This is a genomic window from Vibrio harveyi NBRC 15634 = ATCC 14126 = KCTC 12724 (genome assembly GCF_001591145.1).
Lineage (GTDB): Bacteria > Pseudomonadota > Gammaproteobacteria > Enterobacterales > Vibrionaceae > Vibrio > Vibrio harveyi.
Map to the genome: position 1 here is coordinate 1 of NZ_BCUF01000025.1, position 57671 is coordinate 57671.

The window sequence follows — 57671 nt, forward strand, 5'->3', positions numbered from 1 at the left end:
TCTGTTCTAACGACCTTCGCCGTGAGAACGAGGCGTACTTTAACGGATTAAGATTTTAGGTCAACAAAAATTTATTCTTTTTGATTCAGATGGTTAAAAACACGACTGAACGTATGGGAGTTGAGCGATTCGATTAAAATTCAAACCACTTCTACCACCATTTATTACTAAAAAGAGCCACTGTTTAAGCGACTCTCCACATCATATCGGTTTAGTGCTTAAGCACAACAGTTACAGTTGCGCTTGTAGCGGTCCATTTTACCTATGCCTGGGTTAAAGGTGTTGGTCGGGTCAAGTTGATGATAGAACTTTTGTAGCGAGTTTTCTGCTTCATATAAGTGACCTACGTTGTGTTCTGCTGGGTATTTCGCGCCACGACTATTTAGGTGCTCCAGCATCCGTTTCTTCATCAGCTTGGTGTCTGTACCCTTCTTAAAGATGTAGTCTTGGTGGAACACATAACACATGAAATGCCCATAATAGAGAGACTTAACGAGGTTCTTACTTACTTCCTCAGGTAATGTTTCTAACCATTCTTCATCGTTACGACGTAACGCAATGTCGAGAGCAACAATGTCTTCCACTTCCTTGCGGTGAATGGTTTCGTAACGAATTGCTGCACCTGCCGCTGCAAAACGGTGTAGATACGCTTTCTTACCCTCTTCTGGTGTACATTCGAAGAAGTCACTATCGTGCTCAGCTGCCCAAACCTCTTTGAGGTATTTCTGCGCTTCGGCAATACCGCCGTCACTCATTTTAAGTACAAGATGGTGCTCGTACTTATCACGGTATTCCAACATGCGCTTAGGAAGGTGCTGTGGGAATAGCTTGCTTGCGTAGTAGAGAATAGTATCTGGCAGGTATTTACTGACTAACGGTACACGCTCTAAGAAGTTTTCAACCTTAGCTTTTAGCGAGAACATCTTAGGCAGATTGTCCGTGCCTAATAAATCGATAGAAAGGAACACATCTTTACCGTATTTTTCCGCCATGTTGAAGATATCACGGTGAAGGTACTCACCCATTTCTGGTAAGTTTTCGAATTGAGTAAGGAAGTCTTTTCTCAGCTTGGTCAATTTCTCTGGATCGTTAGTGCCTAAATAGAACACCTGCTCTTTCTCTGGGATTGGATAGCTGTCGACTCGAACCGCAAACACGCCCAGTTTACCCGCACAACCGCTCGCCTCGTACAGACGGCGTTCGTCGGCATTAAAGCGTGATGGAATATCAGACGCCACATCACGGACACGTTCATCGTATTCTTTATCCGACGCCATACGTTCATCATGAATCACTTTATCTGGGTCGAAATTACCATCTTGGATGTTCTGTAAGATCTCTTCAGGCGTCGAGCCTAATCCTTCAATACCAAGGTGGTTAACAAGATTGAGCTTACCGTCTTTGTCCACCTGAGCGAATATGGCTAATTCTGTGTAAGCAGGACCACGTTTAACCAAAGCGCCACCAGAGTTGTTCGCAATACCACCTACAACTGTTGCTCCAAGAGAAGAAGAACCAATCACCGAATGCGGCGCGCGATTAACTGCTCGCAACTCTTTTTCTAACGAATGCAGACTCGCCCCCGGAAGACAAACGGCTTGCTTACCCCCGTCTAACAGATAGATTTGCTTCATCTTGGTGATATTGATCACCACCACATCGCGGTCGTAATCACTACCACTTGGCGCTGAGCCTTCGGTCAGACCCGTCTTAGCCGCCTGCATGATGATGATGCAATTATTGTCGACACATTGTTGGATGACCTTCCACTGCTCTAGCAGAGTCTTAGGAAAAACCACCGCCAACGCCGTGCCGCTTCCTGAGCGAAAACCGCTGCGATAATACTTGGTTTTGATTTGATCGGTAAGGACATTTTCTTCCCCGACAATGGTGACAAACGCGTCGATGAGCTGCTTCTGTTTCATATCCGTATCTCTAGTTATTATGCCCAGCCAATATAAGTAGTCCGAATCTGAACGTCCATGCCACCAAAGTCCGATAACGACGCCCAGATCAAGTTAACTACATTAATTACCCATACATTCAATCACTTAAAATTCTTAGAACTGTAAAATCAACAAAGAAACTTATCGTTTCCAAAAAGAAACAATAGCAAAGTACATTGTTAACAAATGTGCACGATATCGAAGAACAAGAAAGTTAAAAGGGATGACAAGGCTTTGTATTCCTGACCTTGTCAGAATATTGAGTCAGAACAAAACCACAACATGTGAATACCATGACGTTATAGCAGCGTTATATGGCTGTGACATTGCCGATCAGTGAAGAAAATAGTTAGAGTGGAGAGTTTAAAATTTAGAGCAAATCCCTTCAATCAAAGGAGAATCACTCCTTTGAGAAAAGTTGAGCCACTAGAATTGATGGCTACGACGTTGAAAACACTGATACAGGTGCTCGATAAAGATCTTAATCTTTTCTGGTTGCTGACGAGTGTATGGGTACACGGCATAAATACCCAAGCACTTAGCCGTTTCGTCTTTAAACAACTGAATCAGTTTGCCTTGCTGTAAGTCTTCATAAACCAGCACCCGAGGCACATAAATAATACCTTGCCCTAGCAAAGCGACGTTACGTAACGCAGATGAGTTATTGGTACATAGATTCCCATCTACCTTAACCTGATACACCTCATCATCACGCTTGAAAACCCACTCACGTGCACCTGTCTCTTGATAGGCGTAAACCAAACAGTTGTGCTTAGTGAGATCGTCCGGCGTTTTTGGTCTGCCATGTTTGGCGACGTACTTAGGCGATGCACACACAATCCAGTTTGCATCAACAAGCTTGCGTGCGATTAGGCTTGAGTCTGGTAAAACCCCAGTGCGAATAGCAAGGTCAAAACCTTCGTTGACGATGTCAGCAAACCGGTTGTCCAGTTCCATATCAATGTTGATATCAGGGTAAGCTTGGTTGAATTCAGAAATAACCGTAGGAAGGATAAGTTCACCAGAGATGGTAGGTACCGTAATCTTGATATTGCCGGATAGGTTCTTGCCTAAGCCAACAATGGATTCTTCTGCAGTTGCGACGGCTTGGTAAACGCTACGCGCATGTTCGAAGAAGGATTGCCCTGCTTCTGTCAGTTTTAGCGTGCGAGTGGTTCGATAAAGCAGTTGAACGCCTATCTCCTGCTCTAATTTGGCAATACGCTTACTGACGACCGACTTAGTAAGTTCCATTTGTCTTGCTGCGGCGCTGAATGAACCTTGCTCAACCAAATGATAGAAAATAATGTAGTCGTCGGTATTTCTCATGTGTCTTCACTGCTTCCTTGTTGAAGAACATATTGTAAAGGGCTTTAAAGCTAAATGCTGGCTGAGAAGTCACACTTGAGAAGCGCATCTTTCTGTATGCAAACACTCAACGAGTGCTTGTTCAGCTTGCCAAGCATCAGATACAAAAAAACCAGCTTTCGCTGGTCTATTGTTGATGCTTTCGCATCTGGATATCGCCATTGCCATACCCAAAAATATGGAGGCGCCTCCCGGAGTCGAACCGAGGTCCACGGATTTGCAATCCGCTGCATAGCCACTCTGCCAAGGCGCCAAATTTTTTACGCTTAAAGGCTCTGCCCCGCTGCGTTGGTTGCTACTTTACGGATTCAGGAAATATAGTCAAACAAAAATCCAAAATTTCTGTTTGTTTGCTTTGTTTTAAACCAATCCGATGTTAATTCGACCTAAACCGTCCAGATTTACTCGCTTTGGTTAAAGCAAATCAAAATAGATAGGCAAAAGAAAAGCGGCAATCAGTGCCGCTTTTGTATCTCTCTATTATCGCGATTAACCGTTGGCAACGCGTTTAAACAAGCGTCCCACTACGTTTGGATGGTAAGACCATGTGTGGTCAAACATCGACATTAACGCTGGGTTTCCGTACTTCGACAAGCTAATAGCATGGAAGCGGTTCTTCTTCGCTTTTAACGCATCGACTTTTGCAAGCAATTCATCTTGCTGTTTTGGCGCAATGAAGTCTGAAATCACAACCATGTCGGCGTTTTTGTATTTGTCGCTGTTCATCAAATCGATGGATTTAATCAACGTTGGCTCCAAATCTGTACCACCATGGAAGCTGTAAGTTAAAAAGTCGGCAGCTTCACGTAAGCCATCCTGACGTGTTAACTCGTAAGTAATGTGCTCAGTGGAGAAGATAATCACATAACAGTCACGTTGCTCAGCCAGAGCGATTTGCATCAGTGCATAAGCCATAGCCTTGGCACATTGCTCTGGGAAGCCACTCATCGAGCCTGAAGCATCAACACAAACGATAAACGGTCCTTTTTCAACGTCGACCGCTTTATGATCGGGTTTGTGCGCTTTGACTTTACGTAGTGTGCGAGACTTACCTTGCGTGCGGTAGTTCATCAAGCGTTTATCAACCAAATGCTTGTAGAACACCACTTCCAGCTCTGGGTACGCCAAAAACATGGTTTCGTTAGGTAGCAATTTGTTAAGGTCGTCACTTTCATGAATACCGACGATATCGTCTGTCGCTTCGTCACTCTTTTCCTCAACCATTTGCAGCTCTTCTGCTGGTGCGCGGTTGAGGTCAGGATCATTCACTTGTCCCGCCATGCGACCAAGCTGTTCTGCGATTTCTTGTAAGCCTTTGTGCTTTTTAAGGAACTCTGCGTGGCGCTTCATCACGGTTAGGTCAGTTTTACTCAACTTAGCTGACGCCATATCCCATAAGCGCCCTACGCTTTCTTCGTCCCCAGACTCCGTCACTTTATCCATGTTACGCATGGTTTCCATACGTTGATAAAGGTCGTTGAGGACTTTTTCTTTGTTCTCTTCAAGCTCAGAGACTTGCGCTTGTTTGATTGCTTCGGCAAGGCTTTGATACCACTGGTCACAGAAGTAATGAGGGAACATTGGGTTATTCACGCCCTTGTTCTTCTCCATCATGCGACGCGCTTGCATGTAAAACGCCGAGTGCCATTCAAGCTTCTTGATCACGTCATCAATGCGCTCAAAGAACTCGTTCTCATCCCAATAAATCACTTCTTGGTAGAGCGCGAGTTCTTGTTGAAAGCGTTCTGTCTCACAGACTTTTGTCATGCGCTTTTTCACGTTGCCACGCCATTTAAGCAGATGGTTTTTCACTGAGGATTTCATGCCTCGGTTTTCTGCCATCATCATGACTTGTGAACGCGCCATTAAATCGTTAACCGCACTATCAATGATGCCTGAATCCGCCACCATGAGCGCTAAGTTGAGTCCGTCTGCACCTAACATGTCGTCTCCTTAAGAGAAAAACTGATGTAAGTTTTTGAAGCGTTGAATGATCTTCTCGCTTTCACCTTGAATAGACTCAAGTCTCTGGCTCACCTGTTGCAGACTCGACTCCATTAGACGTGGTAACTCTGGATCCACGAAACTGTGCGGCAATGCGCCATGGAAGTTGGCTTTAACCTTACGCATATGATGTTCAGCTTCACTCAATTGGCTGACTGCTTTTTCGCTTTCTGCCAACCATTTTTGGTAAAGCTCAACGTCTAAACCTTGTTGGGTAACCAAACTCACCAACACGCCGCGGTTGGCAATGTCACGGATCACTAGGTTGTTGGCAGCATCGACATCAAAACGCAGACGACACATATTGGTGTTTTGGTTCACGTAACCATACACATCGCCATGACCTTCTTTGATCACTCGGTCAAGCTCATCTTTTGGCACGTATACCCAGCGGCTGTCGCCCTTCTCTGATTCAGAGACCGACATGTTGCTTTGCAGAATAACCAGCTTAACCAGATTCACCGCCGCGCCTACTTTGTAAGTTTTCGCTTTGGATGTATCGAAGCTCATGGTTTCTTTGCGAAGCAGACCCGTTGCGGCTTCTGCGTTTAGCGTCATGCGATATTTGTCTTCGAGCTCATGCTGAACATCAACCAAAGATTCACGACAGTATTCGATTTCTTGTTCAGCTTCTTGCTGGTCAAAGGCATGTTTAAGTGCGAACTCTTGAATCACGCTGCGAACGACATCGCGTGACTCAGGGCTGTTCCATAAACAATCTTGAAGTAGCAGAAGATCAAGTGGGTTGATCTCGTCACGCCCATTGAAGAACGCGCTCGCTTTAAGCAGTTTCACCGCTTTCTTCCAACGGCGGTCAGACACGTACATGTCTGTTAATGATGCGTCGCCAAATTCAGACTCGACTTTGGTTTCCAACATCGTTTTTAGTTGGAACAGCTTTTCGAATGCGTTGTCGGTCAGAGTGAGTTTGTCGAGTTGCTGCTGCCAGCGGTGGTATTCTTCGTCTGTGATCGCCAAGCCCTCTGGAACTTGCGCTTCTTGAGACGTACCCACTGTCAGCATGGATTTGAAGTTTTGTTTGTCCTGAATGCGGTTTACAAACACGCGCACCAACATACGGTCGTATAGTGCGTCCAAGCCGCTGTCTTCATCTGGCAGCTCGTTTGATGCAGAAACCAAAAGACGCATCGGTACACGTTCAATATCGCTGCCGTTTTTAAATGTCTTTTCGTTCACAACGGTCAAAAGCGTGTTCAGAATCGCAGGACCCGCTTTCCAAATCTCATCAAGGAAAACCACCTGCGCCGTTGGTAAGTAGCCTTGAGTAAGACGGACATAACGACCGTTGTCTTTTAGCTCTTGAATGCTCAATGGACCGAACACTTCTTCAGGTGTTGAAAAGCGTGTCATGAGGTATTCAAAATAACTGCTATTATCAAAAGCTTGGATAAGTCGTTTTGCGATTAGGCTTTTTGCGATCCCTGGAGGACCAAGAAGGAAGACGCTTTCGCCGGCAAGAGCGGCAAGAAGACAAAGTTTGATGGTGTGTTCGCGTTCGTAAACGCCATCAGTTAACGCTTTCGCTAGCTTGTTGATACGCTCTGAAAGAAGCGCCTTTTCTGCATTAGATGCGAAAGATGGTTGAATCATAGAAGCTCCGGCTGTTGAACTGAGGCTGTATATATAATTTTATACATTTGTTATCACTTTGTTACAAGTGTATTTTTTAGTGAACCTCGTTTATACCAGATGCTCTTCGCGCGCGTGCGCGAGCAACCATAGTTTTCATTTATGAGACATAACTCACTGAATGTGCTGGTTTCGCAAGAGTATGAAACCATTTTCTTCTTTTGTTTCCGGTGGTTTGTGGTTAATGTGCAAAACACGTCAATGAGCGGTTACAGCTAGGATCCACAACTGCATGAGCAATACAATTCATAAATGGAAGCAGATTTCTCTAGTCGAAGAGGAAGTTAAACTGCCAACTGGTCGGATGATCACACATACCACTATCCAACACCCCGGTGCTGCCGTTATCTTACCCATTACTTCAGATGGCAACATCGTTCTTGTTAATCAATTCCGTCCCTCTCTTAACAAATGGCTGCTCGAATTGCCTGCTGGCACACGTGAAGGCGATGAAGACCCATTGCACTGTGCTCAAAGAGAGTTGGAAGAAGAAACAGGATACAGCGCCGAAAAGTTCACATCGCTTGGTCAAGTTACCCCTCTTGCTGGTTTCTGTGATGAAATCCAGTACTTGTTTGTTGCCGAACAACTGAACAAAACCAATCGATACGAGTGTGACGACGACGAAGTTATTGAAGTAGTGACATTGTCACGAGAAGAACTCGAACAACAAATTATTCAAGGCATTATTACGGATGCCAAAACTATCGCTTGCCTAAGCAAAGCTCGTCTTTGCGGTTATATTTAGGTCTTTTCGACCGAGGAGAGAATTATGGACTTTCGATCAGATACCGTTACGCAACCTACCCAAGCAATGCGTGAAGCAATGTTTACCGCTCCTGTCGGCGATGATGTGTACGGTGATGACCCAACCGTTAACGAGTTAGAGCAATTTGCTGCTGAGCTTGCGGGCTTTGAAGCCGCAATGTTCACCACCTCTGGTACACAAGCAAACTTACTTGGCTTAATGGCTCATTGTGAGCGCGGTGATGAATACCTATGTGGTCAGCAAGCGCATAACTACAAGTACGAAGCTGGCGGCGCGGCGGTACTGGGGTCTATTCAACCTCAACCGATTGAAAACAACCCAGACGGTACTTTGCCATTCGACAAGCTAGAAGCTGCTATCAAGCCAGATGACGCGCACTTTGCACGTACTCGCCTACTTAGTTTAGAGAACACCATCAACGGTAAAGTGATTCCTCTTTCTTACCTTGCAGAGGCTCGTGAGTTCGTAAACAAACATAACTTGCAGATGCACCTAGATGGCGCTCGCGTATTTAACGCAGCTGTCGCGCTTGATGTTCCAGTGAAAGAGATTGGTCAGTACTTTGATTCAATGACTATCTGTCTGTCGAAAGGATTGGCTGCCCCTGTTGGTTCGCTACTGCTTGGTAGCAAAGAGTACATCGCAAAAGCACGCCGCCTAAGAAAAATGGTCGGCGGTGGTATGCGCCAAGCGGGTATTCTTGCTGCAGCCGGTAAACTAGCCCTTACAGAGCAAGTAGAACAGCTAAAACAAGACCACAACAATGCAAAGACCTTAGCGGAAGGTTTAGCGGAATTGCCTGGTTTCTCTGTTAATCCAGAATTTGTTCAAACCAACATCGTCTTTGCCAAGCTAGATCCACAAGTGGATATCGCTGGTATCGCAGAAAAGATGAAGGAGCAAGGCATAACAATTACGCCAGGAAACCCAATCCGCTTCGTGACGCACAAAGATATTTCGGCACAAGACATCGATACCTTCCTATCTAGCCTTAAATCTCTGCTTTAACTTGATTTTGATCATTGAGCTTCCCCTAAGGGGAAGCTTTATTCTATGCGCTTTCAAGAACTACAATGAGTGCATTTCATGCTTAGATACGTGCTTCTAACGTCTCTTCTTCTCTCTTCCTCTGTTGTGGCGAAACCTTTTGGTGACGTTGATAAAGGCAAACTTAAATCGCCTAGCTGTGTTTACTGTCATGGTTCGAACGGCATGACAACAAACGACGCTTACCCCAACCTAGCCGGTCAGAATGCTCAGTACCTGTATGATTCTATGAAAGCGTATCAAGATGGGCTTCGCTTAGGTCCTTTGGCTGAGATGATGGCAGCCCAATTACGCATGCTGAATGATGAAGATTTGCGCGATGTTGCCGCGTTTTATTCAGAACAAACACCTCATGCAGAAAAATGAATAATTATGGGACTTGTGAATCACCACAAGTCCTAACTCCGTTTTCATTCGCACAACAACTAACCAAAACAATTAACCATTAAATCATTGATAAGCAACTCAACCCTCTTCAGATCAAATTATTGATGAATTTATAGTTCATCAACTCAGTTAATATTGACTTTTTATTCTATTTTATCGATATTTCATGCTTTCTATAATTCGACGTGAAATAGGTTATGTCTCACACACACGCTCAGCCATCGGAATCGGCGGCAACCCCAAAATCATGGCAGATGCCTGATACCCTCATTTTGATCTTCATTGTTGGTATTCTTGCTGCGATTCTTACCTACTTAATCCCTGCTGGTCATTTCGATAGCCAACAGGTGACCTACATGGTCGACGGTGCAGAAAAAACTCGTACTGTTATCGATCCATCTTCTTTCTCTTATGCAACCGACGAAAACGGTGAATTGGTTTACAACAAGGTTGGACTGTTCGCTTCAGGCGGTGGCATTGGTCTAATGAACTTCCCATTCGAAGGTCTGGTTTCAGGCTCTAAATGGGGCAGCGCGATTGGCGTTATTATGTTCATGCTTGTTATCGGTGGTGCATTTGGTGTGGTAATGCGCACAGGCACAATCGACAACGGTATCCTTCGCCTTATCGATAAGACCAAAGGTAACGAAGCGCTATTCATTCCAGTTCTGTTTTTGCTGTTCTCTTTGGGCGGCGCAGTATTTGGTATGGGTGAAGAAGCCGTTGCATTTGCGATTATTATCGCGCCATTAATGGTTCGCCTTGGCTACGATGGTATTACTACAGTAATGGTGACCTACGTTGCGACTCAGATTGGTTTTGCAACGTCTTGGATGAACCCATTCTCGGTAGCGATCGCGCAAGGTATTGCTGGTATTCCGGTTCTGTCTGGTATGACCGTACGTATGGGTCTGTGGGCTGGCTTTACACTTATTGGTATTGCTTTCACTATGATCTACGCAGCGCGTATCAAAGCAAACCCTGAGCTTTCTTACAGCCGTCGCACTGACAAATACTTCCGTCAGCAAGAGCTAGGTGACCACGATTCTCGTTGGAACCTAGGTGACACCCTAGTTATCCTTACGGTTATCGCAACTACCGTATGGGTTGTTTGGGGCGTAGTGGCTAACGCATGGTACATCCCAGAAATCGCGTCTCAATTCTTCACAATGGGTTTTGTCGTTGCGATTATCGGTACGATCTTCCGTCTGAACGGCATGACGCTAAACTGTGCGGCTGACGCATTTAAAGAAGGTGCAGCAATCATGCTTGCCCCTGCTCTATTGGTTGGTTGTGCGAAAGGTGTATTGCTTATCCTAGGTGGCGGTACTACTGATGAAGCGAGCGTACTGAACTCGATCCTGAACAGCGCTGGTGGCGTAATCAGCGGTCTTCCTGACGTTGCTGCGGCTTGGTTGATGTATGTTTTCCAATCTATCTTCAACTTCTTCGTGACTTCAGGTTCTGGTCAAGCAGCGCTGACAATGCCTCTATTGTCTCCTCTTGCAGACATCGCTGGCGTTACACGTCAGGTAGCCGTTCTAGCATTCCAACTTGGTGACGGTTTCACTAACGTTATCGTTCCAACTTCAGCGTCTCTAATGGCTACACTGGGTGTATGTCGTATCGACTGGGGTGACTGGGCGAAATTCTGCTGGCGCTTTATGCTATTACTCTTTACCCTATCGAGCATTGTCGTCGTCGCAGCTCACGTGATGGGTTTTGCGTAAACTGATTACCAATATCCCCAAGCAACTTAAACGCGAAAGCGGAGTTTGGGTATAAAGAATAAGGCGAGACAAGTTCTCGCCTTTTTTAATTCAAGCCGTATGGCAAACAAGCATCGAAGTAAGATGTTTTGGAGTGACAACTTTAATGGCAACACAATTTCTGGATGACGTAATTCAAGGTCATCAAGTCATTCAATCTCTTGACGTAAAAGACTTGCCTGCAGGCGAGCACAAGTTTTGGTTCCGTATCGCAACCAACGCCCTATCTCAATGGCAACATTTGCCTGTGTTGGTTTTCAAAGGCGAAAAACCGGGTAAGAAAATCATGATCACAGCAGGTGTTCATGGTGATGAATACAACGGTGTTTTAGCGGCGCAAAAGACCGCTCGTGAACTGATTGGTAAAGACATCGCAGGTACTGTAACTGTCGTTCCGACCATCAACCTAACGGGTATGCTGAACCACAGCCGTGACTTCTTCTCTGCGGATCCTGATGCATCTCCTGCAAACTTAAACCGTTTCTTCCCTGGCGATGCAAACGGCAACGAAGCAAACCGCTTTCTGTTTGCTTTATGGAATAACCTTCTTAAGCCGAACGCAGAGCTGGCTATTGATTTGCACACTCAAACCACTGGTGCTGCTTACCCACTGTACGTGTTTGCCGATTTCCGTATCGAGCAATCTCTGGAAATGGCTCGTCTTATTAACCCAGACGTAATTCTTAACGATCCGGGTGACGCTGGAGTACTTGAAACCGTCTGGAACAACAGCGGTATTCCAAGCATCACCATCGAGGTGGGCATGGGTCGTTACACAGAACAAGAGCTGATCGACCGTACTGTGACTGGCATCTTCAATATCCTTGCTCGCCATGACGTAGTGACCGGTGAAGTTGCAGAGATCACGCCTTGCCTAGAAGGCAAAGACATCATCAGCATTCGCGCTGAATTAGGTGGCTTTGTACTACCACAAGTGAAGATGATGGATAAGGTAGAGCAAGGTCAATTAGTTGCGATTCAATACGACAGCTTTGGTGATGAGATTCAGCGTTACACTGCCCCAACAGAAGGCACGGTACTGAGCCACAACATTGAATCGATCCGAGCACCTGGCTCTTTGGTTGTTCGACTGATCAAGTAATACCTTTAAATTTAATTGTTTGTAATTTCAGACTGTTAGAATCAAACCAATAACACAAAGCCCTGCATAACTTGCAGGGCTTTTCTTTGTTGCTCTCTTCAACATGCTTCAGCTAGGCTCTGCGTGACAATGTCACCAATAAAACTAAAGCTGCACACAACATAAGAACAAATCCAAGGTTTTGAATCATTCCAGCTAAGCCTAAACCTGAACCAATCATCAAGTAGTACATTAATCCTAGCAATGCCCCTGCACTGCCAGCTTGCTCCTTGTAATCAACCAAAGCGGTACTCAGTACATTTGGAATGGCGATACCAAATGCCATCACAATGAATAACATTGGCGCCAAGAACCAAATCGATGTTTGCAGCATAAACACACCGAAGCCTCCGATGATCAAAAATGCTGATGCAATCCAAAGCAAATGCGTTTGTGAGCGACCTTTTGCTAACAATGACTTGTTCATCAAACTGCCGATTAAGGTACCAACGCCCAATATCACACCGCTGTATCCGAACTGCTCAGAACTTAGTCCGAGCTGCTCAAAAGTGAATGCGCCCAATTGGTAGTATGCGAATAAAGCAATGTTGTAGAGCGCAACTAACCATGCAGATTGCCAAATTTGAGCGTCTTTCAACATTCGTCCAAGTAATGAACCTATGTTTAGCGGCTGCTTTTGAGTTTGTGTTTCAGGTAGATTACCCGCGTTGTAGCACAGCAAAACAAGCGCCAAAATAAACAACGTAAAGAACACAACCTGATAGCCACCGAGTGCTGTTAACTGACCACCGAGCAACATGCCAATCACTGGGCTAATGGAAATACCCATGCCCATAACGCTAAATACTTTGCTTAGCTCATCGCCTGAAAAGCTGTCTCTTAGCATGGTTTGTGTCACGACCGACCCAACCGCAATACCAAAAGCACTGAACGCGCGAGCCATCATCATCACATCAAAGCTTTCTGTTTGCATAGCGACCAAAGCAGATACGCCGTAAACAAGCAACCCTGCCAGCATGGTCGGGCGTCTGCCCCACTTATCTGCCAAGATTCCCCAAACCACCACGCCAATAGCAAATGCAGAAAAATAGATAGATAGGGTTTGCGCCGCTTGCGAATACGTTACAGCAAATGACTGAGCAATGTTGCCAAGTGCTGGGCTGTAAATGGTCTCCACAATTTGCGGAAACATCAGCATCACCACCATCAATCCAATAGAAGGTTTCGTTTTCATTTTTACCTCTCTGTCCCACTCCTACAGATGTTTAAGTGGGTAACGAACTTAACTTGGCGTGCAGTATAGAAGGCGTTATGCTTTACCCATTAACAACATTAAAACCAAAAACATCAAGATTCGGACAAATGGCAATTATTGAAGATAATACTCGATTTGATGCGGACGCAATTGCCGCGAGCGTGGTTGGCATCGCAGCGGATGTCGGCAAACATGATTCCGGTATGCACGAGCACAAGAAAGGACAATTGCTTTATGCGCCACAAGGCTGCATGACGTTCGCACTCGATAACTCTATTTGTACCTTACCTCCAACCAAAGCGGTGTGGATTCCGCCGCATACTTCTCACAGAGCTGTCATGACTAACGTTGTAGCTTACCGTTCACTCTATTTCGATTGCCGTAAATACACCTGCCCTGATGAGATAGTGATGATTGAGGTGAACGACCTTTTAAAAGCACTGATCGACAAAATGGCATTGTGGGAGTGGGATATTGAAGAAACGAAAACCCAAGCAACGAGCGCTTTGTTTTGGGAAGAGTTTTACCAAGCGAAGCAGTTTGAGTTCTCTTTACCCTTGCCTTCTAATCGACGTTTAACAGGGTTTCGTAAGGCAATGACCAAGGGTGATTTTATAGCTCCTGAGTTAAACCAACTGTCACAAACCGTTGGCGCGAGCAGCAAAACCATTACACGCCTATTTAAGGCTGAGACTGGCATGTCTTATCAAGATTGGCGTCAGCAATGGCGGCTACTTAAGGCTATTGAGCTCTTATGTGAAGAAAGACAAGTCAGTGATGTTGCCCATTGTTTGGAGTTCTCATCAGACAGCGCATTTATTGCGTTCTTTAAGAAACAAACCGGGCAGACACCACTGAGTTTTATGAAGCGCAGATCGTTGTTATAAGGCGATCATTTCGCTTGTTATTTGGTTTGGTCTACGAGAATTAACTCGTCCAACGCAAAGCCTTTCTCTTTTGCTACTTGTTTAAAACGCTCGATGGTTGCTTTATCGACAGTTGGTGTGCGTGACAGTAGCCATAGGTAGTCGTGATTGAAACCAGAGATAAACGCGTAGTCGTAGTTCTCACCTAGCTCAAATACGATGTAAGACGAATAAAACGGACCGAAGAAAGACACTTTTAGATGCCCTGTATTTTCACCATCAACGAAATACGCTTTGCCATCAGCTTGCGTCCATTCTTTATCTTCTTCTGAATAGCCTCGGTTGATAACCGTTACGCCACCATCCTCACGTAACTCGTATTCAGCCGTCACATTCGATAAACCGCGCTCAAAAGAGTGATCAAGACGCGCAATTTCATACCACTTGCCTAGATATGGTTGAAGTTCAAAGTTATTGACTGGCTCCACGCCGTCCGGTTTAGACGTACAGCCAAACAACGTTACAAGGGACAAAAGTAAAAGTGTTTTAAGAGATTTCATACAGCAACCTGAAATTAAACTAGGGTCTGTTGACCTTTTGAGCTGATTTTACTATAGAAGATAAAAATTCGATCAGAAATTAATGTATCGAAATTCTCCACAGGACAGTCCTACGTCTTGGAAACCTTGTAGTGCTTCAAACACATTAAAGTGGCTCACGACAACAACCTTTTGATATTGGCGGTAACGATCCAGCACCAACTCTGCCCGTGCTTTTAGCTCATCAACATGTTCGTAGCGACTGTCGGTCATTGGAATACCCGCTTTTAACAACTCTCGGTATTCCTGCCAGCGTCGGTCTCTCTCATTCAAGGTAATGTAGCCGCCTTCTTTGTCAGCACGCCACTCTCTCAAGTCATGCTCAACAAACAAAGGCAAACCGCGATGACGATTGAGAATTTCTGCAGTTTGAAGTGTTCTTGTGTAAGGAGAGCTGATGATGATTTCAGCATCATTGAAGACTGGATGATTGAGTTTTTCTTGCAGCACGGGCAAATGCTCTCGACAAAGCGGCGCATAATCCTTCTCAAGTTGAGTCATCTGCCGCTCATCCGATAACGTAAAATCTGGCACGCCATGCCTTACAAATACAATGTCCATATTGTGGTGATCGTCCTTGTTAAATTGCTATTGAGAAATTGGAGTCAGTTTTAGATAGGAGTGCACTTCTCCATTTTTGTATTCAATCGCAGAGTGGATGGAAGGTTCACGGTTTCCCACAACAGAAAGTTCGTAAGTATTTTCACCTTTGTAGATCGTGATATGAAGTACACCAGCCTCTAGCTCCCAATGCCCTTTGGTATGAAGGCGTCCAAACAAGGTGTATTCATCGAGTGAACCATCCGCATGCAAGTGCACCTCTGTGATGTAGCCACCCGTGCAGCTCTTGATCCAGCAACGATCACTGACTTCTTCGAGGCGTATTTCTCTTTTGCTTGCCTTCCATTTTGAGAAACGTTCGGACTCTGCAAACGATGCTTCGATATCGGAATGTTCTTTGATGGGCGCACCTTCAAGCTCGCGTAAGCAAAGCTGAATCCAACTAGTTATTTGCATGGAATGTCCTTAAGGTTTCAATTGCCCTTTTTACACCTAAACGTGGGCTGCTTAATACTGGAATGTCGACATCAACTAATGATGCAGCACCTGACATCGAAGCTTGTGCCAGTACGATTACGTCATAATCACGAGCCTTTTGCTCTATTACCGCTTTTATCTTGTCGTAATAGCCTTGGTTATCTTGGTCGAGAAAACGCTCCCAAGCCCCTTCAACCACAAACGTATCTAACTGACGGATACAATTGCCCTCACTTGTCTCAAGTAACGCCAAGCTAGGTTCAATGGTTGTCGATAATGCCGCGAGTAACAACACTCGCTCATGAGTGACAGCTTGGTCACCCATCGCGCGGTCAATACGCTGAACATTGGTTCCCTGCTCCGTAAGTGATTCAGCAAAGCGACCAATTGAGGAGCAGGTACAAACCACCAAGTTTGCTTGCTCAGAAAGCTCGCGTACTTTGCCTTGTACGGATTGTTCCACCTTAGATTCGTCCTCTCCAGCAACCAAACGCTCTAACAAACCAGCATCGGCAAAGTGTGCGACTTTTAAATCAGGTGCGAGCTCTGTCATCAGTTCGGAGAAAGGTGGAATGTGTACGGGTGAAGTATGAAGAAAATATAGGTCGTATGGCTTCATGCTAAGTTGTCGATTTTTAGTTCAATTTCGACAACTTAGCACAAGGCGATGGGAATTAATGCGATCAGAGTTACTGTTGTGCTTCCCAAAGACCAAGAAAGTACTTGCCGTAAACCACTTCGGTTTGTAGATGCATAATCAGTAAAAATGCAATTAAAGCTAATATAAAGCGATTGAAATAACGACTGACTTTGGTACGGATTTTTATATCGAATACACCGATATGGATACCAACATAGGCAAAGGGATAAACCAACAAAACAGCGAGTAACCAACCTAGGTAGCCGGATATCGCCATTTCTTCGTAGCCGATCATAATACCTCCACAATGAATACGACGGGAACGTTATTGGGGTCTGTTAATCTCTCGAGCTGATTTTTGCAGCGAAAGGTCAACAGACCCTAGTATTCATCATCTAACGGAGGCGGAATGTCAGGATTTACACCGCTGCGAGCCGTTGCCAAAAAGTCACTTAAATAAGTTACTTATCTATTTATAAAATCTTGAGAACCAAGAAAATCTTGTGCCATTTTTGGTGAAGTGATGTGGATGAACTCGATAGGCGAACCTTTTAAGTCATCTTTCAATTTTAAATAACGCTTCCGATTCTTTCGGTAATTCTTAACCGACCACCAAATAATCGAGTCTGTACTCAAAAACGCTTTTCTAAAGCTTTCTCTATTGCCAGTTCCTTCCCAAAACTCTTCTTGAGTCCATGCCCTTTTAATAGCACGAGTTATGGAACGATAAGTGGTGATAGAACGTGAATAATCGAGCCAGATGATGGTATCGACTCTTTGCCATTTGTATGGTTGTGTTCGGCTGTAATTCCCGTCGAGTACCCAAGCGTCTTGTTGAGTTACGTCCACGACTTTATCGAAGAACGTCTCATCATCGAGTTCTTTCCAATCGGGAAGCCAGAACAACCTGTCCATTTCTATGTACGTGACACCTAATTTCATTGCGAGCTGCTTTGAAAACGTCGATTTACCGCTTGCACTGCTGCCTACTACATTGATCCTTTTCATTAAATCCTCCTAGGTGACCGTACCAAATTGACAAAGAGCGACGCATTCCAACTATAGGTAAGTCTGGAAAATGCGGAGGCGGGATATTAATGATTACGCTTTAAAGTTCTAGTGTAGGTTCAATAAGATGTGAAGTTACGCGCATAAAAAAGCCTCCAGTGAAGGAGGCTTGCAAATGAACTAATTACAACTTATCCCATGCGTCTGACCAATAAACGGTTTCACCTGGCGCATAAGAAGGATTTGAACACCACCCCGTGTATGGCCATGGTTTACATTGATACAAGTTGCCATCTGAACCTGTGACAATGTCACCTGCTTCATACGCTTTTCCAGATTCATACGGAGGGTAACTGCTGCCATCAGAAACAATCACAGAGCGTTGAGCTGTCGTAGTTTGATTAGCACTGTCCGTTACGCGGTAAACCAAGTTGTAGACGCCTAGAACGTTCACATCTACACGGCCCTCTACACGAACTTGATCAGTCAAATCACCGTCTTCTGCATCCGTGGCTTTTACACCTGCCATTGGGTCAAATGCATCACCAAGCTGGATAGTTGTATCCGCGACACCTTCAAACTCAGGCACAAGACTGTAAACAACAACCGTTCTGCTTTGCTTGGTTTCATTGTTGTCGCTGTCTTTTACACTGTAAACCAAAACATAAGTGCCAACGGTGTTCACATCAACTGAACCTTCGACAGTAATGCTGTTAGTTAGGTCTCCATCTTCTTTATCAGATGCGGTAACACCTGCATACGGATCAAATGCACTACCGTGATGCACTCGAACATCGTTGATGCCGCTAAACACCGGTTCGCCTTCACTTGGCGGTGGTGGAGTCTGACCGTGGATAAACGGACCGTAATCCTTCACAAATTTTTCACCGTACGCCTGACCATTCTTGTTGGTGCCCATATCCCAGTTAACTGACCATGTCATTACGCCACGAAGTGCCTGCCCTTGCGCTTTAAGTTGGTCAAACGCGTCGTAAAGATCTTGAGGATCTTGTACAAAGCCCGTTGCTGCTGCATCAATGTTAGATGGAATACCAAACACCAATTTGTCATGCGGAATTTTATGGAAACCACGTGTACCGTTCGATAGAGAGTCTGAAATGTAGTAAATGAATTCTTGTTTTAGCGCATCATTGTTTTGTGCAATCCAACCCACACCTTCAACCCAAATACCATCACCACCTTGGTTGTAAAATTGAGGGTTGATCCAATCGTAGTACCCTTCTAATCCAGTAATATAAGGAACGTATTTGCCACCTTCTGTTAAGTATGGAAACTCAGGCGCCATCGTAATTAGGAAGTTTTTGCCCTGCTGTTGATAGTGTTCTTTTACAAGGCGAAGTGCAGCTGGGATTACTGTTTGGTTGTCTGACGCGGTTACTGCAGATTGCTCTAAATCGATATCCAGACCATCAAAGCCGAACTTATCAGTAAGGCGGATGATCTCTTGTGCGAATGCTTGCTCATCGCCAGTTTTCAGCTCGACGTGCGCATCTGCACCACCAAGCGCAATAAGAACGGCGCGTCCTTGTTGGTTTAGTGCGCTAATTTGATCAATAAATTGTTGTTCTGAAAGACCAATATTTGGATCGAGCTTAAAGGTTGGAATGCGGCCTTCGCTGGTATTGAACACCTTCATGAAGGAGACGTTAACCACATTGTACATTGGGTCAACTTCATCCAGCGTCACACACGGCGCATTACCGCCCTTGTAACCAGCCCCATCGCACCAGTTATGCCAATAACCGACTACAACACCGCCATCTGGATTCACCATTTCATTAGCGGATGCTACGTTTGAAAGACCACTCAAACCCAATGCTACTGCTAGATATAGCGCTTTTTGCTTCATCGTGTTACCTCTCATCCATTTTGCTTCATCACAACAATCATTCAGCACTTTATATTAGTGCCTAATGAATTTTTATTGGATTATATGGCTGTATTGCGCAAACAGATACACGTGCAAAGTTATGTTTTCCAAGTCTATTTTATAATTGTGATCTTAATTCACGACGCGAAATGAATAGGAAATTAGCGTTCGCTCTTAAGCGTGACTTACTAGCAAAATTAGGCAAAAAGTTAACCAAAATCTATTTTTTGGAGCTCGCTCGCAACGATTTAATCAGGATTTAACCCTGTTCATATAAAAAGTTTGCACAACGTAGACATTGGGCTGGAACGCCAACTTATATAATGCGGGCTTACATAAATAGAGGTTATTTTTATGAAATTAAAAACAGTGTCAGCTTGCGCAATCTTGGTTTTGCTTGTCGGATGTCAGCAAAAAACTCAAGATGAAGCGACACAGTCAACAACCTCGGCAGATGTATGTAATACACAAGGAAATATGCCAGGTGGGTGGAACGAATTCGATGCTACCCCAGACGCTCAAAAGGCAATGGCCTTTGTCCTAAACAAAATGGAAACTCTCGCTTCGTTTAAACAGATCTTGTCCGTTCATGCACAAATTGTGAGTGGTGTGAACTACGCGATAGAGTTTGAATTGAATGACGGATCAGTTTGGAACACGGTTGTTTATCGCAACCTTGATGGTGAATATGCGATTACGCAATCACCGAAAGAAGGTCGCTTCTGCGAACAATAAATGCTTCGAAACTGAGAACCAAAAAGCCCCGCTATTTTACACCGTAATTTAGTGGGGCTTTTTGTTTATTCATATTTTCCAGTACTGATTAAGAATCAAATGCCATCTGAGACTTCACAGAAACTGTAGAACCAAGTCGCGACGGTTCGACATCAATGCGTTGCGCCATTTGCTCTTTCAGCTCGGAAACGTGAGAAATCACGCCAATCATGCGACCCGTTTGTTGTAAGTCGACCAAGGTTTGAATCGCAAGATCCAAAGATTCCGGATCTAAGCTGCCAAAACCTTCATCAATAAACAGCGTATCCAAGCGAATACCGCCACTGTAAGACTGCACAACATCAGATAGACCGAGCGCTAATGCCAACGCTGCCATGAAAGATTCACCACCCGATAACGTCGCAACATCACGCGTTTTACCTGTGTAGCTGTCCTCTACTACCAAATCCAAGCCTCGTCCTGCCGCACCTTTAAAGCCTTCAGTTTTACGAGCCAAGATATAACGACCTTTACTCATCAGACTTAAACGCTGTGACGCTTGAATCAATACATCGTCTAATAACACACCAAGGACAAATCGGTGCAGACTGATGCGGCTACCCGTTTTACCGCTTGCAACGTCATACAAGGTGCCAAACACTTTATATTCGTCTTCTAACTTAGTGTTCTTGTCATGTAACGTCGCGATGTCATTACGGACTTTCTCTAGACGTTCAAACAAAGAGCGCGTGCTATCAAGCTGATTACGCGCTTCAACGTAACTTTGCTGATTGCTGTTTAGCTTAACGTTAAGCCCTTCTAAATCTGGCAACACCAAGTCTTTCAACGTTGAACTTAAATCTGCCAATGTTTGTTCTAACTTGATTTGAGTCAGTTTGAACGCATCAATTTCTTTCTGCCAAACCTGCATCTCGGCTTCATCAGCTTTACATGCTAGGAATTGCGCTTCGTCCTCGAATGCACTCGCCAGCAAAGCCTGGTTCCAATCAGCTTTGGCTGTGTTCAAACGATCGAGTGCCTCATTCAACCACTGTTGATTGGTTGTCAGTTGGCTTTCAATATTGGTCTTCGCCAGCACCGCTTGTTGCAAATGGTTTTGTGCAGACTCGAATGCGGTATTTAACTCCGCAATCTGTTTTTGAATCGCAATAATATCTTGTTCAAGAACTTCAAGAGATGAGCACTTAGCATCTAACGAAGCAGAGAGTTTAACCAGTTGCTCTTGGTTCACTTTTATCGTCGATTCATTCGCTGCCATCTGGTTTTGCAGATCATTGATCTTACCTTCCCCAGTGACACAACGTTGGTTTAACTCATTGACGCTTTGTTCCAACTGGACCAAGTTAATCGATGACAATTGCTGTAAACGTTCGTTGAACTGCTGCATAGACGCTTGCAACGCGCCTAAATCCATTGATGCGTTTTGACCAAGCTCAACGGATAGTTGCTCAATCTGCTGCTTGTATTGTCCGACTGCGATATTGTGCTGCTCCAATTGATTGCTTAATTGGTTAAGCGCAACTTGCCCTTCTCGCTCCGTATTTCGAGCACGCTGAACTTGCTCTTTTGTTACCTCTTCACCAACAAATTGAGCGGGCTGAGGGTGTTCTACACTACCGCACACCGGACACATTTCACCGGCTTGTAAGCGCTGAGCTAAAACCGCAGCTTGAGCATTGTGCCAGCTCAATTCAAGTGTATCTGCTGAGCGTTGAAGTTCTGCGTATCGCGCTTTTGCTTGGTCAACCGAAGCTTGTTTGCTAGGCGTCAATGCATCCAATTTAACTAGCTCTTGGTTTAAGCCAGTGAGCTTCTGTAGATCTTGCATTAAACGTTGTTGCTGTTTTATCTCAGCATCTACACTGCCAATACTTGCAACATCGATTCGAGCTTGATCCAGTGACTTCTGACCTTGTTGTGCCTCTAGCGTTAACTTCTCTTTCAGAGCGATATATTTCTTAAGCGTTACCTCAAACTCGGATTTTTGCGTCAAACCTGCGTTAATGGCTTTCTCTAGCTCAGACTTTTCAACCAACTTTCCTTTCATGCCTTCAAGTTGGTATTGCTGCTCTGTCAGTTTTGGCAATTGTGCAGCTTGTTCTTTCGCGGTTTGCAATACGCCTTCTTTGGATTTTACCGCGTCATTTGCCACAGTAAGATCTTGAGATAGCTTAGCCACCTTTTGCTCAAGTTCTTGCGATTGCTTTGAGGCGTTTTGTAACGTGACATAAGGCAACTCAACCTTGCTTGCCTTCTTCGCATTGTCTAACTGCAATTGACGTGATGAGACAGCATCGCTCTGTTCTAAATGTCGCTTCAATGCAATTTCGGCTTGCTCGCGCTTTTTGAACTCATTGCTCAGTGCTTCTGCTTTTTGCAGTTCCGTTTTTACCGCATTTAATTGCGCCAGAGATTCTTGCTCTTGCTTTTGTACAGATTCAAATTGAACAGATAAGGCTTCGCGCTGCTCTGTCAACTCCGCTTCTGAAGAAACACCAGCCACCTGCAGTGCGCCTCGAATTTGGTTATCAAACTCGTCTTTGGCTTTGCTAATAGCACTCGCTTTGTCTTTCAGTGCGTATTCAATCTTCTTGTAGATATCCGTTTGGAATAGCTGACCAAAGATCTCTTCCCGCTCTTTGGATGTCGCAAGTAACAACTCTCGAAACTTACCTTGTGGCAACACCATCACTTGGCGGAACTGAGTTTCGTTCAAGCCAATGATATTGGTCACTTCTGTCTTTACTTGAGTTGTTTTGCTGGTGATGAGCTTTTCTTCGTCCGTAATCTCATACAAAGCTGCGGTATGCTTACGCACCGTCATGCCCTCACCACGCGCCTTTGGTGCTTCTTGTTCTGGTGAGCGAATCACTCGATAAGACTTACCGTGCAAAGAGAACTCTAACGTCACTTCGGTCAATAACGTTGGCGCTGCCATATCGCAACGCATTTGAATACCTTGGCGCTCGTTACCCGTTGTTTCACCATAAAGAGCAAAACAAATCGCATCGAGAATCGAGGTTTTACCCGAACCAGTAGGACCATTGATAAGAAACAGAGGGTTAGTTCCCAGCTTGTCGAATTCAATCGTTTCTGTTTGAGCAAACGGACCAAAAGCCTGCATTGTCAGTTTAATGGGTTTCATGTTTGGTCCTTACTGAGCTTGCTGAGAAAGTTGTTTGATAATGTCACTGATCGCTTGATCTTGTTCTTGCGATAATTGGCCGTCTTGCGCTTCCGAAAAGAAGTCTCGGAACATGTCTATCTCACTTCTCGCCAACTTCGCTTGCGCCATCTCCTGCTCGACACCAATTAACATTCCCGGTTTTTCTAGGTGCAAAACATTCGGGTAAACAGTACGTAGTTTTTCCATTGGGTTTAAGATTGCGTGCTTATCCATCAAACGTACCAACAAGTAGTCTTCGTTTTTCGGATCGGTTTTGCCCTTCTCTATCACTTGTTCAAGTTCACCTTCAACGATTCGCATCTCATGAGGTGCAGCAAGGTTAATGTGCTCTGCCGAGACAAACCCATTTTGGTCAATTTCCACCAGTGTGAACCCTTTCTTCTGATTTTGTTCACCAAAACTGTATTTCATCAGTGAACCAGAATAACGAATGTACTCTTCGCCTTTTTTCTGTGGCTGGTGCAAATGCCCCAACGCTACATAGTCAAAGTTGAGGAAATGCTCGTGACTGACGCGGTCGGAACCGCCAATCGAAAGTGGACGCTCAGATTCAGACTCAATGGCACCATCGACAAAGCAGTGGCTGACTAACACGTTGCGTTGCTCTGATTGGAACTGCTCAGCGATTTTTTCTGCAAGTAACTTGTGCGCTTGATCGTGGGTCGAAACGGGTTCTTGGTAGGCAAAACGGACTTGCTCAGGGTCGTTATAAGGCATGCCATAAAAAGCCACTTGCCCTGCGCTTTCGGTTTCAATAACAACAGGGGTAAGCATGTCTTCGAAGTTACTGATAATGTGAAGGCCCGCATTTTTCATCTGCTCAGAGCCAAATCCCAAGCGCTCTGCACCATCATGGTTACCAGAAATCAAAATCATCGGCGTGTTTAGCTCACCACAGATTCGCTTCACTACTTTGTTAAGTAGCTCAATCGCAATGGTTGGTGGGACAGAACGGTCATAAATATCACCAGCAACTACCACCGCATCAACAGGGTTGTTTTCAATGTATTGGATTAACTGGTCAAGAACGGCTTGCTGATCGTCAAGCAAAGAGACGTGATGAAACTGTCGGCCAAGATGCCAATCTGAGGTATGGATAAACTTCATTCGAATTCACTTTCTGCCATCTACATGGCGTTATCTTATTATCCCCCTAGGATATCGTGAGTTCGTAAGCTTTTCATGTGGTTTGTGGCGTATGCTGAAGTTAAAGTATAAACGAGCTAATTGTGCGTTCTTCAAATCTACCAACCATAAGCATCTGAGATTTGGCGATATAGTTCCTCATACGCATCTTCTTCATTTTGACATTCAGTTACAGACGTAATTCTTCCTTGACTGTTGTATACAACTTGCCAAGAATCATCTCGATTGACCACACACAAACACTCACCATTTTTTAGTCCATCTAGGCTATAGGATTGATGAGGTACTTTTTTCAATTTATCAGCATTCATAACAAAGCGAACTAGTGTAGAGTTTTCATCATTCATTTGCGTTTATATCCTTTACTTAATTTATTTGCACAAACCCGCTCATTATTTAGGGGGAAAAGACATGCCCTAAGAACTCGGTTTACCTATCTAAAAATTCTACGTCCAACCGCTCGACACAGAGACAAATAAACTGACCATCCAAATATGCATAATCAGACTCTAAAAAACCATCACAAATCTTAAGTCCAGCGTCTATGGTCCCACCGCTTAGTCTACCTAATAGCTTATAAGCATAGGTACTATCGACCCTTGTCATACTAGTTTCGTCTGCACTTTCCTGCTCTGTTAATTCAAAGTCCAACATTTCAAATGCAACGGGATATTCTTGCCCAATATACAATTCATAGGGGCACACCCCGGCAAAACAGGTTAATTCGACACCATTAACTTCAAGCGTAACTTCTTCTTCAATATCTGAGTTTAAGCTAAGAACTCTTGCCTTGTGTGTGATCACTATTCAGCCAAACTGATTGTTTAAAAGATATCTATCTAGATCGATACTGGGTAAACAAAAGAGCCCACAAAGCGTGAGCTTGAGTTTTGCTATGCAGGACGGGTTAATCTCTGTGACTTTTAAGGACATTGCCGACCATTGACGCCATATCGATAATTTCGGCTCCCCCTAAATCCGCCATAACCTGTAAAAATACATGTAGATCTTCTTTGGTCATAGCATCTGCGGACTTCTTGCCCCCCATAAATAGGTAAGGGGTAAACACCATCACTTCTTCTTTACCCACTGGACCATGTTTTTTAATCGCAGACGGAAAGAGAGGTTTTGAACTAACTTCTACGTCTATATATTCTTTATCTTGAAAACCGAAAAAGCTTTGAATTGCAATATTAGCATCGCCTTTAGAAATGTCTTTTGCGTGTCCTTGATTTGTCATTATCCAATTTAAGTGTGTCGCTATATCGAGTGACGCACCTGTTCGCTCTCCCCACAAATAGAGTTGACCATAGGCGCTTCGAGCGATCACATGGTAGTTGTCATAGTGTGCGAACTCTGTATCGTCGAGAAAAGATTCAAGCACATCTTCAAATTCTGCGGGATTGGTGATCCAGAATAGACCATCGTTAAAGCCAGAGAAACCGACCATTTGCCAGTATTTAAGTAGCTGATCTGGAAGTATGCCTCGATATGCTTCAACTTGTTGGTCAGTCGCCTGAATATGTTCGGTCGGCTCGCCAAACTCTTCTATAAACATTTCAAAATATTCGTCATTCAACTTATTTAATTCCACGTAATGGGCAGCGATCCAGCGAAACATTCATTTGGGTATCTGGTCCTAAAGTTTCGAATGCACGTTGCGCTTGCTCATCCGTCTGAGATAAGCGCGATTTTGTGCGCCACTGAGATCCCCGCCGGATATCGTGAGTTCGTAAGTTTTTCATGTGGTTTGTTTTGGACGCAACTTTAAGAATACAAATTATTTCCCCGAAAGAAGTGGTATCCTGATTATCAAAATTTTCGCCCAGACACTGCTCGATTCAATTACACTCCCTTCCTAATTTCTTCTTTAAGCTGAACTAATGAGTTTACGTTAGCTAACTCCAGATGAAATGAGTAATCCATGTCAACCACTTGGAGAGGTATCATGAGCAGAGTTTTCAATTGAAGAACAAAATCTAGACTATTATCATCAATTCCATCGACAGTTATTGTTTCGAGGTCATCACTCAATCGAACAATGTAACTCTCATTATTTACAGCGTACTCTGCCTCAAAAACAGAGCCAATAAAATTTCCTTCTTTGTCATTTCTAACACCTACTATCTTTCTAATTTGTTGAACAACGGTATCTTTATCAAATTGTTCATTTTCACCAATAAATAGTAATAGTTTACTCATATCATCCCCCTCCTGACTCTTTGATTGATGTCCTAACAACCTTAACATGCCCTGGTATTTTATATTTTTCGATTAGTGACTGAAAATAAGGCTTTGCTAGAGGCTCATTAATTCTCACCTCCAATTTGTTAAACGGAACCTCAGAATCCTTTAAAACAGCTTTCAATCGTTCAAATTCATGTGCTTGCTCCTTGCGAATTTTTTCACGCAAAAATGGCGGAATCTTAGAGTCTTCAATAAAAGGACTTCTGCTCTTTTTATCAACAAACTTTGCTTCAAGAATTACAGTTCCTTCATAGCCATCAATGTCTATTGATGTCCCCCCTCCAAAGACTCGATAGTTCCGAGGCCCAGTCTGTTCTATTTCAAACAGATTGGCAGGTCGGTTTGAAGGCGTGACTTTACTATAAAGCCGTGACACATAATCGTCTATATGCGTACTTACATTATCCGCGATATTATTGCCATGACCTTCAATTTTGTCGAGCTCACTGACATACTTAGTCGCCATAGCCCCTTGCCCGACAACAGGAACCATTGCAGAAAGTGACATTCCTGCGTTAACAAAGTCACCAGTTACTCCATACAAAAAAGTATTAACTGCGTCAGGAATAATTCCGACTCCGGGCAGCATACCCGCGGCATCGAGTGCCATATGAACATCGTTAATACTTAAAGCTGAATGATGCGGGGACGAATACGCATGTAGCTTGTAACTAGGTGAAGCTTGAGTAATTGTAGCTTGATAATTCCCCGAGCCCATTGCGTAGTACACCGACTTCTCAGGCGAATTATCGTTGCGCCCCGCTAGAACTGTATGCGACTCCTCTTTTGCACATAAACCCAAAGGATCAACCCACGAGACAGGGTTTGGTGCGAATTGATAGTGGTTAGTTCCACCAAGCAGCCCTAGGGGATCGGGTTGGATAAATCGACCTATTTGAGGATCATAATAGCGTGCTAAATTGTAATGCAGACCAGTCTCAATATCGAAGTACTGCCCCTGTAAGCGAAGGTTGTTTTTAACCGTCTCGATTTCAACGTGAGCAAATCCAAAGGTATCGTATGTTGCTTGCCAAACTACCTGCCCTTTAGAGTCCACCAAACGTTCTGGGGTTCCGATTTGATTACATTGGAAAAAATAACACTTGCCGTTTTCAATAAGAGCAAGCGGAACTACGCTGTTTGGTTGATATAGATACCACCGATAACCCGAACGCGAATACTCGCCGACTAGATGACTTCCTTGCCAAATAAACTCGGTGGTTCCATTTTCGCTGATTTGCTTCGTTCTGCGTCCTAGTGCATCATATTCAAATTGACACAACCGCCCTTCAGTCTCGACACTGATTAACTGTCCTTTTGCATCATAAGCACAATGCTGTTCCCACCCATTGCCTTGAGTGCGGATTCTATTGCCTAGCTCATCGTAGTCGTACCTTACGCCGTTATATTCAACCAGCCGATCATAGTCTAGCTGTGCACTTTCATCATTAAAATTACCAAAACTGTCAAAGGAATATGACTTTTCTAAAGTCTGTGTTTTTACTCTTTCTAATTGCCCAAGTTCATCATAACGGTAATGCAACGCCCCCTTTTCACTATCAACGATAAGAGACAATAAATGCTGCGCGTTGTAATGATACTTACGCTCGAAAGCAGTCCATATTTGGCGCTTCAAGCGACCTATTCCATCGAACTCTCTTAGCTCTTTTCCCGCGCTATAAGTGATTATCGATAAACGTTGTAATTCATCGTATTCAAACTTAATTGAATCTTCTCTCTCAGAGCCGTTTGAATGAATCGTTAATCCACATACCGTGCCAAATTGGTCATGCTCATATAGCACCTCTGTTCCATCGTCATAGCGTTGAGAACGAAGTAAACCGTTATCTTGGTATTGATTGACGAAAGAAAAGCGTCCCTGCTCCTCACTCACCAATTTCGTGCCAGAATACGTATATGAAATATTAGAGAAACGGTTGTGCGCGCGAGTTAATTTACCACCTAGAGTATGTTGGTAATGGTTCTCTACACTTCGATTTTTGCCACTGGCTTTAACTTTTGCAACCTGTCCAAGCTCATCATATTGAAACGAGATCAGAATAGAGCAATGTGATATTTGACTTAACCTTTCAGCTCGGTCATAGGTGTAATTGGTCTTAATTCGATCGAAGTTAATTGTCTGGCTTATATGACCGTCAGGTGTGTACTCAAACTCATATTTGCAGCCATCCGAGCGCTCAATGCTCGTCAGGTTTCTTTCCGAATCATAAGAAAAAGAAAAAGCACTCTGATCTTGTTTCACTATCGCTGTTGGCTGGGCTAGATGCCCCCAAACAATATCTATAGAACCTCGTGGCGTGCAGATCTGTTTAACTCGACCAAAATCATCATATTCGTAACGATGCTCTCGAAATGTTTGATCTTTTTTACTTTGAAAATATAAACGGGTAAGTAAGTTGTTTTCGTGTCGCTCAAAACCAGCAATCAAATCATGGGGATAAGAGATACCATTGATACGTTCATATTCGTCATAGCTATAACGAACCAAACACTGGTTTACTTTCTTTGCTAGCAGCTGGTTTGCCTCACTCCACCACCATTGAGTACGAGTTCCAACATCGCTGTTCTGCTCTACTTGTCGACCGTGTTTATCAAACAACGAATGTTCTTTTAGCCCGTTTTTGTATTGGTGCATGACCAACTGACCTAAAGCATTAAACTCTCTTATCTCAACTTCACCGTCAGGAAAACAATGCTTTATACATTGACCAAATTCATTGTATTCAAAATCTTCGATCGCCCCTGAAGAATGCACTTTTTGCTTCATCAAGCCAAACTCATCGTAGAAGTGGAAAGTGTAGCTTTTATCCGGATTAGTCGTGCACGCTAACCTCCCCATAGAATCGTGCTCATATGCCATAAGTCTGGATTCAGGGCTTATGCATTCAAGCAATTTTCCATTTTCATCATGCTTATATTGCCATCGGTTTCCTAACGAGTCCCAGTAAGTTGACTCGTATAACCCGATATCAAACCGATAGTCATAGACGCCTTCATCCCCCCAATTTCGAACACATTTTGCATCTTTTCCTTCACCCAACCATTCAAAATAATGAGAAAAGCCAGTCGCTCGCGTTCGCTTAACCAGTAGGTTCGAGTCGTTGTATTGATACTTTTCTATGAGACCGTTTTCGTTCTTGGCACAGATTAAGCGACTACCTGCATCGTAATCATATTTTGCTAACACGTGGTTTGTTTTGGGGGTTCTGATTTCTACAAGCAATCCATGTTCGTCGTACTGAAGTTCAAGTTTTGGTTTCTGGTTGACACTGACTCCAACCACTCTGTGATTGCGAGAGTATTCAAGGTTCACGGTTTTCATGTGACCCAGACGAACTTCACGTGCGACCCACAACTCGTCTTTCAAATAAAACTTAATTTGAACTTCGTTTCTCAATGACACGAGTCGATAACCATTTTTGTGGAACAGGCAGCTTGCACCAGAATAAGCTTGATAACTAATTCCGCCGATCTCCACACTAGGAAATTGAATCGTGTCTCCTACTTCATCCATAAAAAGCCAACCTACCACGTTAGACTTTTCATCTAATACATCCATTAGCTCGTATTGAAATATATGCCTCCAGCCAAAGCCTAAAGATGTACTCGTATCACAGAGAGAAGAGCGATACGTACGTAACCACGTCAAATGAAAAGGTAATCTAACATCCACTAAAGATAAGTGTTCTTCACCTGTCACCATCGACACGGGATCGCCAGCTTTAACATGACGTTTACTGCTTTCATCTTGAGGAGAGAGACTTACAGAACTGCTCGCATTAACACGTTCAGAACGCGACAATACCCTCGCACCTTTTGACGCCTTTAGAGCGACAGGTTGTGGAATATTCGTTGGTGGATAGAATGTTTTAGGGAGTAACTTAGGCAGTTCTGATACAAACAAAACACGATCATATAACCCTTTAGCGAGTAGCTGGTCGAGCTCTTCTATGCCTTTATCTTCATACTCATGAGCAAATGACACTTCTTTACTCGTCCAAGAGGCGATTTCTCTTAGGTCATCCAATGATGCAAAATGAAATTGCTCAATAAAAACCGCTGCACAGTTTTCGGTGCCAAATTCTTTTTCAATACCAACATTTAAACGTTGATGAGAAAAGCAAAATACGGCACCACTTAACGCTTTAAGTTTGACAATCCGTTGTAAGTTCATCTCTTCAAGTTACTCATTAACCCAGCGATACAAAACGCCTACGGCATATCCATACCGTTCAACGTCAATTTGCAATCCGCAATAATTTGATATGTTTCTATTTGCTTGCTGCTGGTAAACACAGAGCGCTTTTAATAAACCATTACAAGGACCTAAGGGACCCGTGATCGAATCTATTAGCTGATAGGAAGTATCCGCTGTTATCCAAGGAGATAAGAACTGAATAGACTCCAGCCATACTGGCTCTTCTCCTTCTATAGACAGAGCGAGTTCGTCTAGAAGATGAGTACAAACAAGCCCCAATTGTTTGGTGATATTTGATGTCGCCGTATCAGTCCCTTCAAAGTCCAAATCAACAGCAACCTTGTAAGGACGTAATCCTCTATGCCCCATGGAACAACGCGCCATAACTAACGAATCAAGACCATATCCAGAATCGATTGCGTTTATAGCGACGACCCACACTGAGTTATTTTTTTTGACCAAGCGTTCAATACTGTTAAGAGCCATCAAAAAAGAGGCATTACCATATGGATAAAGGGCAATTTTATCCGCCTCGACTTTGCTAAATATCGACAAAAACGAAGCGATAACTCTTCGCAGAATGTTCTTATCGGTGATATTTGGCAGCAACAAGAAAACATGACCTGAAATATCCCGCTTGCTCAGATAGTTAGAATAAGAATCAAGCGTATCAATAATAGAGAGAGAGTCGACCTCTTCAAAGTTCGATACAGAGAATTCTGACGGCTTTAACGTATGATTAGTGAGCTGCGATATTGAAAATTCTTGGTCTCCCAACAAACACAAGCTTGGCTGAAACATAAGCCCCATCTATCCACCAATGACTACCGTTGGGTTGCCGACTAAAATTTTACCGCCGTGAGATGTCGAATCCCCTAGCCGTGCTGCCGGTTTCCCGTTGATTTTCACGCTAGAAGAACCCGAAGAGATGCTATCCGGTGGACCAACACAAATTAGCTTATCGCCTTTTCGTGCAGCAGGGAGGCCTGTGATTTTTACGTTTGCAGACCCCATTATGACAGGTCCTCCGACGTGAGGAATTTTCCCTGTCTTTTTGGGACATATGTGAAAGCTACCTATTATTGCTGCTGGTTTTCCCATTTCTTCGCGCCTTAATTAAGAGAAATTTGCCCGGCTTTTAGTGCGATGGCAGAGCCATTAATCGAGATCTTATTGCCCTTAATATTGATCTCGCCAGAACTCGACATTTGAATCGACGCCCCACCAACCTTAATTTCAATACTTTTTCCTGCATTAATTGATAATGCCTTACCAACATCTAAAGATTGATTCTCACCTACTTTAAGGTCGGCACTTTTACCCACTTCTTGGCGCAATTCATTGGTGACTTTTTCTTTTTTATTGTTCTCTATAGAAATATCTGCACAGTCTTCGACTACCATTTGAAACAGCTTTTCTGCGTGTAAGTAGACATGCTCATCTCCAGGCTTGTCTTCAAACCGAAGCTCGTTGTAGTTATTTCCCTCTTTTTGTACAGAGCGAGATTTGTAACCACTTTGAGAAGCTTGGTCCGGTAATTTGTATGGTGTCTCTTGAGTTCCATTGTAAAGAGAGCCGGTAACTATAGGCTGATCCGGGTCGCCATTAACAAAATCGACAATGACCTCTTGACCAACTCTTGGGTGGAAAATACTACCCCAGCCATTACCCGCGCTAGCGTGCGCAACGCGAATCCAGCATGAACTGTTAGCATCATATTTACCTTGTCTATCCCAATGAAACTGAACTTTAATTCGTCCATGCTTATCAAGGTAAATCTCACCATCCTCATTTCCAGTAACAATCGCGGTTTGAAGACCTCTAACTTGAGGTCTTCGAATATGAGTTTTTGGACGAAGCATGGTTTTTGAACCGACGCAGTGGAAAGACATTTTAAAACCTTGAGCTGACGTCCCACCTTGCCCAGTTTGATTGAGCACTGACGCAGACATGGAAACCGAAGAAAGGACAAACTCTTTACCTACACGGCTTACATCTTCATGTTTTTTAAATTTAAATAATTTACCAACAGTAAAGGTTCTGCAACTTGCTTCACCACTACATTGATAAGCATCTTGTTGTAGCGACTCAATTGCATGCTTGTTGCGTAAGGAAAAATCATCTTTAGTCTCAGTTTCCGCGAGATACTCATAGTGCTCACTAACTGGTACCGAAAAATATTCACTCTTTCCATTCGCTTGGTGCATCGGATGAGACAAAGGCTTAAGCATATCAAAGCCTGCTTTACATGTTTTTTTAGTCGTCAGTGTTTGGGTCTCATTCCATGAACTAATGTGGCTTACTTCACTCGTACCTGTTGAATGATTAACAAAGAACTCTTCCCCTGACTCGTAGTAATCAGCGTCATCAAAAAATTCAATAACATGGGAAGATTCTGTATGCGAAAAGCAATAAGCAACTCCCTCTTCAGACAGTAACCGCTCTATAAATGCCAGATCAGTTTCGTCATATTGAACTTTATACGCATACTTGGGGTAACTTCTTAGAGTTTTAAAACTGAACTCCACATCATGTTCTGATAGAATCAATGAAATTATTTCTTCTATGCTTTTATTTTGAAAAATACGGCAGTTAGTGCGGTAATCAGAAAATCGAATTTTAGGCTCGATATACAAATCTATGTTTTTGTAATTCTCACCATGCTCAACTGTAGTAACCCTTGAACCAGTTAATCTGGCTCTAGATACAACCCCATGAAAATAACGAGGTTTAGCGCTAACAGATGGATGATTATCCATCGTGATCAAGACCTCTTTTCCAATGATGTTATTCAATTCCTCATGTTGATCGTTAAAATAAGCATGAGCATACAATGAAAAAAGTTGGGATACAGTCTCTTTATATTCAAAGGAATTAAGAATTAACGTATCACTCCCAAATGGTGAAGAAATTCGTATAAAGTTATTTTTCTGAGATGCTTTTTTCATTAGATACTTCTTTATAAAATAGCGGGAAGAAAGCTCTTCCCGCAATACAATTACATTTGCTGACCTTTAACACCGCTGTAGCCATATACTAATGGCGCAGATGTGTTGTTCTTATCGTCAGTAGGTGTAACTGTCATCATCATTTCAGTGTAAGAAATAGTGATTGTTTCAATTGGACGATCGTCCTGGATTGACACAGAGTAGTTTGAAATCATTGCATCGGTAAGTTCGATTTTCATGATCTCTTCTACCTTTTCACCTTGCTTGGTGATGTGGAATACCGCTGGTTTACCTTTACCAATGGTAGCTTCTTTAAATAGGTCCGGTGATGAACGGTCTTGAAGCTTAGTGATCGTCAAATCGTATAGACGTGTTGCACTTGCTTCGCGGTCCATCGCTGTACCAGTGTACGATGAAATTTCACGACCAACACTCCAATCTACAGATAGTAGAGTAATTAGATCCTTGTACTGTTCGGCTGTTGCCTCACCTTTAATATCTGCATATTTAAGATACGTGTTAGACTGCATGCTAATCTCCTATAGCATTATTAATGACATATTACATAGTAATTTTATATTTTAATCATCAATTAAAACTAATGATTAATGTATCAAAAACCAATTTTTAAATACGATATTTTATATCTTGTATTTAGATTTAATATAAGCGTTATTTTAAATGTAAAATGCTTATTACGAAGCAACTCTCATATTAATTTCATTTTGAAATAATTGTTATAAAAGTGAGACAGTTAAAGAATTAACTTCACCCTCGACCTTAATCTCTTTAAAATTCTTACCTTTAAGAATCGCCGTAAGGATTTCATGCGATATTTTAGGCAACAGTGTATTTTCAATGGTTGTTTGTATGACCCTTGCTCCACTTCCTGATTCATTACTACTAGCAACAATATTATTTATTAGTTGATCACTCACTATCAGCTCTGAGGAATAGTTTTTTCTAATTCTATCTGAGATTTTTTTTACTTTTAGGTGAGTAATATTTTTTAATACTGTTTCGTCTAGTGGTAAGTAAGGTAGGACATTTACACGTCCCAAGAAAGCAGGTTTAAAGTCCGCAATTAAATCATCTCTCAACGCATTTTTTAGGGCGCCAACATCTGGAGCTAAGTCAGGGTCTTCAAACAATGACATTGTTGTATCTGTACCAGTATTTGCCGTCATAATGATAATGGTATTTTTGAAGTCAATGTCTCTACCTTCACCATCTTTGATCATTCCCTTATCAAACACTTGATAAAAGATATCTTGGACACCTGGGTGCGCTTTTTCCATTTCATCTAAAAGAATGACGCTGTATGGCTTCCTTCTCACCGCCTCCGTCAACACACCACCTTCACCATAACCGACATAGCCAGGAGGAGAGCCTAATAGTAATGAGACTTTATGTTCCTCTTTAAACTCTGACATGTTGATCGTGGTAACGTTTTCTTCACTACCATACACCTTTTCCGCTATTGCTAATGCGGATTCAGTTTTACCGACTCCGCTTGGTCCAATAAGCAGAAACACCCCGTTTGGCTTCGATTCATCTGTAAGTTGGGCTCTTGCCGTTTTAATCACTTCCGACATGGTTTCAAGAGCATGATTTTGCCCTACAACTCGTTTAATTAAACTCTCTTTTAAGTTCAATACTGCCTTAATCTCGTCATCTTGCAGCTTACCTAGCGGAATACCAGTCCAATCAGAGATTACTTCGGCGATCAATGCATCCCCTACATGAGAGAACACCAAAGGCTGAGCATTCGTACCGAGTTGTTCTTCAATCTCGATCAATTTTTGTTTGTCAGAATCTGACGGAGATAGGAGGATTTTATTACGTAAGGCTTTTGCATCTTCAACCCAAAGTTGTTCTTGTTGCCATTGCGCCTCAAGAGTAAGTACTGAGTGAGAGAGCTGGTCAATCTCGATTCGAATATTCTCTATCACATCACTATGGTCGCGACCAAATTGAGACTCTTTAATCAGTTGTTCTAATTCTGCTTGTTTTAGCTGCATTGCCTTTTTCTTGTTATCCAATACACCGGGTATTGAAGATTGACTTAAGGCTACGCGTGAACACGCTGTATCTAATACTGACACCGCTTTGTCAGGAAGTTGTCGACCATTGATGTATCGAGAAGACAGTTGAACAGCGGCTTCTAATGCTTGGCTGGTAATATATACGCCATGATGGTTCGACATCACATTCAATAAACCGCGAAGCATATCCACTGCAACTTCCGGAGTGGGTTCATCTACTTTGACCACTTGGAAACGCCTAGTCAGCGCTGCATCTTTTTCAAAGTACTTTTTGTACTCAGCCCAAGTTGTTGCAGCAATAGTTCTTAACTCACCTCTTGCGAGTGCTGGCTTTAAAATATTAGCAGCGTCACCTTGCCCCGCCTGACCACCTCCGCCAATCAGACCATGAGCTTCATCGATAAAAAGAATAATCGGTGTATCAGATTGATTAACTTCTTTTATGACGTGTTTTAGGCGGTTTTCAAACTCACCTTTCATTCCTGCTCCGGCTTGTAGTAAAGCCATATCTAACGACTTAATAGCAACACCTTGCAATGCTGGAGGGACGTCACCTTCGACAATTTTTAGGGCTAACCCTTCTACTACAGCCGTTTTACCAACTCCCGCCTCCCCTGTGAGAATTGGGTTGTTTTGGCGTCTTCGCAGCAATATATCTACCATGAGTCGAATTTCGTTATCACGCCCAACAACTGGGTCAAGCTTTCCTGCTTTAGCTTGTGCTGTAAGATCAACAGTAAATTGATCCAAGGCAGTGCTAGTTTGTTTTGCTGCAGAAGTTGCTACCTGCTGCGATTCATTGAATGCAGGCAATGTCGTCACTTCAATTTTATTTAATTCAGGACAAGGTTGATTTATCGCATTCGCTAAGGAATCATCCGATAGATAAGCACTTAATAGATGGATACAGTTGAGTTCATGTGCGTCAAACTCTATTGTTGCTATCATCACTGCATTTTGCATCACAGTAACAGTGTGGGTTGCAAGTCCCGGCACCGATTCACAACCCGTTTTGTATTTTTCCAATTGCGACAATAACTGTGTTTCAACCAGTTTCGGGTTTACATTAAACTTCTTAAATACTTCAACATAAATCTCTGCGGGATGCTGGAGTATGGATAACAACCAGTGGGTCATCTCTATACTATGATGAGTACGAGAACTCGCCATTGCAGCCGCTTGTTCAAGCGTTTCTTTAGCGACAGGAGACAACCTTTCGACCAACGCTGAAAGTGATAGTAAAGCCATTGTGATTCCTTTAAATGGTGATAGTTATTTCGCGATCTTCAGTTCGCTTATGTTTAGATAAAACCGTACCAATCCCTAGTTGACCATGTCGTTTAGTAATGCACACCTTGGGCAAATACTTATGACGTGTAGTGAGCTTCCACTTAATGGACTTATGTTTGCCTACATACTCATGGACCAAAGACTTAACTGTGTTTATGTATGGGTTATTGGGCAGTAACTGACTGACTTGCTCTGTACTCGTTGGTATTAGTTCGATCATCACTGCTGCATTTATGTTCCACGCCTTTGCGCCTATAGATGCGCCTCTACCGACTTGAGCAAATTGTCCTTCCGGCGTCGACTTTCCACCTAATCTCGTCTGTTCTTCCTTTGATAAACGTAACCATTGCCCTTGAAGCTCGTGTAACCTAACGTCACACCCTGTTAGGTCTTCAATAATGGTTTTTAGTGCGCCTTTACTTCTGTTTCTCGATGCAAATAAGCCGGCGTAGTGATTAATTAGGTGGTCAGAGTGACCTGAAACAGCTTCTAGACTGTTTATGAGAGGGGAACGAGCCCCTTTAGAATGTTCATGTGCCTGAACTGATATCTGACTCAACTGCCAACTACGGTAATACAACGAAAGTAAACGGTGATTGAAAATATCGTAGAAATCCACCATCGCTCCGTCGCCTTCTTTTTGACGACTAATCGCAAGTTCACTGTAATGATGGGGTAACACGCCCTGTTCCCCTGTCAAACCAATTAAGTTTGTTTCTAGTATCAGCCTATCGTTGCCAGAGCGATGAACATTGGAAAGTTGTGCGTTTTCATAACCCAGCGTTGAGTTTACTTTTAGATCTACCTTTTCATTTTTAGGTAATGAATCGCTCCCTAATTGAGCCCCAGCTTTAAGTAATCCCAATTCAATGAGGTGAATCGCTTCAAACAATGGTCGCTTTTTCAATTGTTGAAAAAAATCCACCTCATTCATAACAATACCTTTTCACCAAGCATTGCAGGCCATCGATGAAATACTTTGTCCGTAGATTTCGTCTTTACCTCTAACTGTGTAAAAATATTTACCTCAGCAAATTGCGCAAAATACACTGAAAGTACGCATCCTAAGAAAAAGGTTTGCTCTTTAGATAGCATTTGATCAGAAACGGTAAGCACCAGCTTTACTCCATGAGCAAAACCAACTCTTCCCTGTTCATTAACCCTTCCTGTGGTTTGTTGATATTCTAATTTTACTAAGGCGTCGATAAGTGCTTTGGTCTCAGCTGTACCCGCAAATGCATAGAGTTTAAGTCGTTGTTTTAACGTTGCTAGACCTGTCTCATCAGTGAAGTGGGAAAGCGTTAATAATTTGGTTAGTTGCCAGCGGCTGCCTTCATCCATATCAGGTCTGATTGTTTCAGTCATTGAGACCAAACATTTTACTTGCTGAAAATTGTCACTTACTTTTGGTAGCAATACGTGTGGCAACCCGCCACCAAAAGGCAATTTTTGGGGCATGTTTCTATTACAACACTCTGCCTTAACTGAAAGTAACCAACTGTCATGGCTATCGAATTCAAACTGTTGATGTTTTTTATTAACAAAAGAAATATAGATATCCCTACCTGGTTCATCAAATCCCCCCGCCCAGTTCTTATCTTCTCGCCTCATTACCCAAAACAAATCACTTTTGTTCATATAATGGTTATGCTCGCCAGCGAAGTAACTGGGTAAGTTCTTATAAGACTTGTTCCAGTTATTCAAAGTAACATCCGTGATCGCAACTACTTCACTGCAATCAGCACTTTGATGCCCAGGAGACATCTGATACTCATACTCTGAAGCTTCTAATCGTGTTGGCTCCATCGTGCTTTCGTACAAGTTAATGATTGGAACACACCCTAAAAGCACACTTTCTTCATCTACTTGTTTTGGTAACCAGTCATCGTCGATATCAAAGTAAAAACTAATATCGAGCTCGCCTTCTATCTCTAATCTTTCAAGTGCGAGATCCTGCAGCTCAAAAAACATAAACTTTTCAGGAAAATGTAAATACTCCACTAACATCCTTGCGGATGAAAAGCTGCGCTTACTATAAGGAACGACTTTGTGAGAATCATGAAATCCCACTGCGTGCAAGTGGCGTGGTGTCAATGACGCAATTTCTTTGCCGTTTGCTGAAAGCGATATGCCTATCAGACTTTTGAACAGAAGTTGATATAGCCTTTGTGTGAGTTGAGTTTGACCATTCAGGTAAAAGCGCAGCGTCTCAACCCCCATTCCAGCAAATGTCGCCCCACTCTCATTTGAATTTAACCTCAACTTAAGCATCGAGTGCGCACTTGTTTCCCAACGAGAACCTATCGATGCCAAAGGGGCATTATCAAAGCTTCCTTGTGAAACGTCACAAGGGTAAATCTGTGTGTCATAACATGTTTTAAATTCGCACTCATCAAAACCGGGAGCACTGATCTTTACTTTTTCTCCAGCAGGTATATCAAAGGGTGATGACGTTGACCCATTACACTTCATTCTGATGATCGACATCGAGGGTATTGGAGCATGAAAGTCTGGGTGTAGTTGCCCCATTAAAGACTCAGTAAACTGCGGATAACTGTTATCCAAACTCTGGCGAATTCGCGCCGTCATGAACGCGCAACCTTCTAACAGCCTCTCTACATGAGGGTCATCTACTTGTTCTTCGTTAATACCCAAACGCGCAGCAATCTTTGGGTATTGCTCGCCAAACTCCTGCCCTTTGTGGCGCAAATATGCCAACTCGCGGTTATAGTACTTCAAGAACTCTTCGCTCATTTTGCTCTACTCAATTTCATGCCTAAATTTACGGGTTCAACTTCGGTATTAAACGTCACGTCGCGCTCACTATTTCCTATAAGGCACGTTGCATTTATCTGTAACCTTAAAGTGCGATCTACCGCACTCTTTTCCTGCAGTATATTGACAACCGGCGACGATAAACGCGGTTCAAATTCACGAATGGCAGCTCTTACAATGCCGCAGAGCTGCCCTTGTCCTTGCTGGCTACTGAATGGCATTGAAGAGAAATCAGGCAGACCATAATTTAAGATTGATTTATTCGCTTCTTTTAACTCAAACGGGACTTCTCTCCACCCAATCCGACTGTTCAACATCGACTCTAAATCTCTCAATAAATTGTCTATCAGCGACTGTTGAGTGAGTGGAAAGTCTTTATCTTCTCGGGATTGAGGATCGTTATCGATTAGCTTATCAAGTAAGGATGCCGCCAGTGCCATCTAAACCTCTATGCAAGCTCTGTGATTTCTGACAGTTGGTTTAGCTCAAAAATAGGTACTGCTTTGTCCCCAACCAACCAACACTTTTGTCCTGAACCTACGAACAACTCGCTAGCGCCAAGTTGTATCCAATCCGTTTCTTTGGCAAGCTTTTGGGCGTCTGTAGATGAGTCTATGTATGTGAGTGGCATGTGCCCCTCTCCTTCACCTAAACCCTCAATATCAAACTCCACAGGTCGCCAAACATTTTCAAGTAATGAGCTTGGATCCTTCACTTCTAAATATTTAATATTTTTAATTGGGACAAGAAAGTAGTTTCCCGCAGTAGAAAACAGCTCGACATAACCAGACAAACGGTCGTCGATATCCCTTACCTCATCGGTCATACTTCCATTTTGAGAAAAGCGTTTAGTGGTTCTTCCTTTTTCAAGCTGCTGCGCCAACTCATAACCACTTTCATAGTCTTTATTTTTGATGGCAAGATTCAACTCGATGATCAACTCGTTAACCTTTGAATCACCTTCAACAAACTGCGCAGTTGCTGCCCCCTCACTAAAGTCTTTACGGGCTTGCGCCGCTTTTACAAGATGACGCAATTGACTCGCACCTGCCAAATATTCCGGAAATAGCTTGATCGATTGAATCAGTTGATCGTCCGCTCGCTCCAAATCACCGTTAATACAAAGCAGCTCAATGAACGAACTTCGCAAGCTTGCATCTTTCGGGGCAGACTTTATCTCTTCAATTAATAGAGTAATAGCTTGCTGCAATTGACCTTCAGATAAGGCTTTTTTCCATGTTGTCATCGTGTTCCCTTATACCACCTGCTCCGGTGATAACTCCGTAATTAATTTGACCGCCGAAACCATTTGATCGAGTTGAAAATGAGGTCTTAAATGCACTACTGAAAAGTAATGCCCTGGCGAATCGCGTTTTTCTTTAACTGTTATTTTTGCTTCGTTGAGTGGATACTTTGCTCTGAGTTCATCAGAAGCTTCATCAGAAGCAGTTGTATATTGGTGAAGCCATTGCTGAAAATCCCGCTGGATTGAATCAGAATCTTGATACCCACCAACCTTGTCTCTTCCCATTACCTTTATGTAATGTGCGATTCGAGATACACATAATGTATATTGCAGCATCGAAGTCAGCTTGGCGTTCATCGTTATGTTCTGGTCTTCAAATAACTTTGGCTTATGGATAGACACACTGGATATCATGCCGACTAAATCGGTTTCTGCGACAGGTGACATCGTAATGAAACCGCAATCGGATATCTCTTTCTCTTTACGCTCTGATACCTTCAGATTTAAAGGGCTCCTATCTCGTGTGTTTTTACTCATAAGCTGAACAGAACTTCTTGTTGGAGCTAGAATGGCTCCTTGGGTGTAATCCCCTTGCTTCACACCTCTCATGTGAGTAAACCAACCATGTTCTTGATAGGTTCGAATTGCGATGGCGGCGAAACAAAAAGCGGCGCTACCCCACAACAACTCTTGTTCTGATTCAACAATCGTCTCCTCGAACTTAAACGCCTCTATCCGAGAACCATCTTTGATATAAGGCTGCCTAAAAAGAACATTAGGCGCTGCAATACCTATAAACTTTGTATCTTCTGATTCTCTCAAGCGTTGCCACTTCCCATACTCAACTTGATCAAATTGAGAAGTAATGTCTGTGGTAGATGACAACTCCGAAAAACGATCAACCCCAAATACACTTGGTTGCGCAGACATGACAAAAGGACTAAACGCAGCTGCTGCTGTCTGGGCAATCTTACCCAATACCGACAAATCCCGATCAAAGTAGTTTTGGTTAGGGTCATGTCGAAGCTCATAATCACCAACTATCAGTCCAAATGGCTCACCTCCAGCCATGCCGTATTCATTTTGGTAAAGCAGTTTAAACAAAGCTGACTGGTCGAATTCGATTGCTTTTAAAGCATCTTTACTGACTTCTTCCCATGTCGACGATAAAAGCTTTATTTTTACCAATTCACCAGATTGACCGTCTGTTTGTTCACACAGATACTTAACCCCCACCCAAGATCGCTCCAACTGCTGATATCTCGGGTGATGAATGATTTCATTTAGTTGTTTCTGTAACAATTGATCTATTTGATTGATGGTCATAATCAAACTGCGACGAAATTCAGCAACACTTCTGCTTTTGGTACCTTCCAACCAAATTTTTGCCGAGTGTATTGAATCTTCTGTTTCGACAAACCGAGTAATCCAGTAACTATTAAGTTCCGCACACCCAAGCGGACTAAACTCATGCTTTAGCTCGCTTGGGTCTAAGAAATTCAACGCTGTATCGTTAGTCATTTTTACACACCACAGGAGGGAAAGTGTGGTTGACCCATAAAGCCAACCACAATTCACTTAACCACCCGATTGAGGGATTTTTGCAACTAAGCGTAATGAAGTCGTAAGCTCTTCCATCTGTAACCAAGGCTTCAACCATGCTACTGCATTGTAAGAGCCTGGCGCGCCTGGAATCTCCTTAACCTGCACGCGAGCATCAGCCAATGGGTATTTCGCGCGGATTTCCTGACCGCCTCCTTCAGATGCGTTCACATAACTTAAGATCCAACGGTTCAACCATGATTCAACATCTTCTGCTTCCATGAAGCTACCGATCTTATCGCGAGCCATCACTTTCAAATAATGGGCAAAACGCGATGTCGCCATCATGTAAGGTAAGCGTGCGGAAATTGCAGCATTCGCTGTCGCATCCGGAGAGTCATGATTTGCTGGTTTCTGACAGGTTTGCGCACCAAAAAACACGGCATAGTTTGTGTTTTTGTAATGACATAATGGTAAGAAACCAAGTTTACCTAACTCCGCTTCTCTGCGGTCAGTAATACCGATTTCTGTTGGGCATTTCATATCAGGATCGCCATCATCACTCATGAAGAAGTGCGTTGGTAGATTGTCTACACGACCACCACCTTCTGCACCTCGAATCGCTGTACAGAAGCCATACTTTGAAAAAGCATCTGTGAGCTTCGCACCTAGTACATACGAAGAGTTCATCCAACAGTAGTCGTTGTGTTCTGCATTAGTCGCAATGCCGGAAACAGCGTCAACATCAAACTCCTCAAACCCAAACTCTTCAACTGGAGAAGTCGCTTGACCATAAGGCAAACGTGCTAGCACTTTCGGCATGGTTAGGCTTACAAAACGCGAGTCAGCACTTTCGCGGAAGGAACGCCATTGTGCGTATTCCAATGACTCGAATACCTTATCCAAATCGCGAGGTTTAGATAATTCCGTCCATTCATCAAAGCCAAACAAAGCCGGTGAAGCCGCCGAAAGAAACGGCGAGAAACCAGAAGCAGCAACGTTAGACATCAGGCGCAATGATTCGATATCTTCCGGATGGTTTGTAAACTCATAGTCACCGATAAGCGCACCATAAGGCTCACCACCAGCACTACCGAATTCAGACTCATACACCTTCTTAAAGATTTGGCTCTGATCAAACTCAACCGCTTTGCTTAAATCCTTATGAAGCTCTTTTTTCGTCATGCTGATCATGCGAATTTTCAATGCTGAACTTGTTTCCGAGTTCATCACTAAGTAATTTAAGCCTCTCCAAGAGCCCTCAAGCTTTTGTAGTTCTGGGTGATGCATGACTTCAGACAATTGTTCCGAAATCTGTTGGTCAAGAAGCGTGATTGCTTCACGGAACGTCACCGTTAGGTTCTTATTCCAGGAAACGGTACCTTTCATTGCTTCTTCTGTTAATGTCTTGATCAACTCTTCGGCACGAGAAGCTTCTGTTTGCTTTGTTGCACCAATCGCCTGCTCTAGGAATGATGACGTTTGTTGCTCTACCGTTGGATCAAGTTGTTTGTCAATTTGAGTCGTCATTACTATGCTCCCTCTGGATTATCTACAGAGCTTGACTCGCCCAGGTTTAACTCTCCAGCCAACTTTGTCAGGTTTTCCGTGTTGTTTAATACATCCTCTAGAATATTTTCTAACTCTTCTGAGCGGTCGACCTTCGTCATCAAGTCACGAAGTTTATTTCGGGTTTCCATCAGTTGGCGTAAAGGATCAACTTGATTAACAATCGCTGCGGGCTCGAAGTCCTGCATAGATTTAAAGCTTAAATCCACTTCAAATTGCGAGTCATCTTTCGCCAATTTGTTTGCGACTTTAAACTTCACTGATGGACTCATTTTTTTCAAAACATCATCAAAGTTGTCTCGATCAATCTGAATGAAACGTCGGTCTTTCAAAGGCTTCAACGCTTCGGTATTTTGTCCAGCGAAGTCGCCCATTACACCAACCACAAAAGGAAGCTCTTTTTTAAGCGTTGTTCCTTCGGTTTCAACATCATAGGTAATGTGAACACGAGGCTTCCTTACTCGTGACAGTTTCGAGTGAATACTCGTCATACCGTTCTCCCTTCCTTAATTTTCATTTTGTTCTGCTATGCCAACTAAACGGAAATAGCTTCTCTTTGCATCTCCGTCGGAGATCAATTCCGCCAGTAATTCCGGCAGAGGCATTCCACACCAACGAATAATCTGTTCGATGGAGTAAGAAACTGGTGAATGAGGCTCACTTTCTCTAAAGAAGTCTGCCACCTTTTGTAACTGTTCAATCGCTTGTTCGCGTGATTGCATATTTGTTATTAGCAATTCGCTGTTGTTAGCTGACTGGCTTGTGACCGTAGTCGGCTCGTTAGATTCCATATCAGCCTCTTCAATCACCTCTTTCGGTGCCTGAAAGCGGTCACCAAGCAAATGCTTTAATGCCGAGTGTATTGAATCAAGCTTTTTTGAGATGTAAGAACTTGGGGTAACGTCTCCAACAGCATCATCAAGCTTTTGACTAAATTGGTTAAATGCCCTTATGCCGAACTCAAGATCAGTGATCAAAGTCCTGTAAAACTCATCAGAGGTGGATTTAACGGTATCGCTGATTTTCGACAGTTCCACAGCACCTTGCTCGACTTTGTAACGTCGTTTATCTTCATCAAGTCGCTCTAATTCGATGGCTTGTTGGTATTCCCAAAATGCGTAAGCTTGCTCTACCCCCATATCCGTAAGCGGAATCGAAGCCAGTGGAAAAATTAAGGTACCTTCACTTTCGATACCGTTTAATCCAATGATTGCAGAAATACGAGTCTCGATTCCGTCTTCATCAGGCATGGGATGCAGCTGTTCCCAGAAATGATCAATAAAGTGTGATGCTATCTCGTATCCGATCCCCATTCCGCGAAAGCCATAAATACGTGTCAGCGCCTCAATCAGCCAAGCGACAAGCTCCAAATCCTTTGACTGAGAAGTCAGAACTTCTGGAACTTCATCAATGAAAACACGCCAAAGGTTGGTGTGGCTGAGTATGCTTTCTTCTTCAATAATGGCGTTACGCTCTGTATTGCGCGCAGCCATCCTGTGGTCTTTTAATCTGTAATAAGCAGATTGAGGAGATACGTCCTCACGAGGGTCCACGCCCGTTGGTTGATCAGCAGAGACAGGTTGTAGTACTGGTTCTAACCACTCGAACGCTTTGATTAGGTCATCCACGCACTTTACTCCTCAAGAAAACAGGAATGGTCGCGTCATCTTGCTGATTTTCAGCTATTTCATTTTGATCACAGCATACTTTGACCAACGCGCATGTGACGTTGTCACTAGCACCTCGAACTAACGCAGAGTGCATCAAGGCTAACCCTGCTTGATTGACTGAATCAGCATAGAGCGTGTTGTGTATCTCGTCATTGGTCAGTTCTTTAGAGAGCCCGTCGCTACACAACAGAAATTGATCACCGTTCGAGAGCTGACCGGATATTTGGTCTATCGTTACTATTTCATCGACACCTATCGCACGAGTTATGACGTTAGCTAATGGGTGTGATTCTGCATCCTCAATCGCTAATAACCCTTGTTCGACCAGATCCATAACTTGGCTGTGATCTCTTGTTTTTTGCGTGAAGCTCCCTTCTCTCAGTTGGTATATACGGCTATCCCCAACCCACAAACAATGAAAATACCCGTCCTGCATAAATAACAGTACAAGTGTTGTCCCCATCGTTTTACCTTCTAAATGCTCTTTTGCGTAATCAAAGATCTCTTTGTTTGCTTGCTGAATAACACCTCTCAACTCATCAATGTGGGTTGTCTTATTGTCTTTTGCATAGCGGGCAATCTTATCGACCAACATCTGACTGGCGATGTCTCCTGCACAATGACCACCCATACCATCTGCTACGACCCACAAACCAAGTTCGGACATATCAAGTAATGCATCTTCGTTATATGGACGGACCTTTCCTGGATGAGTCCTCGAAAAAGTAAAGTAATTCCAATTCATTCGCTGATACCTACCAGTTCCACTCTTGCCAGTTTCCATCTAACATTGCCGCATATTGACCTATTGAAGGCAGTCCCGACGTAATCAGCATACAGGGCGATATAGTTGCCGACCCTTCAGTCCACCAAAAACAAGGTTTTTTGTATTCCTTACCTAATATCTGATTTAAAAGACCATTCGCAGATAACTGTGGGGTGTTCTCATAAATGGTTGAAAGTTTGCTTTTGTAATGTACTAACGGTACTTCTGCCGTAGGAACATCATCTAAAACTGTCTTATCCGAGTCAGTGAGTCTTCGAGCCCATGCATCAAATACAAAGTCGTCATTGAGTACAGCGACGGCAAGATCTTGACTATTTTGAGTCCACTGACTCTGTTCCCAATAATCCACAGCACTCCCTTCGACTGGTCTCACAACAGTGAAAAAGAAGTAGCGTCCCGCAGAGTCAACACTCGGTATGACACTCCCAATGTAAGTTGCGTCTTCCATGTAGGAGATATCCAGTGCAAAGTGCCAAATTGGAGCCGTGAGAAAGTATTGATGCCATCCTTCGCCCAATTGTTCTCGACTAACAGCTATTATTGCTTGCTGCCAATCATGCCATCGTTCAGTAAACTCTTGAGAAAGCCCATTTTTAACAAAATCCCCTTTCGCAGGCATTTTTCCAATGTAGCCCCAACAGGGTGTTATAGCGTTTGAGGACATCGAAAACTCTCCATCTCGTTAGACCAAAACGGGTTGATCGCACTTGAAGGGATGAGTTCCAGTTGAACTTTGTTTCCTTTCAAATCGATCATAACGATATTGTCATTTCGCGACTCTGGACGCGCTTTTAGCGATTGATCAAGTAATTTGAAAATACCCCACTCACCTTCGTAGGTATGTGCAATCTCGCGTTTTGATTCTGGTGGAGTAAAGACGATTCGAGTTTGGTCTTGCCCTGCGGGCCAGCTTAATGACTTCGCGCGAGCAGGACCGTGCTTATAGACTAAATCTTGCCCACCCAGCTCCAGTACAAAACGAGTAATATGCTGATCTAAATAAACAGGTTTCATTCCAAATTCGACGCGCAAAGAATTGTCCGGCTCAAAGAAAGTTTGTCTTATCCGTTTGGCTTTCTGGAATACTGCGAGTGTTTCTGGACGAACACCAATCTCTTTTTCAAGCTTCCAACGTCGAGTTGAAGTGTCTACAAATGGTTCTAAATACTCCTTAAAGAAGGCATCCATGGTTCCGCCGTAACCGAAAAACCGCTTAAAATCTTTGAGGCGAACTTCCTTCGAGGCATTAGGAACAAATGGATAGCGACCAGCAATTGAGCTTCGATATGGTTTAACCACCTTTGTTAACCATAATTGATTCAAGTGATCTTTAGACCCATTCTCTGCAAACTTAACTGACTCTTGAGACAGTTCTCCTAACCATTGATTAAATGGCTTTGGTAACAACTCCCTTGCACGTTCAAACGACGCAGCAACATCTTGGGTAACTGTTCCATCGAGAATGCTCTTGTATGCAATTTTTTGATTGTTACCCGAACTTGATAAATCAGACAGGTAAGAGCGCAAATTGACCATTGCTGTCTGAATATCTTCAAAATCTTGTTCATCCAAACGTAAGATTTCAGTAAAGTGGGATTCGACTTCTTTACCTGGCAAGGAAACATTAAAGCTATTCTCTTCAGGTAAATACATATCTAACTTGTCAGCGGTATTGGAAAACTTCACTTTAGCAACCTTCCCTGCCACCTCTGACGCCGCTTTTTGGTTCTCTGACAAGACAACTTTGGTCAAACCAACCTCTTTTTGAATCGCACGCAATAATGATTCAATTGGTCTCTCAACCCCCGACAACACTCTTGCTTGAGTAGAGGCTAGATCAAGGGTTGGCGCTTGCTTAAGCTGAATGTCTTCAATTAAGTTTTTCCACTCATTCACATAATCTTGGTAGTAACGTGCTTGTACACCCTGGATTGCACTTGCTTGGTCAATTTCATGCGCTTTTAAATCGTCTCCATATACCCAGTTCTCTTCCATTAACCCTTTCACAGTGCGGTTAATTTGAATTTGGAAAATGCTGTGAAACCCGTTATACGTGTAAAAACCGGAGATCCCTTGAGACAGTGGTTTACCGCTCATTCGCTCAAATTGTTCTAACCCTTTTGGTCCCAGAACGTCTGTTAATCTGAATGACGGCACATGACTTTTTGAAAATTGTAACTTCATGCGTTGGTAAGCACGCTCAGGCAAAGACATTTGAGTTAACACTTCTCGAGCACTCTCTACAGCTGAGTCATTAAATGAGAAGCCTCTTTCGTTGCTTTCCAGAAGGTTATTAGTGTGCGTCATTAGACGGTCTCTTAGTGATTCATTAAGAGCGCCTGGATAATGTCTTTCAAAATAAAAGCCAAACCACGCTAATACTTCTTCTTGTTGATACTTTTCTGGGTTAAACAACATTAGGTAAGTTTTAAGCGTTTCGTATAGATACTGACGATGCTCTTGGTTTCCTTCCATCTCTGAAATCAGGCTATCAAGCACCAGAGGAGCGAAGTGTTTGGTTAGAGCAGACGTGTAGGCGTTATTTGCCGCTTGAGAGACTTTGTCGCCCTGATACAAACCAAACTTCTTTATTGAATCCGAATTTCCGTAGTCGCTTTGCTTTCCCAAAGGTAAAGTCATGATTCGGTCGAGTGTTTCTATCGCGCTGATAATGTCTGATTCAAAATCTAAACTATCTGCACCGATCATTGCTTTTATATGATCCGTCTCTTTGTTGGTTTGGGTGATAAGTGTCGAGTTCCATTGATAACTCATAAACCACGTTCCAATCGCTCCGCATAACGCGACCGCACAGCCGATGTAAACGCCTCGATGGAGCCAACTGGATTGCTTTTGATAATGACGATTGACTGTCCCAAGCAGTTGCTCTTTGAAGATGACTTGATCAAACAAGCTTCTAACGAAATAGCTGTGAGATCCGTGGTGCTGAGCAGATAAACCTAACTTCCCTAGCCCTAGCCCGCTGCTCGATTCGTTCATTAGCCGGCTAACAGGGATACCGTCTTGAACCGAGCTAACCATAAACACGCCTCGAATAAGGGTGGGCTCTTCAAAGCTGTTCTGAGCAAATATTTCTGTAAGGAATTCATCTAGGTTTGCTTGAAGCACTCGAAGTTGCTTTGGAAATTCAAAGATCATCGCGCGCTTATCAAGATCATCCTCTGTTTCCAGAATGCGCAGCATTCGGGCGTCCAATCGCTCAAGTAGATGATGAAACTCTTTATTGAAAAGAGAAACGACACCGCGCTCATCTTCGCAATCTTTTGGGAACATAAAACCGAATAGCTCTTCACGCTCTTCTTTGCTCAGATCCGCGAAAAACTCATTAAACCCCGCCACCAGATCCATTTTTGTAAGAAGAACGTAAATTGGAAACTGCATACCCAGTTGGTTTTTTAGTTCCTGTAAACGAGACTTTATCGCCCTTGCATGCAGGCTCCTTTCCGTGCGTGTTTGCGACATAATGCTAGCTAAGCTGATTGTCACAATTGCGCCGTTAATTGGTCTCTGTGTTCGATATTTTTTTAACAGCCCAAGAAATCCATGCCATGCCTTAGCATCAACTTTTTCTTGGCTATCTTGTGTCGTATAACGACCAGCGGTATCAACAAGAACCGCTTTGTTTGCAAACCACCAATCACAATGGCGTGTTCCCCCAACACCTGCAACAGAGTCCGAACCTAATGAATCCGCTAACGGAAACTCCAACCCAGATTGCTTAAGAACTGTCGTTTTACCTGTACCAGGAGGACCAATCAGTACATACCAAGGTAATTCGTATAAGCTACGTTTACCTTTATGTGTTTTGGTAACCACTTTGATTGCCTGCTCTATTCTGTCTTGCAGCACATTAATTTCTGAGGCAGCTTCTTTATCAGATTGCGAATCCACCTCTAACAGGCTTTGAATTGTTTCGTCTTCTTTTACTTTTTGCTTATGTTGCTTTGTAAGATTGAACACACCCCAAACGAAAACTAATACCAGGATGCTAACCAAACGCTGAAAGTCAGTTTTTAAGGGCTCATATCCCGCAACAGTGATGAGGGGACCTACGACCCAAATAAAAATTGAGCACGCAGCAACACCGACTAAACCGATAAACCAACGTTGAGTAAATATTCTGCCTACTTCTCGGATACTCATTTATCTCACTTTCCTTAGTTTGCAACCATAAGGTCAATTTCGATTCGGCGGTTAAGCGCACGATTTTCATCAGTAGAGTTTTCAGCAAGGGGTCTTGCATCACCAAGCCCTTCAGGAAGGACTCTTCCTTCCAGTGCACTGTTCGCAATCAACTGTTCAGACATCGCCGTTGCACGAGCAAGGGAAAGATGCCAATTGGACGGATATTTACTGGTAAAAATAGGGTTATCGTCAGTATGTCCAGTGACCAAAATCTTCCCTTCGGTTGTTTCTAAAGTGCGAGACAACTTAGATATAACAGGTTGGATATATTCAACGACTTCCGCACTACCTGACTCAAACAAGTCTTGAGCTTTGAGAGAAATCCGAACTCTGTCGGATAGAGCCTCAACAGTCACCAGTTCTTTATTTATCTCGGTTGCTAGATACATAGAAACGCGTTCAGCAACTTTTATTACTTGAGAATCGGACGTAGGAGCCATCTCTGTTTGATTAGGTGAGATGAGATTAATTAAACTGGCAAAGGTTTGATTTGAAGCCTTGTTAAGGTCATAGCTGAAGAACATAAAGATACAGACCAATATTGCCAATGTGACAGAGCAAACCACCCATAAAGGCGCACGTTCCGCCACTTGCGAACCATTTAACAAACGGCTTTCAATATTGTCGCTTAAGCGTTGCTGTAACCCTCGACCGTTTGACTTTAAAACGCTAACAACTTGCTTTCTCAAACGACGGTGTGTTTCCAGACCATTTTTTTCTAATCGATATTGCCCTACGAAACCTAAAGACATACACACATACATGAGTTCCAAGAGATCAAGCTGAGTCTCAGGGAATGACATGCATGTTTCTAAATGCTGAAAAAACGCCTCCCCACCTTGACTGCTAGAATAGAAAGAGGTCAGCAACGAGTCGTGACTCCATGTCGATTGGCTACCCCAATTTGTATTCAAAACTGCTTCATCGATTGCGCAGCATAAGCAGTAACGAGCAGTATCTATTGTTTCCAGATTTATGTTTTGTTGACGTAGTCGGTTTTCGTAGTCTCTTAACTTTTGTGCCAACGTTTCTTTTAAAAACAAGACGTCAGAGTGACTCGCTGTTGCTCGAATCTGTCCAATAATAGAAAGTATGCCATTAGCTTCAGCTAAAATCGGGTTGCTGCCAAATGCGACCACTGAGTCATTGTTGACCACTTCAGGATTCTTTGAGATCACAACTGTACTATCGGCAGATTTTGGTACTGAGATATTAGCGTTTGTTGGTCTTCCACCTGGTGTTGGCTTTATTATTGTCTGTTCCATAATGACGTAACCTGTTATTGGTTAATGCTCCATAGCTCTATGTCTGAATTCGGGAATTGACCAGATAGCTGAAGAGCAATACCGCCACTCTCTTGGAGACGAACCCAGAATGGTCCTTTCTTAATCACTTCAAAATACACATACCCCGTTTGATAAGGGATCTGTCGAGGAACAACATTGAGTGGTGCAACGTTAATACCGTTGATTTGATTATTTATAAGATCTCTAATTTGTTCTGCTGGTCCCAACTTGAGTTGAGCTGGTACCAAACGTCTAATCTCATCAGTACTTGTATCTGCTTTTACTGCCAAAACAAACTGGCTTGATTCAAGAAGTCGCTTATCAGGTAACGGTGTCACTCGAATACCAAGTTGTCGAACCTCCAAAGGAAGTTTATTAGCCGTCTGATCTAGAACAACACTCAGGTATTGGCTTAACACCTGATTAAGCTCTGAAATCGTAGAGGTCAGATTTGAGTGTTCATAATCAATAAGCAAAGGAGCGCGCTTATTTTTACTCGAAAAAGTCGACAACTCACCAACATATCCTCGTAATAGCGTGACAAAATCTAAAGGGTGAACTTGTTCTAACTGCCCCAGATGTCTAAGAATCGTTTCGTAGCGATTGAGCATTTGAAGCATGATGAAATCGACAGCTGAAGCAGATGCCGCTTTACCTTGCACTAAACGTTGAGAAACCACATCAGCACGGATTTTTGTCATTCCCGTTACATTTTTTAGGCAAGCCAACATTGCTTGATCTTTAAGCACATTGAGATGTGGCGGCGTATACTCTTCATCAAGAAGAATTGCGCCTTCCGCAGTGACTTCTTTAATTTTAAGAATCGGTAACTCAACAAAACCTGACAAGTTGTCATTGCTTACTTTAAGCGCAACATTCAACGACGCCACTTGAATGCGCTCTTCATCCTGACCAGTTTGCACGTCTATAACGTCTAGATCGTTTAACACATATCTGCTGACAACACCTTCACTAACATCCGCAATCGTTTTTTCTTTAAGGCTCGATGAAGCAACGACCACTTTAACTAATGTGTTTTGAGTTCCCTTTTCAACCAGTAATGGCGGAAGAACTTCATTAACGTTCTGCAATTCAATAAGAGTCATATCAGGAAGAATCGCTTCGAGTTTCTCGATTTCTACCACGCCTTCTTTCAGACTGTTCGGGTTTATACGAACTTGATACACGCCCCAATTATAAGGCTGTTGAAAACGGTTCAATCCCTTAAACTCATGCTCAAATGCACGCTCGCTTTGCTGGAAATGTTGAGGACGTAAAAACATCCCCTCACACCATGCTGTGTGGGAGTAATCTGCCATTGTTTAGTCGCCAAGTGAGGTTATTTAACGAATATAGAAAGGTCGTCTAGGTGAATTTGGTAAGTGTTGTAACCTGTCTGGTCTACCTTAATCACCTGCCTCCAATTGGAGTTTTCGATGTCACGGAATGCCGCGACTAAACCTAAATACTGAGTTTTTGGTGACATGCTTGCGTGATAAATATCTTCCTGACCAGGCGTTAAAGAAATTTCATATTTGTTCACTAAATCAGGACCTAAAACCGTGTCATAGCTTTCGTACAGCGAAAAGAAATCCTGACTTTCAAAGACGGTTGAAGATGTCAATTCAAACACATAAATCACAACAGGCGACGGTCTGCCATTTGAATCTGGGTTGATATTATGTTTGGCGGTGAGCGCTAAATCAGCATAGGGATCAACTACTAGGTTTGCCGCTGAACAACCAACTAAAACTGCCGTAATAAATAGAAGTAAGGTCTTCATTATTGTTTTCATCATCATTCCTTAATTTTTACTTCTCAGTGCATTTTCATAATGCTTTGCAAAATCTTCCAAATAAAAAGGTGATTCCTTATTTATAATTTCATCCGTTAATTGATAATGAATACCTTCAAATTTCTTCCAGCTTTGAGCATATTTTCTTGCTGGAATTATTTTATTGAAGAAACTATCACTTGACATTGCATCGGAGTAAATACTTGATGGCTCAACTAACGACATAACACTTGAAACGGTACCTTCGACACCTTTCATCAACGCTTTTTCATGGTTTTCTATATCAACAAATGCTTCTTTAATTGCTATGTCTGCTCGCATAAAACTAGCAGTGTTTCGGTTGTATAAATTATGAATAGCATCTTCTAAATTAGCGGAAAACTTTAATGGATTATTTTCTGACTTTCGAAAAGCGGTATGGTTTAAACGATTATTTTGTTTAAACTCAGCTCGATTATGTAATGTTTCCATTAAGCCCAGTAGCATCAAAGAAAACGACTGGCCTAGTTGCTCGAACCACTGTTCGCTATTTTCGTCTGGAACCATATTTGGGTTGATACCCAGACCTCTGACGAAGGCTTGTTGGTTTTTGCTTTCATTTTTTACCAAAGGCTTCGGAGCGCTAATCGGGGTAGACGCATGAGGGGATACTTCTTCAACACTCGGCTCTTGTGCTTCTAAAAAGTCATCCATCAGACCAATATCAAGCTGAAACTCAGAAGGTGCACTGTCTCTTAACAGATCCGCTGCGTTCAAGCCAAACTCATCATGAGTTAAATTTCGGTCTACATCACCAACAGCTAACTCATTGATAGTATTGTGTACTATATTGCTATTATCGATAATTCTTTCTTCTAAACTTACTTGAATTTGATAATCGCCGAGGGCCACGACATCGCCATGGTTGAGTGCCAATTCATTTCCTTGACCAACCGGCGTCACGGCATTATTTACAAAGGTACCATTAGTCGATAAGTCTTTAATCAAGTACTTTTCACCAAATTTGATCAGTTCACCATGCTTACTTGATATGACTCTTTCAGGGTCAGGCAATGTCCAATCACACTGTTCAGAGCGCCCAAAACTGACCTTATCATGTTCACCTGTCGCATCAAAAACGAACTCAGTGTCAATCTCTGGAGTGAACTTATGAAAACTTGTAATGGTTAAAACCAACGTCATGTAAACCTCGCCAAAGGAACTGCTTAATATATAAATTTAGTTCTTAATAGTTAGGCGACCACTTATTAACACTAAGATTAATAATGCCTAATCAAATAATAATTTTATTTCACGAACGGAATAATGAATTAATTTCTCAGCAAAGCAATCTAGGATTATTACGCAGAACAAAATATACAACGAGGTTCAAATTTTTGACGCTTAACTTTTCATTCGTCAAAAAACCGATGTTAGCTTAACCGAGAAATCTTCATTTAATCATTTTTCATTAGCAGATGAGTTATATATTCACACCATCATTTTATATGGAGCCTCGTGATGGACGACAAAAATAAAGACAGTTCTATAAATAAAGAATGCAGTGGCGATAAAACTAAAATTGTAAAGACTCAAAAAAGAGAAAATACAAATGACAATAAGGGCAATATAAACAATGAAGGCTCTGCCCTAAATAATAATGAAACAAATACAAAAGTGTCTCAGAACCTAAACACAATTCCACCAGCAAACAAATTAGTGCGTAATATTGATAATGATGATAAGCAAACTCGATCTGATTCATTGCTCGGGGAGACGGTAAAAAACCGTTATGAAATTGAATCTTTGATCGGCCATGGTGGTTTATGTGACGTCTTTTTGGCGAAAGACAAAATTCTTGAATCTTCTGGAGCAGATGTCCCCTATGTCGCATTAAAGGTACTACAAAAAGAGTATGCGTCTCAGCCAGAAACCGCCCGCATGCTCATTCGTGAAGCACAACAAACTCAGAAGCTTAGTCACCCCAACATCATCCGAGTCTACGATTTTGGAGTAGACGGAGAAATCTATTTCCTCGTGATGGAATATGTTGATGGGGAGACATTAGAAGGACTTATTCAACGCTCTAGACCGGACGGGTTAAAGTACAACGCCACCCTTTCAATTCTGAACCAAACGTTAGATGCATTATCGTATGCACATTCACTTGGTGTGGTCCATGCAGACTTAAAGCCCGCAAACATCATTCTCACTTCGGAAGGTAAAGTGAAGTTGCTGGACTTTGGCGTCTCTAAAACGCACCAACTGAAGCATGACCAATATGCAGCAAAACGAAAATCACGAGACACTGACACGCTGGGTTATACACCGAATTATGCCTCACTTGATATCTTGTCGGGCAAAGAACCGAAACAAAGTGACGATCTGTTTGCGTTTTTCTGCATTACTTTCGAGTTGCTGAGCTGCAAACACCCATATGGACGAACCCCAGTCAACGAAGCGCTTAAAAAAAGCGTTAAAGTAAGCAAGCCATCTCACTTTCCATTTTCAAAGTGGCGCATCTTCTCTAAAGCTTTTGCTACTGGTGTCGTCCCTTCTCAGCTCAGCGCTACTGATATCAAGCACCTGTTAAATAAGAACCGTTGGTCACTTTATTCAGGTATAGCCGCCAGTCTTGCCTTAATGGGTTTGTTAGGTACGTTCTATCAACAACAGCAAAATACCATTAACCAACTCAACCTTACTCTCATAGAAAAAGATCACGCCATCGAATCTGCAGAGCAACTGTTAAATACGCTTCCGGAGCAAACCAAAGCGTTAATTGACAACAAACAAGGGATACACCCAGTGATTGCTGCTGGTTTCCTACGTTTGTATAAACCGCATATCCTTGGAGAATTTGAAGCAAAGATCGATGACGTACTTAACTCTGATGTAACGACTTATCCAAACTACAAACAGATTGAATCCATCTTACAGCAAGCAAAAAACTATTACCCAGATTCCCATAAAATCGAAGTTTTGGCATTGGATATTCAATCAAGCAAACACTCTACTCTGCTTTCTATTGCGAGACAGATAAACAGCCACTTAGAAAAATCCTTGTACACCCAGCAAGACGAGGCTAAATCTATTTACGATCTCAAAAAGGAACTCCATGAAATACATAAAGAGTACCCTTTCACTCCTAGCTCGTTGGCAAGCGAAGTCTTTGGTCAACACCTCAATGAAGCGCTAAAAATGCGCGATGCAGCAGCTTTAGTCACACTCATCAAAGTTGGAAACTCCTTTTTTGCTGAGTCTGAAGAACATCAGCAAAATTTGGCGATTAGCAATACGATGAAAGATGCGGTATTGGAAATGAAACTTTACGAGACCGCAAAAGAGAGCTCAACGCCGTTGCCTTTCCCTGCTGATGCTGCACGATTGTTGTATCAGGAAGAGTTTGAAGGACTGCACTACCGACTCAACCAAGCTCGCACAACGGTTAACCTAGATAAGCTCGTCAAAGATATTGATGCATTTTCTGAAAATTTCCCGCCGGGTTTCCAAGATATTAATGATCTGCGATTCCAAACCGCCGATAAGTACCTACAGTTTTCTGACATTCTTTTAAACAAGCGGAAGTCTAAAAGTGCGAGGCGAGCGATGAAGAAAGCAAACGAGCTGTTAAAACGCGTCGAAACGGAAGCTGAACAG

General features: G+C 43.0%; 47 protein-coding genes and 1 tRNA gene (1 of these 48 running past the window's edge). 8 read left to right on the forward strand and 40 right to left on the reverse strand.

What is annotated here, in order from left to right; translation table 11 throughout:
- Positions 1-218 precede the first annotated feature (218 nt).
- The 5 genes from dld to VHA02S_RS13970 form a co-directional block, all read right to left on the reverse strand.
- Entirely contained in the window at positions 219-1925 is a 1707-nt protein-coding gene (gene dld, locus VHA02S_RS13950) for a D-lactate dehydrogenase (RefSeq protein ID WP_038899524.1), read from the reverse strand.
- 447 nt (positions 1926-2372) lie between these two features.
- A complete protein-coding gene (locus tag VHA02S_RS13955) occupies positions 2373-3275 on the reverse strand; it encodes a LysR family transcriptional regulator (protein WP_038899523.1) in 903 nt (300 codons plus the stop codon).
- A gap of 218 nt (positions 3276-3493) precedes the next feature.
- A tRNA-Cys gene (locus VHA02S_RS13960) sits at positions 3494-3567 on the reverse strand.
- Between the two features lie 236 nt (positions 3568-3803).
- Positions 3804-5258 (reverse strand): ATPase RavA stimulator ViaA, encoded by a 1455-nt coding sequence (gene viaA / locus VHA02S_RS13965; RefSeq protein ID WP_005443815.1) that lies wholly within the window; start codon positions 5256-5258, stop codon positions 3804-3806.
- Between the two features lie 9 nt (positions 5259-5267).
- Positions 5268-6929: an ATPase RavA domain-containing protein gene (locus tag VHA02S_RS13970; protein WP_038899521.1), complete on the reverse strand. Its 1662-nt coding sequence runs from the start codon at positions 6927-6929 to the stop codon at positions 5268-5270.
- A gap of 271 nt (positions 6930-7200) precedes the next feature.
- On the opposite strand from VHA02S_RS13970, the gene VHA02S_RS13975 reads away from it, so the two are divergent.
- The 5 genes from VHA02S_RS13975 to VHA02S_RS13995 all read left to right on the forward strand — a co-directional run bounded on the left by VHA02S_RS13975 (position 7201) and on the right by VHA02S_RS13995 (position 12042).
- Positions 7201-7716 (forward strand): NUDIX hydrolase, encoded by a 516-nt coding sequence (locus VHA02S_RS13975; protein WP_017818795.1) that lies wholly within the window; start codon positions 7201-7203, stop codon positions 7714-7716.
- A 24-nt stretch (positions 7717-7740) separates the two neighbouring features.
- Complete coding sequence (gene ltaE / locus VHA02S_RS13980; RefSeq protein WP_038899520.1) at positions 7741-8745, forward strand: low-specificity L-threonine aldolase; 1005 nt, start codon at positions 7741-7743, stop codon at positions 8743-8745.
- A 78-nt stretch (positions 8746-8823) separates the two neighbouring features.
- Positions 8824-9150 (forward strand): c-type cytochrome, encoded by a 327-nt coding sequence (locus VHA02S_RS13985; protein WP_017190809.1) that lies wholly within the window; start codon positions 8824-8826, stop codon positions 9148-9150.
- Positions 9151-9368: 218 nt separating this feature from the next.
- A complete protein-coding gene (yfcC, locus tag VHA02S_RS13990; protein WP_005443800.1) occupies positions 9369-10901 on the forward strand; it encodes a putative basic amino acid antiporter YfcC in 1533 nt (510 codons plus the stop codon).
- A 145-nt stretch (positions 10902-11046) separates the two neighbouring features.
- Positions 11047-12042 carry a succinylglutamate desuccinylase/aspartoacylase family protein gene (locus tag VHA02S_RS13995; protein ID WP_038899519.1) on the forward strand — a complete coding sequence of 332 codons (996 nt, stop codon included), beginning with the start codon at positions 11047-11049 and terminating at the stop codon, positions 12040-12042.
- A 112-nt stretch (positions 12043-12154) separates the two neighbouring features.
- On the opposite strand, the gene VHA02S_RS14000 is transcribed toward VHA02S_RS13995, so the two are convergent.
- Positions 12155-13276: a multidrug effflux MFS transporter gene (locus tag VHA02S_RS14000; RefSeq protein ID WP_038899518.1), complete on the reverse strand. Its 1122-nt coding sequence runs from the start codon at positions 13274-13276 to the stop codon at positions 12155-12157.
- 128 nt (positions 13277-13404) lie between these two features.
- Here VHA02S_RS14000 and VHA02S_RS14005 point away from each other — a divergent pair, with 128 nt between their 5' ends.
- The gene (locus VHA02S_RS14005) at positions 13405-14184 is read left to right on the forward strand and encodes an AraC family transcriptional regulator (RefSeq protein WP_038899525.1); all 780 of its coding nucleotides are present in this window, start codon (positions 13405-13407) and stop codon (positions 14182-14184) included.
- 17 nt (positions 14185-14201) lie between these two features.
- On the opposite strand, the gene VHA02S_RS14010 is transcribed toward VHA02S_RS14005, so the two are convergent.
- From VHA02S_RS14010 to VHA02S_RS14040, 7 genes are all read right to left on the reverse strand, one after another.
- The gene (locus VHA02S_RS14010) at positions 14202-14723 is read right to left on the reverse strand and encodes a lipocalin family protein (protein WP_038899517.1); all 522 of its coding nucleotides are present in this window, start codon (positions 14721-14723) and stop codon (positions 14202-14204) included.
- 72 nt (positions 14724-14795) lie between these two features.
- Positions 14796-15323, reverse strand: a complete 528-nt coding sequence (locus tag VHA02S_RS14015) for a histidine phosphatase family protein (RefSeq protein WP_038899516.1) — start codon at positions 15321-15323, stop codon at positions 14796-14798.
- A gap of 27 nt (positions 15324-15350) precedes the next feature.
- Complete coding sequence (locus tag VHA02S_RS14020) at positions 15351-15779, reverse strand: hypothetical protein (RefSeq protein ID WP_038899515.1); 429 nt, start codon at positions 15777-15779, stop codon at positions 15351-15353.
- The gene (locus VHA02S_RS14025; protein WP_038899514.1) at positions 15766-16419 is read right to left on the reverse strand and encodes an amino-acid racemase; all 654 of its coding nucleotides are present in this window, start codon (positions 16417-16419) and stop codon (positions 15766-15768) included. The genes VHA02S_RS14020 and VHA02S_RS14025 overlap by 14 nt, the downstream gene beginning before the upstream one ends.
- A 70-nt stretch (positions 16420-16489) precedes the next feature.
- Positions 16490-16735, reverse strand: a complete 246-nt coding sequence (locus VHA02S_RS14030) for a hypothetical protein (protein ID WP_005446994.1) — start codon at positions 16733-16735, stop codon at positions 16490-16492.
- Positions 16736-16905: 170 nt separating this feature from the next.
- The gene (locus VHA02S_RS14035; RefSeq protein ID WP_005446996.1) at positions 16906-17448 is read right to left on the reverse strand and encodes a P-loop NTPase family protein; all 543 of its coding nucleotides are present in this window, start codon (positions 17446-17448) and stop codon (positions 16906-16908) included.
- A gap of 184 nt (positions 17449-17632) precedes the next feature.
- Positions 17633-19318 (reverse strand): immunoglobulin-like domain-containing protein, encoded by a 1686-nt coding sequence (locus tag VHA02S_RS14040; RefSeq protein WP_009702818.1) that lies wholly within the window; start codon positions 19316-19318, stop codon positions 17633-17635.
- Between the two features lie 375 nt (positions 19319-19693).
- Here VHA02S_RS14040 and VHA02S_RS14045 point away from each other — a divergent pair, with 375 nt between their 5' ends.
- Positions 19694-20074 (forward strand): cystatin domain-containing protein, encoded by a 381-nt coding sequence (locus tag VHA02S_RS14045; protein WP_009699049.1) that lies wholly within the window; start codon positions 19694-19696, stop codon positions 20072-20074.
- An 88-nt stretch (positions 20075-20162) separates the two neighbouring features.
- Here the strand turns inward: VHA02S_RS14045 and VHA02S_RS14050 are convergent, their stop codons facing one another.
- The 27 genes from VHA02S_RS14050 to tagH all read right to left on the reverse strand — a co-directional run bounded on the left by VHA02S_RS14050 (position 20163) and on the right by tagH (position 55214).
- Positions 20163-23219 (reverse strand): AAA family ATPase, encoded by a 3057-nt coding sequence (locus VHA02S_RS14050; RefSeq protein ID WP_038899513.1) that lies wholly within the window; start codon positions 23217-23219, stop codon positions 20163-20165.
- 9 nt (positions 23220-23228) lie between these two features.
- Positions 23229-24368 (reverse strand): exonuclease SbcCD subunit D, encoded by a 1140-nt coding sequence (locus VHA02S_RS14055; RefSeq protein ID WP_038899512.1) that lies wholly within the window; start codon positions 24366-24368, stop codon positions 23229-23231.
- A 137-nt stretch (positions 24369-24505) separates the two neighbouring features.
- Entirely contained in the window at positions 24506-24754 is a 249-nt protein-coding gene (locus VHA02S_RS14060) for a hypothetical protein (RefSeq protein WP_038899511.1), read from the reverse strand.
- An 82-nt stretch (positions 24755-24836) separates the two neighbouring features.
- Positions 24837-25211, reverse strand: coding sequence for a UCP019853 family protein (locus VHA02S_RS14065; RefSeq protein ID WP_038899510.1), 375 nt, complete (start codon positions 25209-25211; stop codon positions 24837-24839).
- A gap of 103 nt (positions 25212-25314) precedes the next feature.
- The gene (locus VHA02S_RS14070) at positions 25315-26028 is read right to left on the reverse strand and encodes a GAD-like domain-containing protein (protein WP_005447020.1); all 714 of its coding nucleotides are present in this window, start codon (positions 26026-26028) and stop codon (positions 25315-25317) included.
- 224 nt (positions 26029-26252) lie between these two features.
- On the reverse strand, positions 26253-26609 hold the full coding sequence (locus VHA02S_RS14075) for a hypothetical protein (RefSeq protein ID WP_005447021.1): 357 nt from the start codon (positions 26607-26609) through the stop codon (positions 26253-26255).
- Position 26610: 1 nt separating this feature from the next.
- The gene (locus VHA02S_RS14080) at positions 26611-30849 is read right to left on the reverse strand and encodes an RHS repeat-associated core domain-containing protein (RefSeq protein WP_038899509.1); all 4239 of its coding nucleotides are present in this window, start codon (positions 30847-30849) and stop codon (positions 26611-26613) included.
- A 9-nt stretch (positions 30850-30858) separates the two neighbouring features.
- A complete protein-coding gene (locus VHA02S_RS14085; protein ID WP_227740480.1) occupies positions 30859-31674 on the reverse strand; it encodes an NAD/NADP transhydrogenase beta subunit in 816 nt (271 codons plus the stop codon).
- 9 nt (positions 31675-31683) lie between these two features.
- Positions 31684-31974: a PAAR domain-containing protein gene (locus VHA02S_RS14090; protein WP_038899507.1), complete on the reverse strand. Its 291-nt coding sequence runs from the start codon at positions 31972-31974 to the stop codon at positions 31684-31686.
- A gap of 11 nt (positions 31975-31985) precedes the next feature.
- The gene (gene tssI, locus VHA02S_RS14095) at positions 31986-33821 is read right to left on the reverse strand and encodes a type VI secretion system tip protein TssI/VgrG (protein ID WP_038899506.1); all 1836 of its coding nucleotides are present in this window, start codon (positions 33819-33821) and stop codon (positions 31986-31988) included.
- Positions 33822-33871: 50 nt separating this feature from the next.
- Positions 33872-34351, reverse strand: coding sequence for an Hcp family type VI secretion system effector (locus VHA02S_RS14100; protein WP_005447029.1), 480 nt, complete (start codon positions 34349-34351; stop codon positions 33872-33874).
- 207 nt (positions 34352-34558) lie between these two features.
- On the reverse strand, positions 34559-37114 hold the full coding sequence (tssH, locus tag VHA02S_RS14105) for a type VI secretion system ATPase TssH (RefSeq protein WP_038899505.1): 2556 nt from the start codon (positions 37112-37114) through the stop codon (positions 34559-34561).
- Between the two features lie 10 nt (positions 37115-37124).
- Entirely contained in the window at positions 37125-38090 is a 966-nt protein-coding gene (gene tssG, locus VHA02S_RS14110; RefSeq protein ID WP_005447032.1) for a type VI secretion system baseplate subunit TssG, read from the reverse strand.
- The gene (gene tssF / locus VHA02S_RS14115; protein WP_038899504.1) at positions 38087-39910 is read right to left on the reverse strand and encodes a type VI secretion system baseplate subunit TssF; all 1824 of its coding nucleotides are present in this window, start codon (positions 39908-39910) and stop codon (positions 38087-38089) included. The genes tssG and tssF overlap by 4 nt, the downstream gene beginning before the upstream one ends.
- On the reverse strand, positions 39907-40371 hold the full coding sequence (gene tssE / locus VHA02S_RS14120) for a type VI secretion system baseplate subunit TssE (protein ID WP_038899503.1): 465 nt from the start codon (positions 40369-40371) through the stop codon (positions 39907-39909). Before tssE ends, tssF begins: the two co-directional genes overlap by 4 nt.
- A gap of 8 nt (positions 40372-40379) precedes the next feature.
- Positions 40380-41177 carry a type VI secretion system accessory protein TagJ gene (locus VHA02S_RS14125; RefSeq protein ID WP_038899502.1) on the reverse strand — a complete coding sequence of 266 codons (798 nt, stop codon included), beginning with the start codon at positions 41175-41177 and terminating at the stop codon, positions 40380-40382.
- Positions 41178-41186: 9 nt separating this feature from the next.
- On the reverse strand, positions 41187-42698 hold the full coding sequence (tssC, locus tag VHA02S_RS14130; RefSeq protein ID WP_038899501.1) for a type VI secretion system contractile sheath large subunit: 1512 nt from the start codon (positions 42696-42698) through the stop codon (positions 41187-41189).
- 57 nt (positions 42699-42755) lie between these two features.
- Entirely contained in the window at positions 42756-44249 is a 1494-nt protein-coding gene (gene tssC, locus VHA02S_RS14135; RefSeq protein ID WP_005447040.1) for a type VI secretion system contractile sheath large subunit, read from the reverse strand.
- 2 nt (positions 44250-44251) lie between these two features.
- A complete protein-coding gene (gene tssB, locus VHA02S_RS14140) occupies positions 44252-44779 on the reverse strand; it encodes a type VI secretion system contractile sheath small subunit (RefSeq protein WP_009699036.1) in 528 nt (175 codons plus the stop codon).
- A gap of 15 nt (positions 44780-44794) precedes the next feature.
- Positions 44795-45916 carry a type VI secretion system protein TssA gene (gene tssA, locus VHA02S_RS14145; RefSeq protein WP_005447042.1) on the reverse strand — a complete coding sequence of 374 codons (1122 nt, stop codon included), beginning with the start codon at positions 45914-45916 and terminating at the stop codon, positions 44795-44797.
- Positions 45909-46703, reverse strand: coding sequence for a PP2C family protein-serine/threonine phosphatase (locus tag VHA02S_RS14150; RefSeq protein WP_017818775.1), 795 nt, complete (start codon positions 46701-46703; stop codon positions 45909-45911). The genes tssA and VHA02S_RS14150 overlap by 8 nt, the downstream gene beginning before the upstream one ends.
- A 10-nt stretch (positions 46704-46713) precedes the next feature.
- Positions 46714-47409: a type VI secretion system-associated protein TagF gene (tagF, locus tag VHA02S_RS14155; RefSeq protein ID WP_017190833.1), complete on the reverse strand. Its 696-nt coding sequence runs from the start codon at positions 47407-47409 to the stop codon at positions 46714-46716.
- Complete coding sequence (gene tssM / locus VHA02S_RS14160) at positions 47391-50909, reverse strand: type VI secretion system membrane subunit TssM (RefSeq protein WP_009699032.1); 3519 nt, start codon at positions 50907-50909, stop codon at positions 47391-47393. Before tssM ends, tagF begins: the two co-directional genes overlap by 19 nt.
- 14 nt (positions 50910-50923) lie before the next feature.
- Positions 50924-52216, reverse strand: coding sequence for a type VI secretion system protein TssL, long form (gene tssL / locus VHA02S_RS14165; protein WP_017190835.1), 1293 nt, complete (start codon positions 52214-52216; stop codon positions 50924-50926).
- Between the two features lie 14 nt (positions 52217-52230).
- The gene (gene tssK, locus VHA02S_RS14170) at positions 52231-53556 is read right to left on the reverse strand and encodes a type VI secretion system baseplate subunit TssK (protein WP_080640413.1); all 1326 of its coding nucleotides are present in this window, start codon (positions 53554-53556) and stop codon (positions 52231-52233) included.
- A gap of 20 nt (positions 53557-53576) precedes the next feature.
- Positions 53577-54032 carry a type VI secretion system lipoprotein TssJ gene (gene tssJ / locus VHA02S_RS14175; RefSeq protein WP_009699029.1) on the reverse strand — a complete coding sequence of 152 codons (456 nt, stop codon included), beginning with the start codon at positions 54030-54032 and terminating at the stop codon, positions 53577-53579.
- A gap of 9 nt (positions 54033-54041) precedes the next feature.
- Positions 54042-55214 carry a type VI secretion system-associated FHA domain protein TagH gene (gene tagH / locus VHA02S_RS14180; protein WP_038899499.1) on the reverse strand — a complete coding sequence of 391 codons (1173 nt, stop codon included), beginning with the start codon at positions 55212-55214 and terminating at the stop codon, positions 54042-54044.
- Positions 55215-55532: 318 nt separating this feature from the next.
- On the opposite strand from tagH, the gene VHA02S_RS14185 reads away from it, so the two are divergent.
- On the forward strand, positions 55533-57671 hold the 5' portion of the coding sequence (locus VHA02S_RS14185; protein ID WP_038899498.1) for a serine/threonine-protein kinase. Its footprint extends 6 nt past the window's final position; 2139 of the gene's 2145 nt are visible here — the first part of the coding sequence; it begins with the start codon at positions 55533-55535; its stop codon lies beyond the right edge, outside the window.

What these genes read in the sequence shown, in the direction of transcription:
- VHA02S_RS14080 (WP_038899509.1), bottom strand. Translation starts at nt 30,849, where the DNA reads ATGAACTTACAACGGATTGTCAAACTTAAAGCGTTAAGTGGTGCCGTA.
- VHA02S_RS14045 (WP_009699049.1), top strand. Translation starts at nt 19,694, where the DNA reads ATGAAATTAAAAACAGTGTCAGCTTGCGCAATCTTGGTTTTGCTTGTC.
- tssH (WP_038899505.1), bottom strand. Translation starts at nt 37,114, where the DNA reads ATGGCTTTACTATCACTTTCAGCGTTGGTCGAAAGGTTGTCTCCTGTC.
- tssM (WP_009699032.1), bottom strand. Translation starts at nt 50,909, where the DNA reads ATGAGTATCCGAGAAGTAGGCAGAATATTTACTCAACGTTGGTTTATC.
- VHA02S_RS14125 (WP_038899502.1), bottom strand. Translation starts at nt 41,177, where the DNA reads ATGACAACATGGAAAAAAGCCTTATCTGAAGGTCAATTGCAGCAAGCT.
- tssJ (WP_009699029.1), bottom strand. Translation starts at nt 54,032, where the DNA reads ATGAAAACAATAATGAAGACCTTACTTCTATTTATTACGGCAGTTTTA.
- tssL (WP_017190835.1), bottom strand. Translation starts at nt 52,216, where the DNA reads ATGGAACAGACAATAATAAAGCCAACACCAGGTGGAAGACCAACAAAC.
- tssB (WP_009699036.1), bottom strand. Translation starts at nt 44,779, where the DNA reads ATGACGAGTATTCACTCGAAACTGTCACGAGTAAGGAAGCCTCGTGTT.
- VHA02S_RS13985 (WP_017190809.1), top strand. Translation starts at nt 8,824, where the DNA reads ATGCTTAGATACGTGCTTCTAACGTCTCTTCTTCTCTCTTCCTCTGTT.
- tagH (WP_038899499.1), bottom strand. Translation starts at nt 55,214, where the DNA reads ATGACGTTGGTTTTAACCATTACAAGTTTTCATAAGTTCACTCCAGAG.
- VHA02S_RS14040 (WP_009702818.1), bottom strand. Translation starts at nt 19,318, where the DNA reads ATGAAGCAAAAAGCGCTATATCTAGCAGTAGCATTGGGTTTGAGTGGT.
- VHA02S_RS14070 (WP_005447020.1), bottom strand. Translation starts at nt 26,028, where the DNA reads ATGTTTCGCTGGATCGCTGCCCATTACGTGGAATTAAATAAGTTGAAT.
- VHA02S_RS14010 (WP_038899517.1), bottom strand. Translation starts at nt 14,723, where the DNA reads ATGAAATCTCTTAAAACACTTTTACTTTTGTCCCTTGTAACGTTGTTT.
- VHA02S_RS14020 (WP_038899515.1), bottom strand. Translation starts at nt 15,779, where the DNA reads ATGCAAATAACTAGTTGGATTCAGCTTTGCTTACGCGAGCTTGAAGGT.
- tssI (WP_038899506.1), bottom strand. Translation starts at nt 33,821, where the DNA reads ATGAAAAAAGCATCTCAGAAAAATAACTTTATACGAATTTCTTCACCA.
- dld (WP_038899524.1), bottom strand. Translation starts at nt 1,925, where the DNA reads ATGAAACAGAAGCAGCTCATCGACGCGTTTGTCACCATTGTCGGGGAA.
- viaA (WP_005443815.1), bottom strand. Translation starts at nt 5,258, where the DNA reads ATGTTAGGTGCAGACGGACTCAACTTAGCGCTCATGGTGGCGGATTCA.
- yfcC (WP_005443800.1), top strand. Translation starts at nt 9,369, where the DNA reads ATGTCTCACACACACGCTCAGCCATCGGAATCGGCGGCAACCCCAAAA.
- VHA02S_RS14075 (WP_005447021.1), bottom strand. Translation starts at nt 26,609, where the DNA reads ATGAGTAAACTATTACTATTTATTGGTGAAAATGAACAATTTGATAAA.
- tssC (WP_005447040.1), bottom strand. Translation starts at nt 44,249, where the DNA reads ATGACGACTCAAATTGACAAACAACTTGATCCAACGGTAGAGCAACAA.
- ltaE (WP_038899520.1), top strand. Translation starts at nt 7,741, where the DNA reads ATGGACTTTCGATCAGATACCGTTACGCAACCTACCCAAGCAATGCGT.
- tssF (WP_038899504.1), bottom strand. Translation starts at nt 39,910, where the DNA reads ATGAGCGAAGAGTTCTTGAAGTACTATAACCGCGAGTTGGCATATTTG.
- VHA02S_RS14090 (WP_038899507.1), bottom strand. Translation starts at nt 31,974, where the DNA reads ATGGGAAAACCAGCAGCAATAATAGGTAGCTTTCACATATGTCCCAAA.
- VHA02S_RS14005 (WP_038899525.1), top strand. Translation starts at nt 13,405, where the DNA reads ATGGCAATTATTGAAGATAATACTCGATTTGATGCGGACGCAATTGCC.
- VHA02S_RS14150 (WP_017818775.1), bottom strand. Translation starts at nt 46,703, where the DNA reads ATGAATTGGAATTACTTTACTTTTTCGAGGACTCATCCAGGAAAGGTC.
- tagF (WP_017190833.1), bottom strand. Translation starts at nt 47,409, where the DNA reads ATGTCCTCAAACGCTATAACACCCTGTTGGGGCTACATTGGAAAAATG.
- VHA02S_RS14100 (WP_005447029.1), bottom strand. Translation starts at nt 34,351, where the DNA reads ATGCAGTCTAACACGTATCTTAAATATGCAGATATTAAAGGTGAGGCA.
- VHA02S_RS13995 (WP_038899519.1), top strand. Translation starts at nt 11,047, where the DNA reads ATGGCAACACAATTTCTGGATGACGTAATTCAAGGTCATCAAGTCATT.
- VHA02S_RS14035 (WP_005446996.1), bottom strand. Translation starts at nt 17,448, where the DNA reads ATGAAAAGGATCAATGTAGTAGGCAGCAGTGCAAGCGGTAAATCGACG.
- VHA02S_RS14085 (WP_227740480.1), bottom strand. Translation starts at nt 31,674, where the DNA reads ATGTTTCAGCCAAGCTTGTGTTTGTTGGGAGACCAAGAATTTTCAATA.
- tssG (WP_005447032.1), bottom strand. Translation starts at nt 38,090, where the DNA reads ATGAATGAGGTGGATTTTTTTCAACAATTGAAAAAGCGACCATTGTTT.
- VHA02S_RS14015 (WP_038899516.1), bottom strand. Translation starts at nt 15,323, where the DNA reads ATGGACATTGTATTTGTAAGGCATGGCGTGCCAGATTTTACGTTATCG.
- VHA02S_RS14060 (WP_038899511.1), bottom strand. Translation starts at nt 24,754, where the DNA reads ATGAATGATGAAAACTCTACACTAGTTCGCTTTGTTATGAATGCTGAT.
- tssC (WP_038899501.1), bottom strand. Translation starts at nt 42,698, where the DNA reads ATGACTAACGATACAGCGTTGAATTTCTTAGACCCAAGCGAGCTAAAG.
- VHA02S_RS13975 (WP_017818795.1), top strand. Translation starts at nt 7,201, where the DNA reads ATGAGCAATACAATTCATAAATGGAAGCAGATTTCTCTAGTCGAAGAG.
- tssK (WP_080640413.1), bottom strand. Translation starts at nt 53,556, where the DNA reads ATGGCAGATTACTCCCACACAGCATGGTGTGAGGGGATGTTTTTACGT.
- VHA02S_RS14055 (WP_038899512.1), bottom strand. Translation starts at nt 24,368, where the DNA reads ATGAAGTTTATCCATACCTCAGATTGGCATCTTGGCCGACAGTTTCAT.
- VHA02S_RS14030 (WP_005446994.1), bottom strand. Translation starts at nt 16,735, where the DNA reads ATGATCGGCTACGAAGAAATGGCGATATCCGGCTACCTAGGTTGGTTA.
- VHA02S_RS13955 (WP_038899523.1), bottom strand. Translation starts at nt 3,275, where the DNA reads ATGAGAAATACCGACGACTACATTATTTTCTATCATTTGGTTGAGCAA.
- VHA02S_RS13970 (WP_038899521.1), bottom strand. Translation starts at nt 6,929, where the DNA reads ATGATTCAACCATCTTTCGCATCTAATGCAGAAAAGGCGCTTCTTTCA.
- VHA02S_RS14000 (WP_038899518.1), bottom strand. Translation starts at nt 13,276, where the DNA reads ATGAAAACGAAACCTTCTATTGGATTGATGGTGGTGATGCTGATGTTT.
- VHA02S_RS14025 (WP_038899514.1), bottom strand. Translation starts at nt 16,419, where the DNA reads ATGAAGCCATACGACCTATATTTTCTTCATACTTCACCCGTACACATT.
- VHA02S_RS14050 (WP_038899513.1), bottom strand. Translation starts at nt 23,219, where the DNA reads ATGAAACCCATTAAACTGACAATGCAGGCTTTTGGTCCGTTTGCTCAA.
- tssE (WP_038899503.1), bottom strand. Translation starts at nt 40,371, where the DNA reads ATGGCACTGGCGGCATCCTTACTTGATAAGCTAATCGATAACGATCCT.